Consider the following 41,546-nt stretch of genomic DNA (forward strand, 5'->3'; position numbering starts at 1 on the left):
CATCCAGACCGGCAGGCCCTGCACGTTGCTGGTGGTCGCGGCGATCAGCAGCAGCCAGATGATGCCGGCGGTTTTCTGCGCGTCGTTGCCGCCATGGCCCAGGCTGTAGGCGCCCGCGGACACCAGCTGCAGCCGGCGAAACCATCGGTCGGCCTTCGACGGGGTCGTCCTGCGACACACCCAGGCCACCGCCACCATCATCAGCGAACCCAGCAAGAACCCCAGCAGGGGCGACACGAAAATAAAGGCCACCACCTTGAAGACGCCTGAAGCGATCAGCGCACTGGCGCCGGCCTTGGCGATCACGGCCCCCACGATGYCGCCTATCAGCGCATGCGAGGAACTGCTGGGAATGCCGTAGTACCAGGTGACGATGTTCCAGGTGATCGCCCCCGCCAGCGCGCCGAACACCACATGGGTGTCGACCACCCCGGGCATCACGATGCCCTTGCCTATGGTCGCCGCCACGCTCAGGTGGAAGATGAAATACGCGAGGAAGTTGAAGAAGGCGGCGAACAACACCGCCTGCCCCGGCTTGAGCACGCCCGTCGAGACCACCGTGGCGATGGAATTGGCCGCGTCATGAAAGCCGTTCATGAAGTCGAAGGCGATGGCCAGGAAGACCAGCAGGAACACCACCCACAGGGCGGCCTGTACGGTTTGCATGATTCAGGCGCCCGGGTTCAGGAGTTCTCGAGGACGATGCCCTCGATCAGGTTGGCCACGTCCTCGCACTTGTCGGTGATGGTTTCGAGCAATTCGTACACAGCCTTGAGCTTGATGACTTCGCGCACGTCGGGCTCTTCGCGGAACAGCCGGCTCATGGCCGAGCGCATCACGCGGTCGGCGTCGGATTCAAGCTTGTCGATTTCCTCGCAGGTCTTGAGCGCGGCTTCGGCCGTCGCGGCGTCGCTGACTTTTTCGATCAGCGCCACGGCGTCCTGCAGGCGCTCGCAGCATTTGACGCTGAGGTCGGTCAGCCGGACGATGTCCTCCGTCATGTGGCGTACGTCATACAGCGCCATGGTTTCGGCCGAATCCTGGATCAGGTCTGCCACGTCGTCCATGGTGTTGATGAGCTTGTGGATCTGCTCGCGGTCGATGGGCGTGATGAAGGTCTTGTGCAACGCGCGGTTGACTTCATGCGTGATGCGGTCGGCGGCGCGTTCGGCATGGTCGACTTCGCGGTTGAAGGCTTCGCGCTTTTCCACGTCGCTGTAGTTGGCGACCAGCTTGGAAAAGGCGTGGGCCGCCTCCACGATGCGTTCTGCATGCTGGTTGAACATCTCGAAAAAATTGCCTTCGCGCGGCAGCAATTTGCCAAACAGCATGTTGTTTCCTCAGGAATTAAGTCAAAAATATGACGTTTTTGTAACTGCCGGAAGTTTAACCCGCCCCCACGGTCGCTCACTTCGTGTAGCTCCCTGCCCCCCGAGGGGGCCGCTGCGCCTGCGGCCCGGCGAAGCCGGTTCCGCGGCCCCTGCTTGGCTAAACAGCCATTGCGCGGATCAGGCGGAGCGGAAGATAAAGTAAACGGCGCCGACCATGCACAGCGCCGCCCACAGGTAATCGAGCTTGAGCGGCTCGTTCAGGTAGAACACCGCGAAGGGCACGAACACGCTGAGGGTGATGACCTCCTGCATGATCTTGAGCTGGCCGACGCTGAACTGGGTGAAGCCTATGCGGTTGCCGGGTACCTGCAGCAGGTATTCAAACAGGGCGATGCCCCAGCTGATCAGCGCGGCGACGTACCAGGGCGAGGTCGCCAGGTTCTTCAGGTGGCCGTACCAGGCGAAGGTCATGAACACGTTGGACAGCAGCAGCAGGCCTATGGTCTGCGCCGACACCGGCAATGACTGGAGGAATTGCATCAGAAAGACTCCGGATTAGGCGTCAGCCGAAATGGCCGACCAGGATCAGCACCACGGTCAGCGTCACCAGGGCCAGCGCGGTGGAGACCACCACGCTGGCGGTGATCAGCTCTTCGGCGACCTTGTAGCGCTGGGAAAACAAGAACACGTTGGCGCCGATCGGCAGGGCCGAAGCCACCACCATCACCGCCATGGGCACGCCGCTCACGCCCAGCAGCCGGCACAGGCCGAACACCAGCAGCGGGTGCAGCAAATTCTTCACCCCGGCCAGGGCCAGCGCCTGGCGCCAGTGCTCGCCCACACGCGTGTTGGCCAGCGTCACACCGACCAGCACCAGCGCGAGCGGGCCGAAGGCGGTGGCCAGCAGTTCCAGGGGTTTGTCGACGACCGCGGGAATCGTGAAACCGGTCTGCGCGAACAGCAGCCCGGCGATGATGGGGAGCGGCACCGGGTGCAGCAGCGCGTTTTTCACGGCCATCATCACGGTAGCCACCGGGTGCCGCGGCGCGCTCGTCACTTCGTCGCTGGTGCCGAGTTTTTGTTCATGGGCCACCGCAAGCTCCAGCACCACGGTGGCGCTGGTCAGCAGCACCAGCGAATGCACCGAGACCAGCGTGAACAGCGTCACCAGGCCCTGGGGCCCGTACATCAAGCCTATCAGCGCGATGCCGATCATGACGGTGTTGGAAAAGGTGTTGGCCAGCGCCAGCACGGCGGCGCGGCGGTTGAAGCCCTGCACCAGCAGGGTGCCGCCAAAAAGCACGATGACCGCCAGGAAGTAGGCCAGCACCGGCTTGAAATCGAGCTGCTCGATGCGCACCCGGCTCATGGTGCGAAACAGCAGGGCCGGCGTGAGCAGCAGGAAGATCAGGTTTGAAAGGTCCTTGATGGCATTCGCCCCGATCCACTGCGCCCGGCCGGCGAAAAACCCCGCGGCGATCAACAGCACAACCGGGAACAGGGACTCAAAGACAAGCGTGTTCATTGGCGTAATCTTAGCTTGCGAACCACCGCGACATGCCCGGCCCATGCTCCCGGTGGCTGCCTAGAATGCCAGCTGCATTCCCACTTTCAGGCTGCGCCCCGGCAGCGGCGCCTTGAGGAAAGCCGTGGTCGTCAGCACCGAGGCCGCGCTGTAGGCCAGCTGGTTGGTCAGGTTATCCACCTTTGCGTACCAGAGGACGTTGCTGGCGCCGGCCTTCATGCGGTAGGTGGCCGCCAGGTTCCACAGCGTGTAAGCCGAAGTGGCGCGCTGGCCGGCGGCCACGCGGTTCTGCGCCATCGAGTGGTCAAAACCTATGCTGCTGCCCCAAGGCCCGCTGGCCCAGATCAGGCTGGCGCCCAGGCGTGCCGGCGCGATGCGCGGCAGCGGCTGGCCGTTGCTGAGGTTGGTGGCGCGCACGACGTCCCCGCGCAGCGCCAGGTCCAGGCTGGACGCGCCTTCCAACAGGCGTATGTTGCCGCTGGCTTCCAGGCCCACGAAGCGCGCGCGCACGCCGGTGTAGGCAAACTCCGGCAGCAGGCTGTTGTCCGGGTTGCTGTCGTCCACACCGTCGCCATCCAGGTCGGCGGGGTTCAGTGCACCGTCTTCCTGCCCGTATTGGTTGCCCGTGGCCAGCAGCCCGACGTAGTTCTTGAAGCGGTGCACATAGGCGTTGGCGCTAAAACTGTTGGCGCCCGACTTCCAGTTGGCGCCCAGGTCCAGGCTGGTCGACTTTTCCTTGCCCAGGGTGGGGTCGCCGGTTTCCCAGGCCTTGGTCGCCACATGGGGGCCCTGGGCGAAGAGTTCATAGTCCTTGGGCGCGCGTTCGGTGTAAGCCAGGTTGCTGGTGAGTTGCCAGCCCGGCGCCGCGTTCCACAAAGCACCCAGCGCATAGCTGTGCGGCGTGAAGTCGCGCGTCAGCGGTGCGAAGCGCGCCACCAGCGGGTTGCCCAGCGACTCCACCTTGACCGACTCCAGCCGCCCTCCAAAACTGAGTTTGCCCCAGCCCGTGGCGTACTCTTCATAAGCGAACATGGCGTTCTGCGAAGTCTTGCTGTAGGGTGCGAAAGCCTCCGCGCCGTCGGCCGAGAAGCGGTTGTTCTCGGCCTGGAAGCCGACCAGGCCCTCCAGGTTTCCGATGCGCGCATGCCGCGCTTCCAGCCGCAGATCGCTGCCCTTGTTCTTGAACACGGTGCCGGGATTCGGGCCTTCAAACTCGGTGTGCTGGTAGTCGGTGTGGCTCAACTGGCCCTTCACGCTGCGGATGAAGCCGCCCAGGTCGCGCACCTCGCCTTCCAGCGCCACGCGATTCGACTTCATGTCGATCGTCACGTCGTCTTCGGCCACCGTGCCGTAGTTGCTGCGGTAAGTGCTGACCGACGCGCCCAGGTAGCCGTGGTCAAAAAACACCGAACCGCCGGCCGCGCCGCCGCGGACTTTGCTGTCGGAATTGCAGATGCGGTTGGTAATGGTGTTCACGCCGCCCTTGCCGCAGGCCAGGTCCGTGGGCACCTTCACGTCACCGGTTTCGCGGTTGAACACATCCACATGCAGGGCGTAACGGTTGTTGCCGCCTTCGAGCAGCACGCCGCTGCGTTTCTCGCGGTTGCCGCTGGCAAGGCCCAGGTCGACCTTGCCGCCCACGCCGCCCTTTTCATCGAACAGCGCCTCGCGCGGGATGCGGTTGTCGATGACGTTGACCACACCGCCCACGGCGCTGCCGCCATAAAGCAAGGCGCCGGGGCCGCGCAGCACCTCGACGCGTTCGATGCTGATGGGATCGGCCGTCACCGCGTGGTCATAGCTCAGGCTGGAAGCATCCAGCGTCGCGCCGCCATTGCCCAGGATGCGGATGCGGTCGCCGTCCAGGCCGCGGATGATGGGGCGGCTCGCGTTGGGGCCGAAGTAGGTGCTGCTCACACCGGGCACGCCGTCCAGGGTTTCGCCCAGCGTGGTTTTGGCGCGCAACAGCAGCCCGGCACCCGAGTACTGCGCCGCGGGCGCGATCAGATCGGTGGAACCGAGCGGGTTGCCGGTGACGGTGATTTCTTTCAGGCTGGGCGCGGGCGCCGGCGAGGCGGTCTGGGCATTCGCCAGGCCGCAAGAGAGCGTTGCCGCGACGCAAAGCGCGTGGCTGATAAAAGGTGGTTTCATGATGACTCGCTGAATCGGAAAAGAAGAAGAGCAAAGCTGCGCCTGGCCTGGCGGCCGGCGCTAAACAAGCAGAGGGGAAATTCAGCGAGTGGAAGGCGGGCCGCGCGCGTCGAACAGCGCCGCCCAGCGGGCGAGTGCTTCGCCGCGGGAGATGTCAAAAGCCACGCTGGACAGCACCAGCGGCAAACTCAGCAGGGGAAACGCAGGCGCCGCCTGGCCATGGCTGGCCTGGTCGAACAGGCGGCAGTCCGAATCGCCGTCATGCGAGGAAAACAACGAGGCCAGCCAGCCGTCGTCGCCCTCTTCTTCGGCATGCGCAAGCGCAGAGTGTTCCTGCTGATGCTGATGGCCGTCGTGRTGCACATGTGATTGCGCATGGACATGCGCCTGCGGGCCATGCACCACGCCGTGCATCAGCCCCAGCAGTTGCGCAAGCAGCAGCGCGGCGGCCAACAGCCAGGGCAAGGTCCGCGCTGGAACGCGCGACAAGGCATTCATGGACGAAGGAGTCCTGACTTGAAGCCGTTCACAAAACCCAGCGAAGCGGTCCTGGCTAGGCGCGTCGCCGCAGACAGTACACCAGTACGGCAAGGCGGCGCAACAACGCCAGGAGGGTTTTGTGAGCGGCGCTTATTTGACGCTGGTGGCATCCGTGATCCGGTAATAGAGGCCGTAGGAATCGTCATTGAGGACCAGGAAGCGCCCCTCCACCACCACCGGCTCCATGCTGTACTTCACCGGCGTCTTGGTCTTGACCTCGACCATGCTCTCCGGCCCGCCGGGCAGGCAGAAGGCGCAGGTCAGCGGCACCGACGACAGCAGGAAATGCTTTTGTTTTTCGCCCGGGTCCAGCGGCATCATGAAACCCTGGATGCGCTGCGTCTTCTGGTTCAGCGCCATCTGGTCCAGGGTAAAGACCGGCAGGATGCGGTTCTTCTCGCTTTTGGTTTTCACCGCCGTCAGCACCGACCAGGGCACCACGTCAGTGCGGGCCGCCAGCGGCGGGAACGGGCTGTTGGCGCCATGCACGCCCGCACCCTGGCCCACCGGCAGGTCAAAACCCGGCGCCGCAGCAGCAGCCGGCTTGGCGCCGCCCGCCACCGGCGAAGACAGGGTCTGCGCCTGCAGGCCCGCGGCCGTAATGGACAGGCCGCAGGCCAGCGCGCCGGCGTGGCTCAGGCAATGGCGAAGGATGGGGTGCATGCGGGACTCCTGGGGGTGTGGCGACGGTTCAGGCCTGATGATGCCCCAGGCTCAGTGAACGTGCTTCATGCCGCAGTATTTGCCGACGGCCAGCCCTTTGCAAGCGGCCTGCAGTTCTTTTTCGCAGACCTCGTCTTTTTTACCCGACTCCAGGCATTTGGCCGCGTTTTCATGGGCGGCGGCCATGGCGCGGTGGCGCTGGATGTCTTCCTTGGTTTCCTTGTCGCTGTGCTGCGCATGGGCCAGCGAAAAAGTGGCGCTCAGGGCCAGCGCGGCCACGCCGCCCAGGACGGGCGAGAACTTGAGGAATTGCTGGGCGAAACGAAGGCTTGGCATAAAAGTTACCTTGATTGGAGAAGTTCAAACACACTGACCCGGTAGGCCTCCCAGGCGGGCAGCAGCGCGGACGCCAGCGCCACCCCCAGGGCCAATACCGGCACACTTACCAGTTCGACCGGCCACGACATCGCGCCGATCAACACAGATTTTTCGAGCTGCAGCGCCCAGCCCAGCAGCGCCGTCAGGCCCTGCCCCGCCATCACGCCCAGCACAGTGGCCAGCAAGGCCAGCCACAGTGCCTCGCACAGCAGCAGGCCGGCCACCTTGCGCGGCGGCGCGCCCAGCATGCGCAGCAGCGCCAGGTCGGCCCGGCGCTCGCGCACCGCGCCCCACAGCGCGATGAACACGCTCAGGCCGGCCGTGAGCAGCAGCACGCCGGCCAGTGCGCGCAGCACGTCGGTGCCCACGCCCACCATGCTGAGCAAGCGCGTGATCTCCAGCGCCGGCGCCGCGGCCTGCATCTCGGTGCTGCTGTTGATGTAGCGCGGGAAGGTCACCGCCGCCAGCGGCGTTTTGTACTGGATCAGCGCCAGCGTGATTTCGCGGTCTTCTTCCAGCACCTTGCGGTCGTCGTCGTCCAGCGCGGTATCGGTCTCGTGCACCTGCCAGACCGATTCGGTGGCCGTCAGCACCAGGCGGTCCAGCACCGTGCGGCTGGGCGACAGTACACCGGACACCACATAGGGGCTCAGTTTGTGCTCTTCACCGCCGCCGCCCAGGCCGTGCGTGCCGGTGAAGCTGTCGCCCACTTTGAGGCCGGTCTGCCGCGCGACCTGCGCACCTATCACCGCCTGCATGGGCTTGGCCCACAGCGTGCCCTGCGCCAGTTGCGCCTCGTAGTGGCTGATGTAGTCGGGCGTGGTGCCCACGATGCGAAAGCCGCGAAAGCTGTCGCCCAGGCTGATCGGAATGATCTTGGCGACCTGCGGGTGTTTTTCGAGTTCCTTCACCGCTGCCAGCGGCACATTGCCGGTCGGCACGTCGAGGTGGAACACGCCCGAGAGGATAAGCTGCATGGGGCTGCCCTTGGCGCCCACCACCACGTCGATGCCCGCCAGGTCGCGGTCGAAGGCCTGGTTGATCTGGTGGCCCACCAGCAGCAAAAATGTGATGGACGCCAGGCCCAGTGTCAGCAGCAGCAGGTTGAGCGCCGCGGCCAGCGGACGCGACCACAGGTAGCGCCAGGCGAAAGCAATCGTCTTCATGTTGGCCGGCGCCCCAGTTGCAGGGCCTTGAGGCTTTTTTCGTCCCTGAAAAACTCCGCCACGCGCGCATCGTGCGTGGCGATCACCAGCGTCGCGCCCTGCTGCCGCGCCGTGGCCCGCAGCAAGTCCAGCGAAGCCGACGCGGCCTCGTCGTCCAGGCTGGCCGTAGGCTCGTCCGCCAGGATCACCCGCGGCTTGAGCAGCACCGCGCGCGCCAGCGCCACGCGCTGCGCCTGGCCGCCCGAGAGCTGCGCCGGCTTGCGCTGCGCCAGCGCCTGCACGTCGAGCGCGGCCAGCGCCTCGCCGATGCGGCTTTCGTCGGCCGGCCGGCCCGCGGCCCACTGCGCCATGGCCAGGTTGCCATGCACCGTGAGCGCCGCGCTCAAATGCAATTTCTGCGGCAGAAAGCCGACAGTGGCAGCACGCCAGGCATCACTCGCAAGCTTGCCCAATGTCTTCAATGATTGCCCCGCCACCGTGATCTCGCCTTCGGCCGGCGCCAGCAAACCGGCGGCCAGCGCCAGCCAGGTCGACTTGCCCGAGCCCGAAGCGCCGCGCAGCAGCAGCACGCCGCCCTGGGCCACGTCCACGTCCTCGAAGCGCAGTTCGGGGCCACCGCCCGCGTAGCGGTAAACCAGCTGGCGCGTGCTGATCATGAAAAAGCCGTCGCCGGCGCCGCCGTTGCGCAGTCGGCACAGACGCCGCGCACCGCGAAGTCCATGCTGGTGCCCTGGTAACCCAGGGCCTTGAGCGCTTCCAGCGCGGTCTGCGCGGCACGCTCCAGGTCATTGGCATTGGCTTTCAGGGCCCCTGAGAACGCGCCGTCCAGCGAGCTGTCGCGGTGGCAGCTCTGGCATTCAAAGTGCGGGATCGCGTGCACGCTGCTGGGCATGGCCTGGTAGCGCCGCACGCGTTTGGCATCGACGCGGCACAGCAAGAGCCCCACCTGCGTGAGCCGATCTATCAAGCGGTACAGGGTGACGCGGTCCAGCGCCAGCTCGGCATCGTCCGCCAGCGCCGCCTGCAGCTGCGCATGGGTGTAGCTGATGTCGGGGTGCGCCAGCAGCCAGCCCAGCACCAGCCGCGCCGCCGCCGTGCGGCGCAGTCCGTGGGCGGAAAGCAGGGTGTCTATCGGGTCGGCCGGGCGGTCAGTCATGGAAGGAAAGTTGGGCGCAGCGATGAAGGGCTACTGATTTTCAATTAACGCAATCTAGTTGCATTATTACCGTAATTGCACCTGTTTCCAGCCCAGCTTTGTAAAGTCAGTCCCGGTAGGGCTTGTCGCTCCGGGGGGCCTGCGGCAATTGTTCGTCGAGCGACTGGCGGTAGCGCAGGCAGCCCTGCAAAAATTGCGGCCAGTCGGGCACCACCGGAAGCGGATCTGTCTTTTCCGGCAGCAGCGACCACAGCGCGGGATGGTGCCAGCACAGCTCGTGCCCGGTGCTGTCGCGGTGTTCGCGAATGCCCTGCCGCAATCTCTTCACTTCAGCGATGAGCTGTTCACGCGACAAGCTTTCAAGGTCAGCGTCCATGATGCCTCCGTCTTTGCAAGCGACGCATCCATCATAGGCAAAAAGGCCAAAATATGCGCTCAGGTTTCAGGGCGCGTGTCCGGCCATGCAGGCCGTTTCGGCGCAGGCTTGCTGTTGCCGCAGACGGTAGCCAGCCCGCCAAACAGCAGGATCAGCGCCAGCCAGGCCAGCATCACATCCCAGAAGTGCTTGACCAGGAAATAAGGCGCCAGCAAGGTGGTGAACCAGTAGCTCAGCGGACCAAAGCGCTCGCTGACCGCGCCGCCACCGCCGTAGCCGCAGCGTATGGCCGGTGTGTCAAAACCGGCCGATGCACAGCCCACCCATTCCAGGACCTTGGCCGAAGTGAACATGCTCAGCACAGGCGTGCCGAAGGCAATCGCAAAAAGCACCAGGCTGATGAGCAGCGCCAGGAAAAGGGTTTTGCAGGCAGCGTGCATACGGGATTTTTGTTGGCCGCGGGCTTGACCACGATTGGGGCTAATGTATACCGTGAATTTACGGCACCCACCCGGCCCTGCGCTATAACGTCACATGAACGCGGCATGGCCGGCATCGGGCCGGCCCCCCCCCCCCCCCCCAGTTGCTCGAAGAAGTCGACAGCGGCGCGCTGGCCATCGAACGCGGTACCGTGACCTTTGTGCCGGTGACCAATCCGCTGGCTTACAGCCTCAAGCAGCGCATGGGCGAACGCAACCTGAACCGCAATATGGCGCCCAGCGCGATCCCGCAGGATTTTGAAGACCGCATCGCCAACGTGCTGTGCCCGCTGCTGGATGCGCACGATGTGCTGCTGGATCTGCATTCCTTCCACACCGGCGGCGCGCCCTTCGTGATGATCGGCCCGCAGAACAACCAGGGCGCGCTGGAACCCTTCACCCATGCGCCCGAGGAAATGCAGCTGGCGCTGCACACCGGGCCGCACCGCATCGTCGAAGGCTGGCTGGAGACTTATGCGCGCGGCGTGAAGCGGCGCACGGCGGTGGCCGAAGCCAGCGGCGGCACGCGCGCGCAAAGCCTGGTGACGGACCCGAACTACGGTGTGGGCACGACGGAATACATGCGTTCGCGCGGCGGCTACGGCGTGACACTCGAATGCGGGCAGCATGAAGACCCGCAGGCGGTGCAGGTGGCGCGTTATGCGATTTTGCAGACGCTGGGTTTGCTGGGCCTGGTGGMGCAGCCTGCCGCGCCGGTCCCCATGGAGCGCAAAATCCTGCGCCTGGTCGACGTGATAGACCGCGAACATGTGGGCGACAGCTTCACCCGCGAATGGCGCAGCTTTGACGCGGTCAAGGCCGGCGAGGCCATAGGCACGCGGCACGGCGGCGAGGCCATCACCGCGCCGGCCGACGGCTTTGTGGTGTTTCCCAACCCGCGCGGCGAAGTCGGTCAGGAATGGTTTTACTTCGCGCAGCGGCGCGTGTAAACGCCGGACCGGCGCCCTGAGCGCCGGGTTGACAGCGCCACGCCACCGCCTTAATATATCCAAATAGCTATATAACCAAGCAGGAACATGACACCCTCCGCCGACACCCTGAACAAGGCCTTCGCCGCCCTCGCCGACCCGACCCGCCGCGCCATCGTCGCGCGGCTTGCCGCGGGCGAGGCCACGGTCAATGAGTTGGCCGCCCCCTTTGACATGAGCCAGCCTTCCATCTCCAAGCACCTGAAAGTGCTGGAACGCGCGGGCCTGATCTCACGCGGACGGGCGGCCCAGACCCGGCCCTGCCGCCTGGAAGCCGCGCCGCTGCAGGAAGTCGCGAGCTGGATGGCGCTGTACCGCCATGTCTGGGAAGACAGCTTCGAACGGCTGGACGCTTTTTTGCAATCGACAGCCCCCACACCATCCAATCCATCGAAAGGAAAGAAAAATGCCTCCAAATGACGACGCCAAGGCCGGCAGCCCGGCCTTCCTCTTCCTGATAGACCGTGTGTTCAAGGCGCCGCGCGAGCGCGTCTGGCAAGCCTGGAGCGAAGCCGCCCAACTCGGCCACTGGTGGGGCCCCAAGGGCTGCGCCATCGAGGTTTTTCGTTTTGAGTTCAGGCCGGGCGGCTTTTTCCACTACGCCATGAAGTTCCCGAATGCGCCYACGATGTGGGGGCGCTTCAACTACCGCGAGATCGTCCCGCAGGAACGCCTGGTCTGGCTCAACTCGTTCTCGAATGAAAACTGCGGCATGGCACGCGCGCCCTTCAGCGAGGACTGCCCGCTTGAAATCAAAAACTCGGTGAGCTTCACGGAGCGCGATGGAAACACCATCGTGTCATTGCGCGCCCGGCCTTTCGGCGAGAGCGCGGCCGAACGCCGGTATTTCGAGGACCTGCAGCCGTCCATGGCCCAGGGTTATGGCGGCACCTTTGACCAGCTGGCTACACACCTGGGCGCCTGAGGGCCAGGCTCAGTCCTTCACGCGCGAGGCAAAAGTCTTTCGGAATTTCTCGACCTTGGGGCCGACCACAAAGGCGCAATAACCCTGGTTGGGGTTGTTCTCGAAGTAGTCCTGGTGATAAGCCTCGGCCGGCCAGTAATTTTCAAGCGGCAGCACTTCGGTGACGATGGGCTTGCCGAAGGTTTTGTCCTGGCTGACTTCGCGGATGAAATCATCAATCACCGCTTTTTGCTCAGGCGTCGAGTAATAGATTCCGCTGCGGTACTGCGTGCCGGCGTCATTGCCCTGGCGGTTCAGGCTGGTCGGGTCGTGGATCACGAAAAAGATCTCGAGGATTTCCTTGAGTGAGATTTCTGCCGGGTCGTAAGTCAGCTTGACCACTTCGTTGCTGCCGGTGCGGCCGGTACAGACTTCTTCATAGCTGGGCCGCGCGGCCTGGCCGTTGCTGTAGCCGGACTCAACGTCGGTCACGCCGCGCACCTTGACGTACACCGCCTCGGTGCACCAGAAGCAGCCGCCGCCCAGGGTGATGGTTTGAAGGGATGAGGACATGGCAATCTCCGCTGAAAACCGTTGGTCGTGAAATGAGCGGAAATCTTACGCCGGGGGCCACGCATCTGCCCTGGCCGCCCCGCTTGCCCTTGCCGGGCAGGGGCTCAATCGCGGCGGCGCGTGGCCTTGCTGCGCTGCATGGGGCCGACGGCGCGTTGCATCAGCCGCAGCAGGGCCAGCGCGGCAATGGCCCCGCCCACGGCCAGGCCGAGCGAACCCATGCTGAACACCGTGTCGTTGGTCTTGCCATGGCTGAGGATGGCGGCCACAAAGTCGCCGCCTATGTAGGCGCCAAACACGCCGACACCGAGGTTTTCGAGAACGAGGATTTTTTCGCGGGTGCCTGCGAACAGGCAGGCGGCGCCGCCGAGGAGAGCACCCACCACACACCAGATATACGGGTTGATGCCGTTCTCCTGAAGACTATGAACCGCCCGATGGTGGCAGCTTTAGGTCCCCGGCGGTGGACATACTTTCCCCAAGGTCTTTCGCCGGACGCCGGATGCGGGGTGTTCAGTCCTTTGCCGCCGGCGCCATCGCCCGCACTGCCTGTACAAACGCCGACAGCGCCGCATGGTCGCCACGCGCTGTCTTCCACAGGCAATGCGTGTCGTAAGGCGTGGTGGCCGCGTCCAGCGGCACAAAGGCTGCGCCGGCCATGGCCGATTGCCGCAGCGCGGCCGGCACCAACGCCACGCCCATGCCTTGGGACACCAGCGAGACCACGCTGAGCCAATGCCGCAGTTCATAACGCATCTCGGGGTAAAAGCCGGCTTCGGTGCAGATCGCCAGGATGCGCTCGTGGTAGTCGGGTGAGACCGCGCGCGACACCACGGCAAAGGGCTCACCCTGCAAAGCCGAAAGCGACAGCGAGCGCTTGCGGGCCAGCGCATGGCCGGCCGGCAGGCAGCAGATGAAGGCCTGGCTGGACACCAGGATTTGCGACAGCTCGGGTGGCACGCGCGTGGTGTGCACAAAACCCAGGTCCAGCCTGTCGTGTGCCAGTTCTATGAGTTGTTCGCTGGAGCTGAGCTCCTTCAGCGTCAGCCGCAGCAGCGGGTGTTCAGCCTGGAAACGCTCCAGGATGCGGGGCAGTCCGCTGTACAGCATGGTGCCCGAGAAACCGATGGCCAGGCTGCCGGCCATACCCTGGYCCACGTCACGCGCATGGCCGGCCGCCTGCGCGGCCTGGTCCAGCAGGGCGCGCGCCGCCGGCACAAAGGCCTGGCCCGCGGCCGTCAGCTGCACGGACTTGCTGCTGCGCGTGAACAGTTTCGCGCCTATGGAGGCCTCCAGTTGCTGGATGTTCAGCGACAGCGGCGGCTGCGAGATCGACAGGCGCCGGGCCGCGCGGCCGAAGTGCAGCTCTTCAGCCAGGACCAGGAAATAGCGGAGGTGGCGGAATTCCATGAATATGTTTTTTATATCGTTGCATCGATATTTGATATTAGACAACTATTCATGCTTGTCAAACAATCAGCCATGGCCGCCGGCGCCTCAGGCCGCGCGCCTACACTGCAAACCAAGCCCCTTCCCCTTCTTCCGGAGACACAGACCATGAAAACCACCTTCAACTGGCAGGACCCGTTTTTCTTCATGGAGCAACTGAGCGACGACGAGCGCGCCATCGCCGACGCGGCCCACGCCTTTTGCCAGGAGAAGCTGCAGCCGCGCGTGCTGATGGCAGCGCGCCATGAGAAGTTCGACCGCGAGATCATGAATGAGGCGGGCGCCATGGGCTTCCTGGGCTCCACGATTGAAGGCTACGGCTGTGCCGGTCTCAACTACGTGAGCTACGGCCTGGTGGCGCGCGAAGTCGAGCGCGTGGACAGCGGCTACCGCAGCGCCATCAGCGTGCAGAGCTCGCTGGTCATGCACCCCATCAACGCCTACGGCAGCGAAGCGCAAAAGCAGAAATACCTGCCCAAGCTGGCCACCGGCGAATGGGTGGGCTGCTTCGGCCTGACCGAACCCAACCACGGCTCCGACCCGGCCAGCATGCTGACGCGCGCCAAGCCCGTGGACGGCGGTTTCATCCTCAAGGGCGCCAAGATGTGGATCACCAACAGCCCCATCGCCGACGTCTTCGTCGTCTGGGCCAAGCTGGAAGATCCCGACGGAAAAGTCGGCGGCCAGGAAAGCATTCGCGGCTTTGTGCTCGAAAAAGGCATGAAGGGCCTCACCGCCCCCAAGATCGAAGGCAAGATGAGCTTGCGCGCCTCCATCACCGGCGAGATCGTGATGGACGACGTGTTTGTTCCCGAGGCCAACCTGCTGCCCAACGTGAGCGGCCTCAAGGGCCCTTTCGGCTGCCTCAACAAGGCGCGCTACGGCATTGCCTGGGGCGCTTTGGGCGCGGCCGAAGACTGCTGGTTCCGCGCCCGCCAGTACACCCTGGACCGCCAGCAGTTCGGCCGCCCGCTGGCGCAGAACCAGTTGATCCAGAAAAAACTCGCCGACATGCAGACTGAAATCACGCTGGGCCTGCAAGCCTGCCTGCGCGTGGGCCGGCTGATGGACGAGGACAAGGCCGTGCCGGAAATGATTTCGCTGATCAAGCGCAACAGCTGCGGCAAGTCGCTGGACATCGCCCGCATGGCGCGCGACATGCACGGCGGCAACGGCATCCATGACGAATACCACGTGATCCGCCACATGATCAACCTGGAAACCGTCAACACCTATGAAGGCACCCACGACGTGCATGCCCTGATCCTGGGCCGCGCGCAGACCGGCCTGCAGGCCTTCTATTAAGAAGCGCTTTTTCTTCTTGTAGCCAGGCCGGCACCGCCGTCGGCCGCCCTGTCACCGGCGTCCCGGGACGGCGCTTCCTTGCGTGGAATATGCACCCGCGCCTCTGTTGTGGCGCCAAAGTCGCACCCGCGGGCGCTTTACCGTGGGTTTACCAGATGAGTCCAGCCGTCCCGGCTAGCCGGTGTAGCCTACGGGGTTTGGGTTGACGGTCGGAAAGTAAGCAGATATATTACTAACCAGTCAGTCAGTAACTATGTCACTTACCAAACTCTTCAGCGACACCACGGCCGTCGCCGCCAAACGCGAGCGCCGCAAGGAAGCACGCCCGGGCGAGCTGCTGGAGGCCGCGCTGGACCTTTTTGTCGAAAAAGGCTTTGCCGCGACCCGCGCCGAGGAAGTCGCCGCCCGCGCCGGCGTCTCCAAGGGCACGCTGTTCCTCTACTTCCAGAGCAAGGAAGAACTGTTCAAGGCCGTGGTGCGCGAAAACATCTCGGGCCGCTTCACCGAATGGCGCGCCGAGCTGGACGCCTTTGAAGGCACCACCCCCGAATTGCTGGCCTACTGCATGAACAGCTGGTGGGAGCGCGTGGGCCTGACACGCGCCTCGGGCCTGACCAAGCTGATGATGAGCGAGGCCAAGAACTTCCCCGACATCGCGGCCTTCTACCAGCAGGAAGTCATCATGCCTGGCCAGGCCTTGATTCGCGCCGTCCTGCAGCGCGGCATGGACCGCGGCGAGTTCCGTCCCATGGACCTGGACTATGCCGTCTACCTGGTGATCGCGCCCATGATCTTCCTGATCCTGTCCAGGCACTCCGCCGGCGTGTGTTTGAGCAGCGACACGGAGCTGGACCCCCAAAAATACATCGCCTTCCAGGTGGAAACCATCCTGAACGGCATCTCCGCACCGGCCGGCATCGCCGTCCGGGCCCACAGGAAAGCCGCGGCATGAAGCGCTGGGTCAAGTGGGCGATCGCCGGGCTCATCGTGCTGCTCATCGCGGGTGGGGTGCTGCGCGCGCTGGCCGCGCGCAAGGCCCAGCAGCAGGCGCTGGCCGCCGGCAGCGCGGCCAGGGACATGGGCCTGGTGGAACTGGCCGGCACCGATGTGATCAAGGTCCAGGTGCGCGAAGTCGTGCAGGGCCTGCCCGTCTCGGGCTCGCTCAAGGCCGTCAACTCCGCCGTCATCAAGGCCAGGGTTGCCGGCGAGCTGCRGGGGCTGGCCGTGCGCGAGGGCGACGTGGTCAAGGCCGGCCAGGTGATCGCGCGCATCGACGCCGCCGAATACCAGTCACGCGTGCGCCAGGCCCGCGAACAGGCCGAGTCCGCCAAGGCCCAGGTCGAGGTGGTGCAGCGCCAGTACGACAACAACAAGGCCCTGGTCGACCAGGGTTTCATTTCCAAGACCGCCCTGGACACCTCGCTGGCCAACCTCAACGCCGCGCAATCCACCTACAAGGCCGCGCTGGCCGCCACCGAAGTCGCCGCCAAATCGCTGGACGACACGGTGCTGAAGGCGCCGATCGCCGGCCAGGTCTCGCAGCGCCTGGCGCAGCCCGGCGAGCGCGTGGGCATTGACACCAAAATCGTGGAGATCGTGGACCTGAGCCGGCTCGAACTCGAGGCCACGCTCAGCGCGAGCGATTCCATGGACGTGCGCGTGGGCCAGAGCGCCCAGTTGCAGGTGGAAGGCAGCCGCCAGCCGGTGACGGCCGTGGTCGCGCGCATCAACCCCAGCGCGCAGGCCGGCAGCCGCAGCGTGCTGGCCTACCTGACCATAGACAATCCCGGCGCGTCCGGCGAGGGCAGCGCCCCGCCGCTGCGCCAGGGCCTGTTCGCCCAGGGCACGCTGGGCACGGCGCGCGCCTCGCTGCTGTCGCTGCCCGTCAGCGCGGTGCGCACCGACAAGCCCGCGCCCTATGCGCAGGTCGTTGAAAACGGCGTGGTGGTGCACAAGACCGTCGAACTGGGCACACGCGGCGCCGCCGGTGGCGATGCCGTGGTGGCGGTGAAGGGCCTGGAGGACGGCGCGCTCGTCGTTCGCGGCGAGATAGGCGCACTGCGCGAAGGCACCAAAGTGCGCTTCACGCAGCTGTCCGCGGCCGGTTCCGCGCAGCCTCCCGCCAGCACGCCCACCAAGCCGGCGCCCTGAGGCTTCACGCGCATGTGGTTCACGCAGGTCAGCCTCAAGAATCCCGTGTTCGCCACCATGGTCATGCTGGCCATCGTGGTGCTGGGCCTGTTCTCCTACCAGCGCATGCAGGTCGACCAGTTCCCCAACATCGACTTCCCGGTGGTCGTGATCACCGCCGAATACCCCGGCGCCTCGCCCGAAATCGTCGAGAGCGAAGTCACCAAAAAGATCGAGGAAGGCGTCAACTCGATCGCCGGCATCAATGCGCTGACCTCGCGCAGCTATGAAGGCCAGTCCGTCGTCATCATGGAGTTCCAGCTCTATATCGACGGACGCCGCGCGGCCGAGGACGTGCGCGAAAAAATCGCGGCCATCAGGCCCAACTTCCGCGACGAGGTCAAGGAGCCGCGCGTGCTGCGCTTCGACCCGGCCAGCCGCGCCATCTGGTCTGTGGCAGTCCTGCCCCAGACCCAGGCAGGCAGCGGCAAGGCCATGGATGCGGTAGAGCTGACCAACTGGGCCGACCAGGTTCTCAAAAAGCGCCTGGAAAACGTGCGCGGCGCCGGCTCCGTCACGCTGGTGGGCGGCACCAAACGTGAAATCAACGTCTACCTGAATCCGCAGGCCATGGAGTCGCTGGGCATCAGCGCCGACCAGGTCGTCAACGCCGTTCGCAACGAAAACCAGGACCTGCCGGTGGGCGCCATCCGTTCGCTGCAGCAGGAGCGCGTCGTCAAGATCGACGCGCGCATGAAGCGGCCCGAAGACTTCGGCAAGATCATCGTGGCGCGCAAGGGCGCGGCCGGCGGCACGGCCGCGGCGGTCACCGTCGACCAGGTGGCACGCATCGCCGACGGCGCGCAGGAACTCGACAGCATGGCGCTCTACAACGGCCAGCGCACCCTGTTGCTCACGGTGCAAAAAGCCCAGGACGAAAACACCATTGCCGTGGTCGACGGCCTGAACAAGGCCGTGGCCGAGCTGCAACCGCTGCTGCCGCCCGGCGCGCGGCTGGAACTCATCGGCGACGGCTCGCGCCCGATACGCGTGGCGGTCGAGAACGTGCGCCGCACGCTGATCGAAGGCGCGCTGCTGACGGTTCTCATCGTCTTCCTGTTCCTGAACTCCTGGCGCTCCACCGTGATCACCGGGCTGACGCTGCCGATCTCCATCATCGGCACCTTTTTGTTCATGAACCTGTTCGGCTTCACCATCAACATGATCACGCTGATGGCGCTGTCGCTGTGCGTGGGCCTGCTGATCGACGACGCCATCGTGGTGCGCGAGAACATCGTGCGCCACGTGCAGATGGGCAAAGACCCCTACCGCGCCTCGATGGACGGAACCCAGGAAATCGGCCTGGCCGTGCTGGCCACCACCTTCTCCATCGTGGCCGTGTTCCTGCCCATAGGCTTCATGGGCGGCATCATCGGCAAGTTCTTCCACGAGTTCGGCGTGACCATCGTGGCGGCGGTGCTGATCTCGATGTTCGTGAGCTTCACGCTGGACCCCATGCTCTCCAGCATCTGGCACGACCCGGCCATCGCGTCACACGGCCGGCGCGGCGCGCCCGTCACCTTCTACGACAAGACCATAGGCCGCGTCACCGGCTGGTTCGACCGCGCCACCGAATCCCTGAGCGGCAGCTACCAGGGCATCCTGCGCTGGTCGCTGGGCCACAAGCTGGCGACGCTGGTGATGGCCGTGGTGATTTTTGTCACCAGCATCTTCATGGTGCCGCTGCTGGGCACCGAGTTCGTGCCCAAGGCCGACTTCTCGGAAACCACCCTGAACTTCTACACGCCGGTCGGCTCATCGCTGGAAAACACCGAGGCCAAGGCGCGCCAGGTCGAGGCCATCGTGCGCGAATTTCCGGAGGTAAGGTTCACGCTGGCCACCCTCAACACCGGCAATGCCCAGGGCAAGATGTACGCCAGCCTCTATGTGCGCCTGGTGGACCGCAAGGCGCGCACGCGCAGCGTCGACGAGATGTCGGGCGCGCTGCGCGAGCGGCTCAAGCAGGTGCCCGGCATCACGGTGACGCACGTCGGCCTGCTCGACTCGGTGGGCGGCGCCAAGCAGGTGGAGTTTTCCCTGCAGGGCACCGACCTCAAGGAACTCGAACGGCTCACCCGCGCGGTCAGCGACAAAATCAGGGGCATCCCCGGCCTGGTCGACCTGGACTCCAGCGTCAAGGCCGACAAGCCGGTGATCGAGGTCGACGTGCGGCGCGACGCGGCCTCCGACCTGGGCCTGTCGGTGTCGCAGATCGCCGCTTCCCTGCGTACCCTGGTGGCCGGCCAGACGGTGGGCAACTGGCGCGCGCCCGACGACCAGACCTACGACTTCCAGCGACATCAAGGCCGTGCTCGACAACTTCAGCTTCCCGCCGGGCTACCGCTACCAGTTCAGCGGTTCCACCAAAAACATGGCCGAGTCCTTCGGCTACGYGGTGTCGGCGCTGGTGATGGCCATCCTGTTCATCTACATGATCCTGGCCAGCCAGTTCAAGAGCTTTCTGCAGCCCATGGCGCTGATGACCTCGCTGCCGCTGACCCTGATCGGCGTAGTGCTGGCGCTGCTGCTGTTCCGCTCCACGCTGTCGATGTTCTCCATCATCGGCGTGGTGATGCTGATGGGCCTGGTCACCAAGAACGCCATCCTGCTGGTCGATTTCGCCATCCGCATGCGCGCCGACCGGCTCGACGTTGACGGCCACCGCGTGCCCGGCATGGAGCGCGGCGAAGCCCTGCTGCATGCCGCAAAAGTGCGGCTGCGGCCCATCCTGATGACCACGCTGGCCATGATCTTCGGCATGGTGCCGCTGGCTTTCGCCCTGACCGAGGGTTCGGAGCAGCGCGCCCCCATGGGCCAGGCCGTCATAGGCGGCGTGATCACCTCCTCGCTGCTGACGCTGGTGGTGGTGCCCGTGACCTACTGCTACCTGGACGACCTGGGCCAATGGTTCAAGCGCAAGTTCGGCCGCAAAACCCGTGTCGCTGATCCCTCTGAAACACCGCCGGCCCCTCCCGTGCCTGTCATGGCCGGCCGCTAAAATCAAAGGTTTATCTCGTGAACACCCGTTCTTCCCCTCTTTCCCCCCAAAATTCGCCAAACCACAGGCCCGCCATGAACTACGAACAAGCCCGATTCAACATGATTGAACAGCAGATCCGCCCCTGGGAAGTGCTGGACAACCAGATCCTCTCCCTGCTCGCCGTGGTCAAGCGCGAAGACTTCGTGCCGGCGGCCCACAAGGCGCTGGCCTTTGTCGACATGGAAATCCCGCTGCCGCCCCAGGCCAATCCCAGCCAGTGCATGCTGGCCCCCAAGGTCGAGGCCCGCATCCTGCAGGAACTGGCCGTGCAGAAGCACGAAAAAGTGCTCGAGATCGGCGCCGGCTCAGGCTATATGGCCGCCCTGCTGGCGCACCGCGCGCAGCAGGTGATCACGCTTGAAATCGACCCCGTGCTGGCGCAAACCGCGCGCGACAACCTGCAGCGCGCCGGCCTCTACAACGCCGAAGTGCGCACCGGCGACGGCGCCGCCAAGCTGGCGCAAGCCGTTGCCGGCAACGACCCGCTGCGCGGCCCCTTCGACGTGATCGTGCTGAGCGGCTCCGTCGCCGAGGTGCCGGCCTCGCTGCTGTCCCTGCTCAAGGTCGGCGGCCGCCTGAGCGCCATCGTCGGTTTCGAGCCCATGATGCGCGCCACCCTGGTCACGCGCGTGGCCGAAGACGCCTGGCGCACCACCCAGGCCTGGGACACCGTCGCGCCGCGCCTGCTGAACTTCCCCGAGCCCTCGGTCTTCAGCTTCTGAAACAACGCCCGAAAGCACCGTCCATGATTCCCCAGCTCAACCCCGCCGATTTCAGTGCCTGGCGCGACAACGCCGGCGCCGGCGCGCCTGCCCTGCCCGTGGTGCTCGACGTGCGCGAGCCCTGGGAGCTGCAGACGGCCTCGGTCAAGGAAGACGGCTTCAGGCTGGTCCACATTCCGATGCGCGAGATACCGCAGCGCCTGGCCGAGCTGCAGGAAGCCGGCGCCGGCCAGCCGATTGCCTGCCTGTGCCACCACGGCATGCGCAGCCTGCAGGTGGCCAACTATCTGATGCAAAGCGGCTTCACCGAAGTCGTCAACCTGCAGGGCGGCATCAACGCCTGGTCGCAGCAGGTGGACCGCTCCGTGCCGCTTTACTGAGCCCCGCCGTTTTTTTCATCCGCCGATTCATCCATTTCTTCAGGACCCTTATGACCACGCCCAAGAAACCGCCGGCCCGCCCGGCGATGTTGCCCTTGTCGATTGCGGCCGCCGTGGCACTGCTGGCCATGGCGCCCCTGGCGCATGCCCAGAGTCTCGTCGAGCTGTATGAGTCGGCCCGCGCCTTCGACGCCTCCTACCAGTCGGCCAAGCTGCAATACGACGCCAACCTCGCCAGGGCCGACCAGGCCAAGGCCGGCATCCTGCCGACGGCGGGCATTTCGGCCGGCGCGTCGCGCACCTCGTTTGAAAACACCGCCCCGGTGATAGACCGCAGCTTCAACACGCAAAACGCCGCGCTCAACCTGTCGCAGCCGCTGTACCGCCCGGCCAACTGGGCCACCTACCAGCAGGCCTCCCGGCAGGTGGAACTGGCCCAGGCCCAGCTGCAGGGCGCCGACCAGGACCTGATCGTGCGCACCAGCCAGGCCTACTTCGACGTGCTGGCCGCGCAGGACACCCTGACCTTTGTGCGCGCCCAGAAAGCCGCGGTGGCCGAACAGCTGGCGTCGGCCAAGCGCAACTTCGAGGTCGGCACCTCCACCATCACCGACACGCGTGAAGCGCAGGCCCGCTACGACCTGGTGATCGCCCAGGAGCTCGCCGCCGAAAACGACCTGCGCGTCAAAAAAATCGCGCTGGACACCCTGGTCGGCAAGACCGAAACCCAGCCCAAGCCCCTGGCCACCCCCGTCGGCCTGCCGGTCGTGACGCCCGCCGACGTCAATACCTGGGTCGAGCAATCCGAGCTGGTGCACCCCAGCATCCGCCAGGCGCAAAGCAATGTCGAGATCGCCGAGCTGGAAGTGAACAAGGCCGAGGCCGGCCACAAGCCCACGCTGGACGCACAGGCCAGCTACAACGTCACGCGCAACCCCTCGGGCACGGCGACCACCATCCCGCCGTTTGCCTTCCGCACCAACACCACCACCGTCGGCGTGGTGCTCAACGTGCCGCTGTTCGCCGGCTTCGCCACGCAAAACCGCGTGCGCGAAACCCTGTCGCTGCGCGACAAGGCCAAAAGCGACCTCGAAGGCGCGCGGCGCACCGTGGCCCAGGCCACGCGCACCGCCTACTTCGGCGTGCAGTCGGGCCAGGGCCAGGTCAAGGCGCTGGAAGCGGCCGAGCTGTCCAGCCAGAGCGCTCTGGACGCCAACCGGCTGGGCTACCAGGTCGGCGTGCGCATCAACATCGACGTGCTCAATTCGCAAAGCCAGCTGTTCCAGACCAAACGCGATCTGGCCAAGGCGCGCTACGACGTGCTGCTCGGCGACCTGAAACTGCGCCAGGCCAACGGCACACTGACACCCGAAGACCTGCTCAAGATCAACGCGCTGCTGGCCCCCTGATCCCTAGTCGCTGCCCGCTTCACAACACTCCAACAAAGGCCGGCCTCCGGCCAGAATTTCCATGTTGATGCCCGCACACAATCCCCTGCCCCTGCCGATTGAGGCCGAACGCGTGACCGATGCGCCGCTACACGTTCCCAAAGGCCCCAGCTTCGAGCGGATCGAGGAAACCACCTGGGAAGAACTCAAGCGCGCGGGCCGCACGCAGCCGTTCGACAAACCCGTGCTGGTCAAGGGCGGCATCCACCACTGGCCGGCCTGGAAAAAATGGTCGTTTGAATTCCTCGCCGACGTCTGCGCCGGCAAGGGCGCCGAGGTGCCGGTCAAGTTCACCGACGGCCTGGTCGAACAAGGCGTGACCAAGGGCCGCCCCTTTCTTCCGGTCGCACCCTACCTGCGGGAACTCGGCAAGGCGGCGCAGCGCGCGCCGGATCCCATGGCCGGCCTGCTGCCCAAGCCGGTGCGGGACGGCTACAAACCCGGCGAGCGCTTTCACCTGAACTGGGCCCACATGCAGTCGTTCAAGCCGACGACCTTGTACCTGGCGCAATGGGACATCCTCGAGAAATACCCCGAGTTGCGCGAAGACCTGCTCATCAAGAGCCTGTGGCCCGGCCGCATGACCTGGGAATACGTATTCATGGGCCCGGCCAATACCGTGACCGGCCTGCACAACGATTTCCCGCACAACTGGTTTGTGCAGCTCCAGGGCGTCAAGGAGTTCATCCTTTTTTCACCCGACCAGAGCCAGCACCTTTGCCCGGCCGCCAAGTACGACTGGGGCGCCACGCTCAGCGACATCAACGTCTCGCGCCTGCCCGAGCAAGTCCGCGAACTCGCGTCCTTCGAAAAAGCCCACGGCTACCATGCCCGCGTGGAAGCCGGCGATGCCCTGTTCATCCCCAAACGGACCTGGCATTCAGTGGTCTCTGTGGAGCCCTCCATCAGCCTGGGTATGTTCGGCCTCACACCTTACGAAGTCGCCACCGGCGGCGCCTGGGCCACGCTGCGCGACTGGGCGCATCACCTTCGTATGTACGCGTGGGGTAACTGCACCTGCCACCAAGTGAGACGTTAGCCCCCACGCTTTTCACTTCGAGTAATACGCTGCCCCCCGAGGGGGCGCTGCGCCTGCGGCCCGGCAAAGCCGGTTCCGCGGCCCCTGCTTATCGGGGCAGGAAAAACTCCAGCGCATCCACCGTCTTCGCCGTGGCGCCGCGGTTGCGGTCGGCGAAGGCCAGGCCGGCCGCCACGGCCGCGGCGCGCGCGTCGGGCCTGTCCATCCACTTGCGCGCTGCGCGCACGCCCTGCTCCATGTCGACCACGCGCCTGGCCGCGCCGGCTTCCACGGCGAGCTCGGCGGCTTCGGTGAAATTGAAGGTGTGGGGGCCCATGACCACCGGGCAGCCGCAGGCGGCCGCCTCGATCAGGTTCTGGCCGCCCAGCGGAGCGAAGCTGCCGCCCAGCAAGGCGACGTCGCTCATCGAGAAATACAGCGCCATCTCGCCGAGCGAGTCACCGAGCCAGACATCGGCTTGCTGCGCAGCATCGGCCGCCGGGCCGCCGGCGGCATCGTCCCAGCCGGAGCGGCGCGAGACGCGCAGGCCGTGCTGCAACACCAGTGCCTCGACCTCATTGAAGCGCTGCGGGTGGCGCGGCACCAGCAGCACCTTGAAACGGCTTCCTGTTCCTTCAACCTCCGCGTGCGGCGCCTCCACCTGGACCTGTACGCGTTCCGACTGGGCCACGGCACTTATTTCCTTCAAGAAAAGCGCCTCTTCGCCTTCGCGCGAGCTGGCAAACATCAGCACCGGCTGCGCCAGCGCGCGGCGCCAGGTCTTGCCCTTTTCCTGTTGGGCATCGTCAGCGGCGGCATCGAACTTCAGGTTGCCGAACACGCCGGCCACCGCCGCGCCGGCCCGGCGAAAGCGGCGCGCGTCCTCGTCCGTCTGCGCATACACCGCCGAGAGAGCGGCATAGGCCGGCAGCGACAGCAGCGACATCCTCAGCGCTTTTTGCAGGGATTTTTCGGACAGCCTGCCGTTGGCCAGCACCAGGGGAATCGCACGCGCTTTCGCGGCCGCCACGAGATTGGGCCAGACCTCGGTTTCCATCAACAGCCCCAGCCGCGGCTTGAAGTGCTCAAGGAAGCGGGCCACCGCGCCCGGGCTGTCCCAGGGCTGCCACACCTGCACGTCGCCCGGCTGCAGCAGGGCGACGCCCTCGGCGCGTCCGGTAGCGGTGCCGTGCGTGAGCAATATGCGCAGGCCTGGGTGGCGCGCGCGCAGCGCTTTGAGCAGCATGGCGGCGGTACGGGTTTCGCCCAGCGACACGGCATGCACCCAGATGAGTTCAGAGGTCGTTTCAGCCGGCTGGGCATAGCGGCCAAAGCGCTCTTCGATCCCCTCCAGGTAGCCGGGCTCCTGCTTGCCACGGCGTGCCAGCTTGCGGCGCAGCAGCGGCTGCCCGCACCACATCAGCAGCGAATAAAGCTTCAGGGCCAGGGCGCTCATGCGGCGGCCCCGGCCGCGCTGCAGGCCAGCCAGGCCTGCCAGACGTCCTCGACGCCGGGTGCGGGTTGGGCAAACACGCTGCGCTGCCGGCCGCCGTGGTCCTGCTGATCGGGCCCGGTGCGCCAGGCCGTGTCGAAGTTGTAGATCTGCACATGCGGCAGGTCCAGCGCGACGGCGATGTGGCTCACGCCGCTGTCCACGCCGATCACGCCGGCGCATTGCGCGAGCTCTTCGGTCAGCGCATCCAGCGCCAGCGGGGGCAAGACCACGGCAGAATTCGCCGCCACGCCGTTGAGCGCTTCGGCAATCGCCCGGCTGGTGGCCAGTTCCGCGGCATTGCCGTGCGGCAGCACCAGCTGGTAGCCGGCGGTGTGCAGGCGCTGCCCCAGCGCCACCCAGTGGCTGAGCGGCCATTCCTTGTCGGCGCGCGAGGTGCCGTGGACAAAAGCGATGCGGCCCTTGGGGGAGCTGCCGCTGCTCGTTGCCGGCGCCGCGGGCACCTTCAGGCCAAAGCGGGTGGTGGCCGCGGGGCTGTAGCCCAGGGCGCGCGCCGCCAGTTCGCGCGAACGCCGCACCGCATGGATGTGCGGCTCAACGGCGATCGCCACATCGGCCACCCAGCGCGTGGGGGCTTCGTAGCCCGAGCCGTCGGTCTGGTTGGCCAGCGCATAACGTTTTCCGCCGGGGGCCAGCCGGGCCAGCCGCGCCACCAGCGCGGACTTGGTCAGGCCCTGCAGGTCGATGACGGCGTCATAAGCCTCCTGCTGCAGCTCGGCCCTGAAAGCGCGCCATTCCTGCCGCGTGGCGGCCGTCCAGAAAGATTTGCGCCAGCGCCGGATCTCGCAGGGAATGATGCGGTGCAACCCTTGGCTGCGCGCCAGCAGGGAGGCAAAGGACTTCTCCACCACCCAGTCAATCTGCGCTTCGGGGAATGCGGTGCGTATGTCCTGCACCACGGGTAGGGTATGCACCACATCGCCCAGGGACGAGAGCTTGACCAGGAGAATTTTCATGAAGGCCGTGAAAGCGGAAAACGCTGATTTTAGGTGCAGGCCTCACCTTACCCTTTCGTCCTGAGGTATCGAAGGGCCGATGCGCTACAGGGATGGGTTCGATACCTCAGCCGAACGGAACAGGATTGAACCCGAGCGGAGAAGGGTTCGCGAGCCGCTTGCTTCTCCGCCCGTCGCCTTTGTCCGGTTTTCAATCTGCGTAAATCTGCGAAACCTGCGGATGAATTTATATCCACAGATTTCGCAGATTTACGCAGATAAAGACCATCAAAAAGGCTTCGATACCTCAGCCCGAACGCTAAGGCTGCGGCCAGACGGGGGTGTTTCAGTGCGCAGCTGCCGCGAAGCTCGCGTCGGGCTTAACGCTGCGTAATAAAKTCAGCATGTCGGCTTCGATCCGTTCCAGCGCCGCCTGGGTATGCCCCTCAAAGCGCAGCACCAGCACCGGCGTGGTGTTGGACGCGCGGATCAGGCCAAAGCCGTCGGGCCAGTCGACGCGCACGCCGTCAATCGTAGATATCTTCGCGGGCGCCGGAAATTTCGCGGACTTGATCAAGGCCTCCACGACCGTATGCGGCTCGCCTTCCTTGCAGGCCACATTGAGTTCAGGCGTGCTGAAGCTGGTCGGCAAAGCATTGAGCACGATGCCGGCATCCGGCACGCGGCTCAGAATTTCCAGCAGGCGGGCGCCGGCATAGGTGCCGTCGTCAAAACCGTACCAGCGCTCCTTGAAGAAGATATGGCCGCTCATCTCGCCGCCCAGCGGCGAATCGACTTCCTTCATCCTGGCCTTGATCAGCGAATGGCCGGTCTTGTACATCATGGGCACCCCGCCGGCGGCCTCGATCTCGGGCGCCAGACGCTGCGAGCATTTCACGTCGAACAGAATCGTCCCGCCCGGCACGCGCGACAGCACGTCGCGCGCGAACAGCATCATCTGCCGGTCGGGGTAGATGTTCTGGCCGTCTTTGGTGACAATGCCCAGCCGGTCGCCGTCACCGTCAAAGGCCAGGCCCAGTTCGGCATCGCCGCTTTGCAAGGCCTTGATCAGGTCCTGCAGGTTTTCGGGCTTGCTCGGGTCGGGATGGTGATTGGGAAAGTTGCCGTCCACTTCGCTGAAGAGTTCGGTGACTTCACAGCCCAAAGCGCGAAAGATGGCGGGCGCCGACGCGCCGGCAATGCCGTTGCCGGAATCGACGACGATTTTCAGCGGGCGTTCCAGCTTGATGCCCGAAACGATGCGGTCGCGGTAGGCCGTGCCCACGTCGACCTGGCGGATGCTGCCGCCCTGCGAAGGCAGCACCCACTTGTCGCCTGCGATGACACGGCGCAGTGCCTGGATCTCCTCGCCGTAGATCGCGCGCCCGGCCAGCACCATCTTGAAGCCGTTGTAGTCCTTGGGGTTGTGGCTGCCCGTGACCTGTATGCCGGATCCGGCCAGCGTGCTGGCGGCAAAGTACAGCATGGGCGTGGTCACCATGCCCACGTCGATCACGTCGATGCCCGTGGCGGCCAGGCCGCGCATCAGCGCCGCGCTTAGCGACGGCCCGCTAAGCCGGCCGTCGCGGCCCACGGCCACGGCTTTTTCGCCTTCCGCCAGCGCCGCCATGCCAAAGGCCTTGCCCAGGGCCTCGGCCATTGCTTCATGGATGGTGGACGGCACGACGCCGCGTATGTCATAGGCCTTGAAGATGGACGGGTTGATTTGCATCGGGTGCGGTTCCTGGTTCCTGCAAGTAGGGGTATGGGCTTCGAATGATGGGATGGCCCGGAGAAGCGAGTTTCATTGTAGGGGGGCGGCCCTGCCGCTTCCTGTAGGCGGCAGCCGTTTCCGGCCAGTCCGTTCAGACTATTGCGGACCTCCCCGAAAGCCGGAAACCGGCCGAAAAAGGGGTCCACGGAGGGGTGAGGGACATGTCCGAAAACGGCCAGTCGAAACCAGCCAGCGGCGTATCATTTCTTCCATGGACCGCGAAAACACCCCTCTTGCCGACAACGACTGCTACCTCGCCCTGAAGGCGCGGGACGCGCGTTTCGACGGCAGCTTTTTCACCGGCGTGACCTCCACCGGCATTTATTGCCGGCCGGTCTGCAGCGTGAAAACGCCCAAGCGCGAGAACTGCCGTTTCTTCCACCATGCGGCGCAGGCCGAGAACGCCGGCTTCCGCCCCTGCCTGCGCTGCCGGCCCGAGCTGGCGCCGCACTCGGTGGTGTGGTCCATCCAGGACGCTTCCTACATCCTGGCCCACCAGGCGGCCCGCCTGCTCGACGAGCCCGAAGTCTGGGCCGGGGAAGCGCCCTCGGTCGAGAAGCTCGCCGCCCGGCTGGGCGTCAGCGACCGCCACGTGCGGCGCATCTTCGAGGCGCAGTTCGGCGTCTCGCCCATSCAGTATTTGCAGACGCACAGGCTGCACACCGCCAAGCAGCTGCTGGCCGACACCAACCTGCCGATCACGCAGATTGCGCTGATCAGCGGCTTCGCCAGCGTTCGGCGCTTCAACGCCGCTTTTGTCGAGCACTACAAGCTCAACCCCACGCAGCTGCGGCGCCAGGGGCCGGCGCGCAGCGGCGACGTCGGCGAAGGCGCGACCATACGGCTGGGCTACCGCCCGCCCTACGACGTGCAGGCCATACTGGCCTTCTTCAGCAAGCGCTGCATCAGCACCATCGAGTTCATCGACACCGAGGCGGACTTGCCTTGCCTGGGCCGGACCCTGGGCATCGAATCCGGCGGCAAGCTGTACACCGGCTGGCTGCTGGCCAGTTTTGAGGAAGAGCGTTCCCGCCTGGTGCTGCGCGTGAGCGACTCGCTGCGCGAGGTGCTGCCGCTGGTGATACGCCGCGCGCGCACCACTTTCGATCTCGACGCCGACCCGACGGCCATCAACAGCGTGCTGCACGACGCCTTCCCCGAAGGCGACGGCCTGCGCGTGCCGGGCGCGCTCGATGGCTACGAGCTCGCGGTGCGTGCCGTGCTGGGCCAGCAGATCACCGTGGCCGCCGCGCGCACCCTGGCGCAGCGCATGGTGGACCGCTTCGGCGAACCGATCGAAACGCCGTGGCCCAAGCTGACCCGCCTCTTCCCCGCACCGGGCGTGTTGGCGGCGGCCAGCGGCGACGCGCTGGGGCAGCTGGGCATCGTCAAACAGCGCCAGGCCGCGATTGTCGGCATCGCGCAGGCCGTGGCCGACAAGCGCCTGCAGCTGCACAGCGGCGCCGACGTCAGCGCCACGCTGGCCACGCTCAAGGAGCTGCCCGGCATAGGCGACTGGACCGCGCAATACATCGCCATGCGCGCGCTGCGCTGGCCAGACGCCTTTCCGGCGGGCGACGTGGCGCTGCACAAGGCCCTGGGCGTGCAGGGCCTGAAGAACCCGGCGCGGGAAGCCGAACTCGCCTCGGCGGCCTGGAAACCCTGGCGCAGTTACGCGGTGATACGCGCCTGGAGCGGAACGCTGGAGCGCCCCGGCTGACGGTGCGACAGTCATTCATGCGCGGGCGGAATGAATGCGGCGCCTCGATTTCATTGGACGGTACAGCGCCCAGGCGCGAACATCGCCGGTGAATGATCGAGCCGGCCTTTGCCCGCGAAACAACAAGCCAGCCAAAGCGGCCTTTCCAGGACTTAAACGGACCTGGCAAGGCAGACACTCGAAACCATTCAAAAGGTGACCCAGATGAAATTCGACAACTCCATCGTCCAGACGACCTTCCACAGCCCTTTGGGCGAAATGATCATTGCCGCGACCGACAAGGGCCTGGCCGGCACCTGGTTCGCAGGCCAGCGCCACCTGCCGCCGCAGCTCGTGAAACCCTATGTGTGGCGCGAAGACCCGGAGCACCCGGTGCTCAAGCAGACCATCCAGCAACTGACCGAATACTATGCCGGCACGCGCACAGAGTTCGACCTGCCCCTGGACCTGGGCCATGGCACAGCCTTCCAGCAGTCGGTGTGGCAGGCCTTGCTGGCCATCCCGCAAGGCGGCACCCTGAGCTACGGCCAGGTCAGCCAGAACATCGGGAAACCCGCAGCGGTGCGCGCCGTCGGCGCGGCCGTCGGGCGCAACCCGGTCAGCGTCATCGTGCCCTGCCACCGCGTGCTGGGCTCCGACGGTTCGCTCACCGGCTACGCCGGCGGGCTGCACCGCAAGACCGCCTTGCTTAAACTCGAAGGCGCACTACAGGAGAGCATGCTGTGAGTTCCAGTCCTTCCGGTATCGCCGCGCCCCGCCGCCATCTGGGGCTCATCATTCCTTTTCATGCGCATCAGCACGGTGGAGTTCGGCCCGCTGCCGACCGCCGCCGTGCGCGTGGGCATCGCCGCGCTGTTCTTGCTGCCCATCGTGTGGCTGCGCGGCCTGCTGCCCGAGCTGAAGAAAAGCTGGAAGAAAATTTTCCTCATCGGCATCCTCAATTCGGGCATTCCGTTTGCCTGCTTTTCCTTCGCGCTGCTATCCATCACCACCGGCCTGTCGGCGATTCTCAACGCCACCGTGCCCATGTTCGGCGCGCTGATCGCCTGGCTGTGGCTCAAGGACAAACCCAATGCCTCGCGCATCCTGGGCCTCATCGTCGGTTTTGCCGGCGTCGCCATGCTGGCCTGGGACAAGGCCACCTTCAAGCCCGACGCCTCGGGTGTGGCGCCCGGCTGGGCCGTGCTGGCCTGCCTGTTTGCCTGCATCTGCTACGGCATCTCAGCCAGCTACACCAAACGCTACCTGACGGGCATGCCACCGCTGGTGACCGCCGCCGGCAGCCAGATAGGCGCGACCCTGGGCCTGGCCCTCCCCGCCGCCTGGCTGTGGCCCGCGCAGATGCCGGGCGCGCACGCCTGGCTGGCGCTGCTGGCTGTCGGCGTGGTCTGTACCGGGCTGGCCTATATTTTGTTTTTCCGCCTGATCGAAAACGCCGGCCCGCCGCGTGCGCTGTCGGTCACCTTCCTGGTGCCGGTGTTCGCCGTGATCTACGGCGTGCTCTTCCTCGGCGAGCATGTGACGGCCTGGATGGTGATCTGCGCCGTGGTGATTGTGATTGGCACCGCGCTGTCGACCGGCTTGCTCAAGCTGGGCCGCAAAGCTGAACAGCAGCAGAAGGCATGACGTCGGCTCGCAAGACCAAACTCAAGCTGACCGCGCCCAAGCCGCGCAACCCTTTGGTGGCGCCTGCGGCGCAGCGCAAGGCCGGCTCGCACCGCAAGTCTGAAGCGAGCCTGCGCAAGAAGGAAAAGATGGCGCTGAAGAAGCAGCTGTTTCAGCTGTAATACGCTCCAGGAGAATCCATGTTTGACCACGTCAAATTCGGCGTCAGCGACTATGCAGCGAGCAAGGCCTTCTTCCTCAAGGCACTTGAGCCGCTCGGTGTAGGGGTTGCCTCGGAGGGGCCGCCATCGTACGGCGTCGAACTGAGTGGCTCAAAGGCCAAGGCTTCTTTATGCCTGTTCCAGACCGGGGAGAAGCCGGCGCATCTTCACCTGGCGTTCGCGGCCGCAAATCGCCGGCAAGTCGAAGCTTTCTATCGCGCGGCCCTGAAGGCGGGCGGCAAAGACAATGGCCCGCCCGGCCTGCGCCCGCACTACCACGCGAACTACTATGCGGCTTTTGTCATTGGTCCGGACGGGCACAACATTGAGGTGGTTTGCCAGGAACCTGAGGCCTGAACGCCGGGCACATGCTACTTGCATATCCAGCAAACACTTGCGAACACGCGATAGACGAACCAGAGCCCTAGAAATGCAGCGACAGCGATTACGAAGAGGCACCCCGTGGCCCCTGAAGCGGAAAAACTCTGCTTGTTGAGTTTCACGTCAAAGTGACCCGCTTTTTTCACAGCAGCCTGACCCTATCTCAACCCCGAAATGTGAATGTCCTGCTTTGTGCAAAGGGGCTTCACCAATGGCTCAGCGTTCGATGGAAAAACGGATCAAACAAGCGCGGAAATCCACACGCGTAGCGAGTGACGGCAGAAATCAGGCGAAAAAGAAGCCTCTGCCCCATGCGGGAGAGATTCGATAGTCTTGACGGAAACGGCAGGACTCAAAGTCCGCAACTCACGACTTGCCACCGATCTCGCCAGGTTCATGATCCGCGTGCGAAACGGAAAGAAAGATCCCGCCAGTTACTCCTTGGGGTACAGCCATTTTTCCAGCACGTGATTGGCTCGAAATATCTCACCGTAATATTTTGAACCGTCCGCACTCCAATGGCCGTAATCAAAAGTCAACAATTCCTCGCCCTCACTTAGGGCTGGACATACTCCTCCAGTGCATAGGTTATTTATTTTTGAAATGTAGGGTACGCCGACGTCACTGAAGAACCTTTCCATTTGACTATCCAATCTGAATTTATCTTTAAGCAAGTAGGATGAAAGCATCAGATTTGGTTTGTGCGATCTATTGCGGCTGAGGATTTTTGGCACGTCGTCGCTAAATTCAAATGTTGGTCCAAAAACAACGACGGGAATCCCGCGCATCTGGAAATATTCGATATCGCTGGTCAGTGCTTTGAAGTCGTTTGACCATCTCGCAGACAGAATTACCCCATCCAGTTTCACGAGCTCTTTGAAATCGTATTTGACGTAGCGGATGAGTTCGCCACATCGATTTGGGTCCGGCTTATGCACCGCCTCAATTGGAGTGCAGCCCGATCCGGTGACCTGCAGGAAATTGATCTCTTTGTACGCTTGACTAAGGCTGGTCCTTAGATCAAAGGCATGTGAGTCTCCGATAACCAATATGTTTTTCCGGTGAGCGTCCAAGGAAAGGCAATCACCGATGATTGCCATATTCCCCGCAAAGGTATCTTCGGGTCGATAGAAATGACAACGGCCAGCTCGCATTGAAGCAAGTCGTTCTTTGCCAATTTTCTCTATATTGAAATGTTGTGCATCTTGAATGCTACGAGACGGAATTCCACCAAGGCTCGTAACCTGAAATCCAATTACTCCTACCGTTACCAGCGACGTCAGGAGATAAATCGTCACCTTAGGATTGGGCCTATGACGAACTGGGATTTCAATATACCGATACGTCAGCCAGGCCAGCAGGAAACTTGCTGCAACAGCCGTACTCCGAACAAGTGCGCTTGGCTGGCCGGATTCGATAATGTGTGCAAAGGAAATCAGCGGCCAGTGCCATAAATATAGAGGGAAGCTGATAAGACCAATCTTGACAAGGGGAGACGCGGATAAAAATGTTCTATTCAGCCCATGCGTAGAACCGGCAGAGACAACCAGGAATGCGCCGACAACAGGCAACAATGCCCACCAGCCGGGAAATAAAAAATCTTTGTTAAAAGCAAAAATCGCGACGGCCATGCAACCAAGCCCCAAGGCTGATCTGAAGTTTCGCGAGCTTGCGCCAAAGAAGCGATCCATCCCGTCGGATTTGGCGGCTAAAGCGCTCCCAAAGAGAAGCTCCCATAGTCTGGAAGCGGGAGAATAAAACGCTTTAACAGGATCCAGGTCGACAGTGATGACACCTAAAAGGAAAGACGACAACGCGATTCCGGCAATGGCCAACGGTATTGAGCGCGGATGAACCCGGTACAGCACCAGGAGTAGTACTGGCCAGAGTAAATAGAACTGCTCTTCGATTCCGAGAGACCATAAATGCAGCAAAGGTTTTGAACTTGCAGTTCCATCAAAGTAGCCCGCTTCCCTCCAAAGGACAAAATTTGAAACGAAGGACGATCCAGCAGCTGTGTGCATTCCAAGTTGCTTGTATTCATCGGCAAAGAGGAGGAACCAGCCTCCAATCAAGCAAATCAACAGAACAATAATTAAAGCAGGGAATATTCGCCTTATACGGCGTGAGTAGAACCCTGAAATGCTGAACGTGTTTTCATCAAGTGATTTCAGGATGATTCCCGAAATCAAATAACCGGAAATCACAAAAAACACATCAACGCCAACGAATCCGCCCGGCACGAACTCAGGAAATGCGTGGAACCCAATAACAGCGAGGACGGCTATGGCACGGAGGCCGTCAATATCTGGGCGGTATTCAAGGTGTGAAGACACTCTATTGCGTTCTTATACGTTATTGTTGGATGGGGTAATGATATTGTGCGTCCGTCAGTGGACAGCACGGCAAAGGCCAACCGCACATGAGCCGCCGGGCATCTCGCAGCGGCCCAACCGGATTTACTGCAACGCCCCCGCCACCACATTGATGCTGAGCGCCAAAATCAGCATGTTGAAGCCGAAGGACAGCACGCTGTGCACCAGCGTGAGCCGGCGCATTTCGCGCGAGGTGACCTGCACGTCGGAGACCTGCGAGGTCATGCCGACCACGTGGGCGTAGTACAGAAAGTCGAAGTAATCCGGGTCCAGCCCGCCGGGGAAACACAGGCCGGGGCCGTCGGGTTCGTTGCGTTTTTCTTCGTGGTAATAGCGGTGCGCGTAGCGAAACGCATAAATCGTCTGCATGAACAACCAGGAAGCGGCCAGTGCCGCGACGGAAAGCGCGATGCGCAGCGTGCGCTCCATGCCCGAGAGGTTTTTGGCCTGCTGCATCATCAGCGTGATGGCCGCAACGCAGGCCATGGTGGCCAGCAGCATCAGCAAAAACAGCACGACGCTGGGCTCGTCCTGGGCCTGTGCGCGTTCGCGTGTGCGTTTGGCGTCGAAGCGCACACACAGCCACCAGGCCAGCCCCAGGTAAACGGAGATGCCGGCGCACCAGCCGAGCAGGCCGCAGAACTGCCAGCCCAGGGGCAGCGGCAAGGCCGCCACGATCAATCCCGCCACCAGGCCCAGGGTGAGCCGCTGCGGGCCTGTGGTTTCGGAGAAATGTTTGCGCATGGCGCATTGTGGGGCCGGTGGCACCCCGGCTTCAAGCCCGCCTTTCTTTCAAGGCGGGCTGGAAGCACCCATGGTGCGCCGGTACCACTCGTGGAAATGCTGCATGCCGTCTTCGAGCGGCGACTGGTAGGGCCCGGTGTCGGAGGTGCCGCGCGCCAGCAGCGCGCGCCGGCCCGCGTCCATGCGTTCACCGATCTCGTCGTCTTCCCTGGCGGTTTCCATATAGGCGGCGCGGTGCGCTTCAATGAACTCGCGTTCGAAGGCGGCGATCTCTTCGGGGTAATAGAACTCCACGACGTTGACCGTGTCCTGCGGCCCTTTGGGGTAGAGCGTGGACAGCACCAGCACGTGCGGGTAGAGCTCGATCATGTGGGTGGGGAAGTAGGTGACCCAGACCGCGCCGAAATCGGGCGGCGTGCCGGTGCGGTATTGCAGCAGGCGGTCGTGCCAGGCGCTGTAGATGTCGGAGCCCGGCGCGTTCAGCGCTTCGTGCACACCGACGCGCTGCATGCTGTACCAGTCGGCAAAGTCCCAGCTCAGGTCGTCGCAGCTCACGAAGCTGCCCAGGCCGGGGTGGAAAGGCGCGACGTGATAGTCCTCGAGGTAGACCTCGATGAAGGTCTTCCAGTTGTAGTTGCAGGGGTGCACTTCCACGTGGTCGAGCACGTAGTCCGAAAAATCGAACTCTGGCCTTTCGAACAAGGGCGCCATGTCGCGCGCCGGGTCGCGCGGGCCTTCGAACAGCAGGCCGTGGCAGTTGCGCAGGGGAAAGCGCTGCAGGTTCTTGCAGGGTTTTTGTTCGAACTGCGGCGCGCCCAGCAGCTCGCCGCTGCTGTTGTAAGTCCAGCGGTGCAAGGGGCAGACGATGTGCCCGCCGGCGGCCGCCAGGTTGCCCTTGGGGTTGGCCGGCCCGCTGACGTTGCCGGTTTCGCCGCCCAGGATCAGCGCCTGCCGATGCCGGCAGACATTGGACAGCAGTTCCACGCCCTGGGGGTTGCGCACCAGCACGCGCCCTCCCCCTTCCTGCGCGAGCCGGTGCCAGTCGCCGACCTGCGGCACGGCTTTTTCATGGCCGAGGTAGCGGGCGGACTGGTTGAAGATCAAGGCCTGTTCACGCGCGAACAGGGCTTCGTCGAAATAAGCGCTGACGGGCAGTTGCGGGTCCGCCGGCATGAGATGCACCAGGCGTGCGATGTCGTTCATGGAACTCTCCAGGGCGTGGCGAGGCACACCGGCCTTGGCAAAGGCACGGCCGCATCGCGGAATCAATGGCCCGGACTACGAAGGATCGGCCAGCAATCGGGCGATGCGCTTGTCGAGCGGGAGCTTGGGACAGGTGCTGCATTTCTCGCCGTCATGGCGGCGAAAGTAGTGGCAGCACACCTTGCGGTCTAACGCTAGCGCAGGCGTCCCGTCGCGGGCCCGGTACGCAAAGAAGCCGCAGCCGCCGGGGATGCCCAGTTGCGCCAGCCACTCCTCCCCTAGCGCGGCGACCTCGGCATCGGCCAGGCCCGGCCGGCCGCGGTGCACCAGCAGCAGCGCGCCCAGCACACACTCGGCCTGCAGCCGGTCGGCGGCGCGGGCATGCAGGGCCACCATAGGCATCAGCGCCGCGCGCGTCGACTGGCAGAAGCCGCGCAGCTCGCCGGCCGTCAGGCGCAGGCGTGAAACCAGGGTCGCGGCCTTGAGGGGCGCATGCGACGGCAACTGGAAGCCGCTGGGAAAGCCGTCCACCACGGGCTGCGCCAGGCCGGCGAGCCGCGGGACGTGGGTGTCCAGGTGCGCGGCGATCACGCAGAGGTAGACCGGTTGCCAGATTGCCAGCCCCCAGCAGCGCAGCGCCACATAAAGCGCGCCGGCTTCGGGATAGGCTTGTTCCCAGTGGCGGCACAGCGCCCGCAGGGGGCCTGTGCCGGCGGCGATCTCATCGCCGTGGCGCAGCGCACCGGGCAGCGGCGCATCGCCCTGCTCTCCGCGCAGCGCGGGGGCGATGGAGGCGGCCAGCCGCAACACGCGGGCAAGGTCGGCGTCGGGCGCGCAGGCCCAGGCCGGCATCGGCGCACCGTCGTGCACCGAATCCCCTGACCGCATGTCAAAGCTCATGCGACGCTTTCCACCGCAGTTTCCGCCGCGGGCCGCCTGGCGGCGCGGCGGCGCATGCCGGCAATCGGGTTCACCAGGTTGCCGGCCATCTTGAGGCTGGATGCCGGATCGGCCAGGTTGACCATCTGCACGTTGTTTCCGAGCTGCAGGCGGTTCAGGCAGGAATGCAGGAACTCGGGCACAAACATGTCGTAGTGCGCGAACTTCGCGGCCATCTCGGGATGGGCATCCTGGTAGTCAGAGACGCAGTCGGCCACGGCGCGCCAGAAGTCGTCCTCGGTGCAGCAGGTGTTTTCGACGAGGACCTGGTTGATGTGGCGCAGCACGCCGTCAAACACGTCGATGAAGATGCCGAGCAGCTTGAAGTGGTCGGGCACGTCGACCGCCAGGCGGTCCACGCGCACTGGCAGCAGCGCCTTGGCCTCGATGTTGAGGATGGCGCACTCTTCGGCGATGTCCTTCATGATGGCGCGCACGGGCACGTGCTTGTCGAGCACCAGGATCAGGTTCTCGCCGTGCGGCATGAAGCTCAGGTCGTGTTTATAGAAACAGTGCAGCAGCGGCGTCAGGTAGGCCTTCAGGTAACTCTGCAGCCAGGCTTGGGTGCCCAGGCCGGAGCGGCGGATCAACTCGGGCAGCAGCGCGTGGCCGTCCTTGTCGACGTGCAGCAGCGCGGCCATGGTCATCAGGCGCTCGCCGGGCTTGAGCAGGGGCAGCGGGCTTTCGCGCCAGAGCGCCGAGAACATCTTTTTGTAAGGCGTGTCGGCCGGTATCGCGGCCTCGTAGTAGTGGTTGCGAAAGCCTATGGACGCGACCTCCTGCAGGATGGTGAAGCCGTTGGCGCGCAGGAAGGCGTCGCCGGACACCAGCTTCTTGATGAATTCGTTGATGGCTGGCGTGCCCGACATGTAATAAGGCGACAGGCCGCGCATAAAGCCCATGTTGAGGATGGAYAGCGAAGTCTTGACGTAGCGCTTGCTGCGGTCGCTGGTGTTGAAGAAGGTGCGTATCGACTGCTGGGCGATGTAGTTGTCGCGGCCGTAGGCCAGGCAGATGATCTTGCGCTGGGCCACATAGCCGGCGAAGGCGATCGACAGCTTGTTGAACCACTGCCAGGGATGGGCCGGCATGAAGTTGTAGTCGGCCGGGTCCACGCCCAGCGCGGCCACTTCGCGGGTAAAGCCGTCGACAGTCTCCTGCCCGAGTTCTTCGGCCAGCAGCTGTTCGTAGCTGAGCGTGGAGATGCTGGAAAAAGCCGCATGGTCCTTGTGCACGGCCAGCCAGATCACGCGGATCTCTGAGCCGGCCTCGGGTGCGTAGGCCTGGTAGTCGGCCGCGGTGAAGCCCAGGCGCCCGTTGTTGGCAACAAACCCCGGATGGCCTTCGGTCATGGCGACTTCAATCGACTGGAAGTCGGTGGCGTCGGCCAGCTGGGCGCTGCTGGGCGCGTCGGCTTTCATGCGCTTGTAGGCGCTGCCGAAGAGCGTGCTGCTGATCTCGTCGAGGTAGATGGGCAGCAGCTCCTCGCGAAGCCCCAAGCGCTGGCGGCATTCGATGATGAACTGCAGCGCGTCCAGCGGCTGCTCGGCGCCTTTAACGTATTTGTGGATGGATTCCGGTTTGATAAACCAGTGGCGCAGCGCCAGGCGCTGTGCCTCGAACTGGTAGCAGGCGGCGCCGTCGTCCGAGAACAGCTGGTACAGCGCGAAGCCGCCGTCGCGTGGGCGCAGCTGCTCGGGCTCGACGATGAGCTCGTGGGCGTATTCGGCAATGGCCTTGCGCAGCAGCAGGCGGTTGGCCTGGGCCCAGGCCTCGGGTGTCAGGTGGGCGGCGAAGCGGGCCGGGTCGTGCGCGATCTGGTGGGCGATGGTGACGTTCATGAATGGACTTCCTCTAAGGTGGCGGCCGTAGCCTGTTCAAAATCCCGCCGTGTGCAAAAGGCGAGGCTGGCGATCTTCTCGGGGAAGACCACATCACGGTCGTAGGCGAAGCCCGCCGACCGGTTCAAGGCATGGACCTTGTGATTGCTGGCGTCGGGCTCGACGACGATGCGCTGCGCGCCCAGGTGTTCGAACATGAAGCGCATCAGCGCATGGAACACGCTGCGCGAATAGCCGGCGATGCGCCGCTCGGGCGGCGCTATAAAAATGTGCATGCCGAGGTCGCCGGGCCGCACCTCGTAGAAGGCCTTGATGCGGTCCTGTGCGGGGTCGTAGCATTCGGCGAGGAAGGCGGGCCGGCCTTCGTGCCAGCCTATGTAAGGCGTGGCAGTGCCCGAATCCAGCATGCACTGGTAGGCCTCGCGGACTTCGGCCTCGCTCTTGTCCTGCATCAGCCAGAAGGCGGCGCGCTCCTGCGTGAACCAGCGGTGCAGCGTGGAGATGTCGGCGGGTATGCGCAATGGGCGGAACACAAAGCCGGCTTCGTCGCGGTAAGGCCTGAGTTCGGCATCGGCGCGGCGGTGGAGGGTGTCAGTATCAATTGGCATGGGCGGGCTCCTTCAGAGTGGCGGCATTGCCGGTTTCATCCAGGTGCCCGGCGCTGGGCACCTTGAGGATCAGGCGGTCCAGCAGCGCGGTCAGCACAAAACCGCCGGCCGCCAGCAGAAAGGGCAGGTGCAGCCCGTAGCGATTGACGATGGCGCCGGCCGCGAAGGAGGACAGCAGCACGCCCATGTTCTGGAAGAAGTTGGTGATGCTGTAGTCCTGCGCGTAGCGCTGGGGTGTGGACAGGCGGAACAGGTTGACTTCGAGCTTGACGATGATCTGGAAGAAGGCCCAGCCGTAGAGCACGCGGCCCAGCACCACCAGCAGCGGATCGGGCGCGGCATGCAACAACAGGCCCACGGCGCCCAGCAGCAGGTTGCCCAGCGTGTGGTCGGGCAGATGGCCGCCGCGCGCGCGTATCCAGGCGTGCAGGCGCAGCGCCACGATGGCCACCACACCGGGGATGGCGAAGGCCATGCCGGACAGCAGCTCGCTGTCGTTGCCGGTGATCTTCTGCCAGTAGAGGGCGAAGAAGGGGCGGATCAGGTAGGCGCTGAAGTCGAATATCAGCATCACCAGCGCCAGCTTCAGGATGGGCAGGCGAGCCAGCAGGCCGACGCGCTTCGCTTCGGTGGCTTCGGCCAGCGCCTGCTCGCCGGTGTTGACGCGGATGATTTTTCCGCTGCGTATCAGGTAGAAGCAGACGGCCATCTGGAAATAGTCGCCGGCGGCCATGGCAAAAATGCTGGCGCGCGGCCCCCAGGTCTGCAGCACAAAGCCGCCCACCACCGCCCCGAAGATGGCGCCGAAGTGCACCACCACCGAGAGGATGCCGATGGTGGCGGCGTGCTCTTCCTTGGGGGTCAGGCGCATCATGTAGGGGTACATCAGCAGGTAGCTGCTCTTGCACATGAACATCAGCATGGACAGCACCCAGTAGGCCTCGACGGTGGGCGCCCAGTCGCTCAGCAGGCTGAAGGTGCCGGCGGCGAACTGGGTGTAGACCAGCAGATGCAGCGGCTCGACGCGGCGTGCCACGCGCGCCCAGAAGGGCAGCGTGCACATCACGGCGATGGAGATCGCCGCCACGTAGGCGCCCACGTGCACGGGGCTGTCGATGCCGTAACGCGCGCTGAAGAACTGCGGGTAGAAGGGAATCAGGATGGCGTCGCTGATGACGGCGAGCACCGTCATGGTGATGATGTGGAATCTGAGGTTCATGCCGTGCGCCTCCAGCCTCAGAGCAGGACGAAGTCCGCGGTGGACGGGATGGTGAAATCCTGGATCGCGACGCGCCGCTCTATCTTGTAGTGCTCGACACCGGTGAGCTCGCGCAGGATGTAGGAGTTGCGGTAGCAGCTCATGCCCAGGTCCTGGTTGGTCATGCCGTGGGTGTGCTGGCCGGCGTTCTGCACAAAAATCTCATTGCCGTTGAAGTCGGCGGCGTAGTTGCGCGCCAGCCGGTAGCGGCCCTGCTCGTCCCAGCGCAGGCGGTGACGTATGCCGTCGACAAAGGCCGGGATGTTCTCGCGGTAGCCGGTGGCGAAGACCAGGCCCTCGCTGCGGTGCGCGTAGCGCGCCTCGTTGTCGAGCTGGCGGAACTCGATCTCGTAGCAGCCGTCCGCGGCGTCATAGCGGCAGCCCTGCAGTTCGCAGTTGGTGATCAGGTGGGTGCGCAGAGGCCCCTGCTTTCGCCTGTCGTCGAGCAGGTCGTAGATCTGGTTGATCAGGCTGGCGTTGACGCCCTTGTAAAGGCTGTCCTGCGCGCGCACGATGCGCTCCTTCTTGCCGTCGTCGAGGTTGTAGAAGTAGTCGATGTAGTCCGGCGAGAACATTTCCAGCGTGAGCTTGGTGGTCTCCATCTGGAAGAAGCGCGAGGAGCGGGTGATCCAGGTCAGGCTGTAAT

At 64.5% G+C, this 41,546-nt stretch carries 42 protein-coding genes and 1 pseudogene; 16 read left to right on the forward strand and 27 right to left on the reverse strand.

What is annotated here, in order from left to right; translation table 11 throughout:
- The 13 genes from AC1D0P_RS14345 to AC1D0P_RS14405 all read right to left on the reverse strand — a co-directional run.
- Positions 1-666, reverse strand: a 666-nt coding sequence (locus AC1D0P_RS14345; RefSeq protein ID WP_477677352.1) for an inorganic phosphate transporter, incomplete at its 3' end; no start/stop codon positions are given.
- Positions 667-683: 17 nt separating this feature from the next.
- A complete protein-coding gene (locus tag AC1D0P_RS14350) occupies positions 684-1,331 on the reverse strand; it encodes a DUF47 domain-containing protein (protein ID WP_413327724.1) in 648 nt (215 codons plus the stop codon).
- Positions 1,332-1,508: 177 nt separating this feature from the next.
- Positions 1,509-1,871: a DMT family protein gene (locus AC1D0P_RS14355; RefSeq protein ID WP_436157857.1), complete on the reverse strand. Its 363-nt coding sequence runs from the start codon at positions 1,869-1,871 to the stop codon at positions 1,509-1,511.
- A 22-nt stretch (positions 1,872-1,893) separates the two neighbouring features.
- The gene (locus AC1D0P_RS14360) at positions 1,894-2,856 is read right to left on the reverse strand and encodes an AEC family transporter (protein WP_477677353.1); all 963 of its coding nucleotides are present in this window, start codon (positions 2,854-2,856) and stop codon (positions 1,894-1,896) included.
- 60 nt (positions 2,857-2,916) lie between these two features.
- Positions 2,917-5,007 carry a TonB-dependent receptor gene (locus AC1D0P_RS14365; RefSeq protein WP_477677354.1) on the reverse strand — a complete coding sequence of 697 codons (2,091 nt, stop codon included), beginning with the start codon at positions 5,005-5,007 and terminating at the stop codon, positions 2,917-2,919.
- A gap of 81 nt (positions 5,008-5,088) precedes the next feature.
- Complete coding sequence (locus tag AC1D0P_RS14370) at positions 5,089-5,505, reverse strand: hypothetical protein (RefSeq protein ID WP_477677355.1); 417 nt, start codon at positions 5,503-5,505, stop codon at positions 5,089-5,091.
- A gap of 132 nt (positions 5,506-5,637) precedes the next feature.
- Positions 5,638-6,210 (reverse strand): DUF3299 domain-containing protein, encoded by a 573-nt coding sequence (locus AC1D0P_RS14375; protein ID WP_477677356.1) that lies wholly within the window; start codon positions 6,208-6,210, stop codon positions 5,638-5,640.
- A 51-nt stretch (positions 6,211-6,261) separates the two neighbouring features.
- Positions 6,262-6,546, reverse strand: a complete 285-nt coding sequence (locus AC1D0P_RS14380; RefSeq protein ID WP_477653482.1) for a hypothetical protein — start codon at positions 6,544-6,546, stop codon at positions 6,262-6,264.
- 5 nt (positions 6,547-6,551) lie between these two features.
- A complete protein-coding gene (locus AC1D0P_RS14385) occupies positions 6,552-7,754 on the reverse strand; it encodes an ABC transporter permease (protein WP_477677357.1) in 1,203 nt (400 codons plus the stop codon).
- Positions 7,751-8,410, reverse strand: coding sequence for an ABC transporter ATP-binding protein (locus tag AC1D0P_RS14390; RefSeq protein WP_477677358.1), 660 nt, complete (start codon positions 8,408-8,410; stop codon positions 7,751-7,753). Before AC1D0P_RS14390 ends, AC1D0P_RS14385 begins: the two co-directional genes overlap by 4 nt.
- Positions 8,407-8,910, reverse strand: coding sequence for a Fur family transcriptional regulator (locus AC1D0P_RS14395; RefSeq protein WP_477677359.1), 504 nt, complete (start codon positions 8,908-8,910; stop codon positions 8,407-8,409). The genes AC1D0P_RS14390 and AC1D0P_RS14395 overlap by 4 nt, the downstream gene beginning before the upstream one ends.
- Positions 8,911-9,016: 106 nt before the next feature.
- Positions 9,017-9,286, reverse strand: coding sequence for a hypothetical protein (locus AC1D0P_RS14400; RefSeq protein WP_477677360.1), 270 nt, complete (start codon positions 9,284-9,286; stop codon positions 9,017-9,019).
- Positions 9,287-9,345: 59 nt separating this feature from the next.
- Positions 9,346-9,726, reverse strand: a complete 381-nt coding sequence (locus AC1D0P_RS14405) for a hypothetical protein (RefSeq protein WP_477677361.1) — start codon at positions 9,724-9,726, stop codon at positions 9,346-9,348.
- A gap of 143 nt (positions 9,727-9,869) precedes the next feature.
- Between AC1D0P_RS14405 and AC1D0P_RS14410 the strand changes: the two genes are divergently transcribed.
- The 3 genes from AC1D0P_RS14410 to AC1D0P_RS14420 all read left to right on the forward strand — a co-directional run bounded on the left by AC1D0P_RS14410 (position 9,870) and on the right by AC1D0P_RS14420 (position 11,679).
- The gene (locus AC1D0P_RS14410; RefSeq protein ID WP_477677362.1) at positions 9,870-10,715 is read left to right on the forward strand and encodes a M14 family metallopeptidase; all 846 of its coding nucleotides are present in this window, start codon (positions 9,870-9,872) and stop codon (positions 10,713-10,715) included.
- An 87-nt stretch (positions 10,716-10,802) separates the two neighbouring features.
- Complete coding sequence (locus AC1D0P_RS14415; RefSeq protein WP_477677363.1) at positions 10,803-11,174, forward strand: ArsR/SmtB family transcription factor; 372 nt, start codon at positions 10,803-10,805, stop codon at positions 11,172-11,174.
- Positions 11,161-11,679: an SRPBCC family protein gene (locus AC1D0P_RS14420; protein WP_477677364.1), complete on the forward strand. Its 519-nt coding sequence runs from the start codon at positions 11,161-11,163 to the stop codon at positions 11,677-11,679. The genes AC1D0P_RS14415 and AC1D0P_RS14420 overlap by 14 nt, the downstream gene beginning before the upstream one ends.
- 9 nt (positions 11,680-11,688) lie before the next feature.
- Here the strand turns inward: AC1D0P_RS14420 and msrA are convergent, their stop codons facing one another.
- The 3 genes from msrA to AC1D0P_RS14435 all read right to left on the reverse strand — a co-directional run bounded on the left by msrA (position 11,689) and on the right by AC1D0P_RS14435 (position 13,641).
- Positions 11,689-12,231: a peptide-methionine (S)-S-oxide reductase MsrA gene (gene msrA / locus AC1D0P_RS14425; protein ID WP_477677365.1), complete on the reverse strand. Its 543-nt coding sequence runs from the start codon at positions 12,229-12,231 to the stop codon at positions 11,689-11,691.
- A gap of 104 nt (positions 12,232-12,335) precedes the next feature.
- Entirely contained in the window at positions 12,336-12,614 is a 279-nt protein-coding gene (locus AC1D0P_RS14430) for a hypothetical protein (protein ID WP_477677366.1), read from the reverse strand.
- Between the two features lie 130 nt (positions 12,615-12,744).
- On the reverse strand, positions 12,745-13,641 hold the full coding sequence (locus AC1D0P_RS14435) for a LysR family transcriptional regulator (RefSeq protein WP_477677367.1): 897 nt from the start codon (positions 13,639-13,641) through the stop codon (positions 12,745-12,747).
- 147 nt (positions 13,642-13,788) lie between these two features.
- Between AC1D0P_RS14435 and AC1D0P_RS14440 the strand changes: the two genes are divergently transcribed.
- The 8 genes and pseudogenes from AC1D0P_RS14440 to AC1D0P_RS14475 all read left to right on the forward strand — a co-directional run bounded on the left by AC1D0P_RS14440 (position 13,789) and on the right by AC1D0P_RS14475 (position 23,804).
- Entirely contained in the window at positions 13,789-14,985 is a 1,197-nt protein-coding gene (locus AC1D0P_RS14440) for an acyl-CoA dehydrogenase (protein ID WP_477677368.1), read from the forward strand.
- A 253-nt stretch (positions 14,986-15,238) separates the two neighbouring features.
- Positions 15,239-15,937: a TetR/AcrR family transcriptional regulator gene (locus AC1D0P_RS14445; RefSeq protein ID WP_477677369.1), complete on the forward strand. Its 699-nt coding sequence runs from the start codon at positions 15,239-15,241 to the stop codon at positions 15,935-15,937.
- The gene (locus tag AC1D0P_RS14450; RefSeq protein ID WP_477677370.1) at positions 15,934-17,136 is read left to right on the forward strand and encodes an efflux RND transporter periplasmic adaptor subunit; all 1,203 of its coding nucleotides are present in this window, start codon (positions 15,934-15,936) and stop codon (positions 17,134-17,136) included. The genes AC1D0P_RS14445 and AC1D0P_RS14450 overlap by 4 nt, the downstream gene beginning before the upstream one ends.
- Positions 17,137-17,148: 12 nt before the next feature.
- A pseudogene (locus AC1D0P_RS14455) lies at positions 17,149-20,173 on the forward strand (efflux RND transporter permease subunit).
- Between the two features lie 74 nt (positions 20,174-20,247).
- Entirely contained in the window at positions 20,248-20,937 is a 690-nt protein-coding gene (locus tag AC1D0P_RS14460; protein WP_477653466.1) for a protein-L-isoaspartate O-methyltransferase family protein, read from the forward strand.
- A 23-nt stretch (positions 20,938-20,960) separates the two neighbouring features.
- Positions 20,961-21,317, forward strand: coding sequence for a rhodanese-like domain-containing protein (locus AC1D0P_RS14465; RefSeq protein ID WP_477653465.1), 357 nt, complete (start codon positions 20,961-20,963; stop codon positions 21,315-21,317).
- A 50-nt stretch (positions 21,318-21,367) separates the two neighbouring features.
- Positions 21,368-22,726 carry a TolC family outer membrane protein gene (locus AC1D0P_RS14470; RefSeq protein WP_477677371.1) on the forward strand — a complete coding sequence of 453 codons (1,359 nt, stop codon included), beginning with the start codon at positions 21,368-21,370 and terminating at the stop codon, positions 22,724-22,726.
- A gap of 61 nt (positions 22,727-22,787) precedes the next feature.
- Positions 22,788-23,804 carry a cupin-like domain-containing protein gene (locus tag AC1D0P_RS14475; RefSeq protein ID WP_477677372.1) on the forward strand — a complete coding sequence of 339 codons (1,017 nt, stop codon included), beginning with the start codon at positions 22,788-22,790 and terminating at the stop codon, positions 23,802-23,804.
- 88 nt (positions 23,805-23,892) lie between these two features.
- Here the strand turns inward: AC1D0P_RS14475 and AC1D0P_RS14480 are convergent, their stop codons facing one another.
- From AC1D0P_RS14480 to AC1D0P_RS14490, 3 genes are all read right to left on the reverse strand, one after another.
- On the reverse strand, positions 23,893-25,239 hold the full coding sequence (locus tag AC1D0P_RS14480; RefSeq protein WP_477677373.1) for a 3-deoxy-D-manno-octulosonic acid transferase: 1,347 nt from the start codon (positions 25,237-25,239) through the stop codon (positions 23,893-23,895).
- Complete coding sequence (gene waaC, locus AC1D0P_RS14485; RefSeq protein ID WP_477677374.1) at positions 25,236-26,252, reverse strand: lipopolysaccharide heptosyltransferase I; 1,017 nt, start codon at positions 26,250-26,252, stop codon at positions 25,236-25,238. The genes AC1D0P_RS14480 and waaC overlap by 4 nt, the downstream gene beginning before the upstream one ends.
- A 325-nt stretch (positions 26,253-26,577) precedes the next feature.
- Positions 26,578-27,963: a phosphomannomutase/phosphoglucomutase gene (locus AC1D0P_RS14490; RefSeq protein ID WP_477677375.1), complete on the reverse strand. Its 1,386-nt coding sequence runs from the start codon at positions 27,961-27,963 to the stop codon at positions 26,578-26,580.
- 253 nt (positions 27,964-28,216) lie between these two features.
- Between AC1D0P_RS14490 and AC1D0P_RS14495 the strand changes: the two genes are divergently transcribed.
- The 5 genes from AC1D0P_RS14495 to AC1D0P_RS14515 all read left to right on the forward strand — a co-directional run bounded on the left by AC1D0P_RS14495 (position 28,217) and on the right by AC1D0P_RS14515 (position 31,908).
- Entirely contained in the window at positions 28,217-29,725 is a 1,509-nt protein-coding gene (locus AC1D0P_RS14495; protein ID WP_477677376.1) for a DNA-3-methyladenine glycosylase 2 family protein, read from the forward strand.
- A gap of 204 nt (positions 29,726-29,929) precedes the next feature.
- Positions 29,930-30,451: a methylated-DNA--[protein]-cysteine S-methyltransferase gene (locus AC1D0P_RS14500; RefSeq protein WP_477677377.1), complete on the forward strand. Its 522-nt coding sequence runs from the start codon at positions 29,930-29,932 to the stop codon at positions 30,449-30,451.
- A gap of 36 nt (positions 30,452-30,487) precedes the next feature.
- Positions 30,488-31,351 (forward strand): DMT family transporter, encoded by an 864-nt coding sequence (locus tag AC1D0P_RS14505; protein ID WP_477677388.1) that lies wholly within the window; start codon positions 30,488-30,490, stop codon positions 31,349-31,351.
- Positions 31,348-31,512: a hypothetical protein gene (locus AC1D0P_RS14510; RefSeq protein WP_477677378.1), complete on the forward strand. Its 165-nt coding sequence runs from the start codon at positions 31,348-31,350 to the stop codon at positions 31,510-31,512. Before AC1D0P_RS14505 ends, AC1D0P_RS14510 begins: the two co-directional genes overlap by 4 nt.
- Before the next feature lie 18 nt (positions 31,513-31,530).
- Entirely contained in the window at positions 31,531-31,908 is a 378-nt protein-coding gene (locus AC1D0P_RS14515; protein WP_477677379.1) for a VOC family protein, read from the forward strand.
- A 458-nt stretch (positions 31,909-32,366) separates the two neighbouring features.
- Here AC1D0P_RS14515 and AC1D0P_RS14520 read toward each other — a convergent pair whose 3' ends face one another.
- From AC1D0P_RS14520 to AC1D0P_RS14555, 8 genes are all read right to left on the reverse strand, one after another.
- The gene (locus tag AC1D0P_RS14520) at positions 32,367-34,268 is read right to left on the reverse strand and encodes an acyltransferase family protein (protein WP_477677380.1); all 1,902 of its coding nucleotides are present in this window, start codon (positions 34,266-34,268) and stop codon (positions 32,367-32,369) included.
- 123 nt (positions 34,269-34,391) lie between these two features.
- Positions 34,392-35,051: a DUF1345 domain-containing protein gene (locus AC1D0P_RS14525; RefSeq protein WP_477677381.1), complete on the reverse strand. Its 660-nt coding sequence runs from the start codon at positions 35,049-35,051 to the stop codon at positions 34,392-34,394.
- A 48-nt stretch (positions 35,052-35,099) separates the two neighbouring features.
- Positions 35,100-36,254, reverse strand: coding sequence for an aromatic ring-hydroxylating oxygenase subunit alpha (locus tag AC1D0P_RS14530; RefSeq protein ID WP_477677382.1), 1,155 nt, complete (start codon positions 36,252-36,254; stop codon positions 35,100-35,102).
- Between the two features lie 75 nt (positions 36,255-36,329).
- The gene (locus tag AC1D0P_RS14535) at positions 36,330-37,154 is read right to left on the reverse strand and encodes a siderophore ferric iron reductase (protein WP_477677383.1); all 825 of its coding nucleotides are present in this window, start codon (positions 37,152-37,154) and stop codon (positions 36,330-36,332) included.
- Positions 37,151-39,034 carry an IucA/IucC family protein gene (locus AC1D0P_RS14540; protein WP_477677384.1) on the reverse strand — a complete coding sequence of 628 codons (1,884 nt, stop codon included), beginning with the start codon at positions 39,032-39,034 and terminating at the stop codon, positions 37,151-37,153. The genes AC1D0P_RS14535 and AC1D0P_RS14540 overlap by 4 nt, the downstream gene beginning before the upstream one ends.
- Positions 39,031-39,642 carry a GNAT family N-acetyltransferase gene (locus AC1D0P_RS14545; protein ID WP_477677385.1) on the reverse strand — a complete coding sequence of 204 codons (612 nt, stop codon included), beginning with the start codon at positions 39,640-39,642 and terminating at the stop codon, positions 39,031-39,033. The genes AC1D0P_RS14540 and AC1D0P_RS14545 overlap by 4 nt, the downstream gene beginning before the upstream one ends.
- Positions 39,632-40,861 (reverse strand): MFS transporter, encoded by a 1,230-nt coding sequence (locus tag AC1D0P_RS14550; protein WP_477677386.1) that lies wholly within the window; start codon positions 40,859-40,861, stop codon positions 39,632-39,634. Before AC1D0P_RS14550 ends, AC1D0P_RS14545 begins: the two co-directional genes overlap by 11 nt.
- Before the next feature lie 17 nt (positions 40,862-40,878).
- On the reverse strand, positions 40,879-41,546 hold a 668-nt coding region (locus tag AC1D0P_RS14555; RefSeq protein ID WP_477677387.1), incomplete at its 5' end, for a SidA/IucD/PvdA family monooxygenase.

It is taken from the genome of Polaromonas sp. P1_G2 (assembly GCF_056405515.1).

What these genes read in the sequence shown, in the direction of transcription:
- AC1D0P_RS14500 (WP_477677377.1), top strand. Translation starts at nt 29,930, where the DNA reads ATGAAATTCGACAACTCCATCGTCCAGACGACCTTCCACAGCCCTTTG.
- AC1D0P_RS14475 (WP_477677372.1), top strand. Translation starts at nt 22,788, where the DNA reads ATGTTGATGCCCGCACACAATCCCCTGCCCCTGCCGATTGAGGCCGAA.
- AC1D0P_RS14550 (WP_477677386.1), bottom strand. Translation starts at nt 40,861, where the DNA reads ATGAACCTCAGATTCCACATCATCACCATGACGGTGCTCGCCGTCATC.
- AC1D0P_RS14400 (WP_477677360.1), bottom strand. Translation starts at nt 9,286, where the DNA reads ATGGACGCTGACCTTGAAAGCTTGTCGCGTGAACAGCTCATCGCTGAA.
- AC1D0P_RS14405 (WP_477677361.1), bottom strand. Translation starts at nt 9,726, where the DNA reads ATGCACGCTGCCTGCAAAACCCTTTTCCTGGCGCTGCTCATCAGCCTG.
- AC1D0P_RS14470 (WP_477677371.1), top strand. Translation starts at nt 21,368, where the DNA reads ATGACCACGCCCAAGAAACCGCCGGCCCGCCCGGCGATGTTGCCCTTG.
- AC1D0P_RS14530 (WP_477677382.1), bottom strand. Translation starts at nt 36,254, where the DNA reads ATGAACGACATCGCACGCCTGGTGCATCTCATGCCGGCGGACCCGCAA.
- AC1D0P_RS14380 (WP_477653482.1), bottom strand. Translation starts at nt 6,546, where the DNA reads ATGCCAAGCCTTCGTTTCGCCCAGCAATTCCTCAAGTTCTCGCCCGTC.
- msrA (WP_477677365.1), bottom strand. Translation starts at nt 12,231, where the DNA reads ATGTCCTCATCCCTTCAAACCATCACCCTGGGCGGCGGCTGCTTCTGG.
- AC1D0P_RS14350 (WP_413327724.1), bottom strand. Translation starts at nt 1,331, where the DNA reads ATGCTGTTTGGCAAATTGCTGCCGCGCGAAGGCAATTTTTTCGAGATG.
- AC1D0P_RS14355 (WP_436157857.1), bottom strand. Translation starts at nt 1,871, where the DNA reads ATGCAATTCCTCCAGTCATTGCCGGTGTCGGCGCAGACCATAGGCCTG.
- AC1D0P_RS14390 (WP_477677358.1), bottom strand. Translation starts at nt 8,410, where the DNA reads ATGATCAGCACGCGCCAGCTGGTTTACCGCTACGCGGGCGGTGGCCCC.
- AC1D0P_RS14480 (WP_477677373.1), bottom strand. Translation starts at nt 25,239, where the DNA reads ATGAGCGCCCTGGCCCTGAAGCTTTATTCGCTGCTGATGTGGTGCGGG.
- AC1D0P_RS14375 (WP_477677356.1), bottom strand. Translation starts at nt 6,210, where the DNA reads ATGCACCCCATCCTTCGCCATTGCCTGAGCCACGCCGGCGCGCTGGCC.
- AC1D0P_RS14385 (WP_477677357.1), bottom strand. Translation starts at nt 7,754, where the DNA reads ATGAAGACGATTGCTTTCGCCTGGCGCTACCTGTGGTCGCGTCCGCTG.
- AC1D0P_RS14415 (WP_477677363.1), top strand. Translation starts at nt 10,803, where the DNA reads ATGACACCCTCCGCCGACACCCTGAACAAGGCCTTCGCCGCCCTCGCC.
- AC1D0P_RS14365 (WP_477677354.1), bottom strand. Translation starts at nt 5,007, where the DNA reads ATGAAACCACCTTTTATCAGCCACGCGCTTTGCGTCGCGGCAACGCTC.
- AC1D0P_RS14535 (WP_477677383.1), bottom strand. Translation starts at nt 37,154, where the DNA reads ATGAGCTTTGACATGCGGTCAGGGGATTCGGTGCACGACGGTGCGCCG.
- AC1D0P_RS14460 (WP_477653466.1), top strand. Translation starts at nt 20,248, where the DNA reads ATGAACTACGAACAAGCCCGATTCAACATGATTGAACAGCAGATCCGC.
- AC1D0P_RS14360 (WP_477677353.1), bottom strand. Translation starts at nt 2,856, where the DNA reads ATGAACACGCTTGTCTTTGAGTCCCTGTTCCCGGTTGTGCTGTTGATC.
- waaC (WP_477677374.1), bottom strand. Translation starts at nt 26,252, where the DNA reads ATGAAAATTCTCCTGGTCAAGCTCTCGTCCCTGGGCGATGTGGTGCAT.
- AC1D0P_RS14465 (WP_477653465.1), top strand. Translation starts at nt 20,961, where the DNA reads ATGATTCCCCAGCTCAACCCCGCCGATTTCAGTGCCTGGCGCGACAAC.
- AC1D0P_RS14440 (WP_477677368.1), top strand. Translation starts at nt 13,789, where the DNA reads ATGAAAACCACCTTCAACTGGCAGGACCCGTTTTTCTTCATGGAGCAA.
- AC1D0P_RS14510 (WP_477677378.1), top strand. Translation starts at nt 31,348, where the DNA reads ATGACGTCGGCTCGCAAGACCAAACTCAAGCTGACCGCGCCCAAGCCG.
- AC1D0P_RS14515 (WP_477677379.1), top strand. Translation starts at nt 31,531, where the DNA reads ATGTTTGACCACGTCAAATTCGGCGTCAGCGACTATGCAGCGAGCAAG.
- AC1D0P_RS14395 (WP_477677359.1), bottom strand. Translation starts at nt 8,910, where the DNA reads ATGACTGACCGCCCGGCCGACCCGATAGACACCCTGCTTTCCGCCCAC.
- AC1D0P_RS14445 (WP_477677369.1), top strand. Translation starts at nt 15,239, where the DNA reads ATGTCACTTACCAAACTCTTCAGCGACACCACGGCCGTCGCCGCCAAA.
- AC1D0P_RS14545 (WP_477677385.1), bottom strand. Translation starts at nt 39,642, where the DNA reads ATGCCAATTGATACTGACACCCTCCACCGCCGCGCCGATGCCGAACTC.
- AC1D0P_RS14525 (WP_477677381.1), bottom strand. Translation starts at nt 35,051, where the DNA reads ATGCGCAAACATTTCTCCGAAACCACAGGCCCGCAGCGGCTCACCCTG.